General features: G+C 65.9%; 53 protein-coding genes and 2 pseudogenes (1 of these 55 cut by a window edge). 25 read left to right on the top strand and 30 right to left on the bottom strand.

The window, feature by feature from the left end; translation table 11 throughout:
- The first annotated feature begins 62 nt into the window (after nucleotides 1-62).
- Nucleotides 63-656 (top strand): hypothetical protein, encoded by a 594-nt coding sequence (locus AB4118_RS25205; RefSeq protein ID WP_441492314.1) that lies wholly within the window; start codon nucleotides 63-65, stop codon nucleotides 654-656.
- A 246-nt stretch (nucleotides 657-902) separates the two neighbouring features.
- On the opposite strand, the gene AB4118_RS25210 is transcribed toward AB4118_RS25205, so the two are convergent.
- Together AB4118_RS25210 and AB4118_RS25215 are read right to left on the bottom strand one after the other, a co-directional pair.
- Entirely contained in the window at nucleotides 903-1,925 is a 1,023-nt protein-coding gene (locus AB4118_RS25210) for an amino acid ABC transporter substrate-binding protein (RefSeq protein ID WP_441492315.1), read from the bottom strand.
- Nucleotides 1,926-2,067: 142 nt separating this feature from the next.
- Nucleotides 2,068-3,048 carry a glycosylasparaginase gene (locus AB4118_RS25215; RefSeq protein ID WP_441492316.1) on the bottom strand — a complete coding sequence of 327 codons (981 nt, stop codon included), beginning with the start codon at nucleotides 3,046-3,048 and terminating at the stop codon, nucleotides 2,068-2,070.
- A gap of 236 nt (nucleotides 3,049-3,284) precedes the next feature.
- Here AB4118_RS25215 and AB4118_RS25220 point away from each other — a divergent pair, with 236 nt between their 5' ends.
- On the top strand, nucleotides 3,285-3,980 hold the full coding sequence (locus AB4118_RS25220; RefSeq protein WP_441492317.1) for a GntR family transcriptional regulator: 696 nt from the start codon (nucleotides 3,285-3,287) through the stop codon (nucleotides 3,978-3,980).
- Nucleotides 3,981-4,078: 98 nt separating this feature from the next.
- Here AB4118_RS25220 and AB4118_RS25225 read toward each other — a convergent pair whose 3' ends face one another.
- Together AB4118_RS25225 and AB4118_RS25230 are read right to left on the bottom strand one after the other, a co-directional pair.
- Nucleotides 4,079-5,089 (bottom strand): hypothetical protein, encoded by a 1,011-nt coding sequence (locus AB4118_RS25225; RefSeq protein ID WP_441492318.1) that lies wholly within the window; start codon nucleotides 5,087-5,089, stop codon nucleotides 4,079-4,081.
- A gap of 45 nt (nucleotides 5,090-5,134) precedes the next feature.
- Nucleotides 5,135-6,121 carry an extracellular solute-binding protein gene (locus tag AB4118_RS25230; protein WP_441492319.1) on the bottom strand — a complete coding sequence of 329 codons (987 nt, stop codon included), beginning with the start codon at nucleotides 6,119-6,121 and terminating at the stop codon, nucleotides 5,135-5,137.
- Between the two features lie 110 nt (nucleotides 6,122-6,231).
- On the opposite strand from AB4118_RS25230, the gene AB4118_RS25235 reads away from it, so the two are divergent.
- Nucleotides 6,232-7,287: an ABC transporter ATP-binding protein gene (locus tag AB4118_RS25235; protein ID WP_441492320.1), complete on the top strand. Its 1,056-nt coding sequence runs from the start codon at nucleotides 6,232-6,234 to the stop codon at nucleotides 7,285-7,287.
- The gene (locus AB4118_RS25240) at nucleotides 7,284-8,957 is read left to right on the top strand and encodes an ABC transporter permease (RefSeq protein WP_441492321.1); all 1,674 of its coding nucleotides are present in this window, start codon (nucleotides 7,284-7,286) and stop codon (nucleotides 8,955-8,957) included. Before AB4118_RS25235 ends, AB4118_RS25240 begins: the two co-directional genes overlap by 4 nt.
- Nucleotides 8,958-8,981: 24 nt before the next feature.
- Here the strand turns inward: AB4118_RS25240 and AB4118_RS25245 are convergent, their stop codons facing one another.
- Complete coding sequence (locus AB4118_RS25245) at nucleotides 8,982-10,058, bottom strand: CapA family protein (RefSeq protein ID WP_441492322.1); 1,077 nt, start codon at nucleotides 10,056-10,058, stop codon at nucleotides 8,982-8,984.
- 231 nt (nucleotides 10,059-10,289) lie between these two features.
- Between AB4118_RS25245 and AB4118_RS25250 the strand changes: the two genes are divergently transcribed.
- Entirely contained in the window at nucleotides 10,290-11,618 is a 1,329-nt protein-coding gene (locus tag AB4118_RS25250; protein WP_441492323.1) for an MFS transporter, read from the top strand.
- A gap of 89 nt (nucleotides 11,619-11,707) precedes the next feature.
- Entirely contained in the window at nucleotides 11,708-12,415 is a 708-nt protein-coding gene (locus AB4118_RS25255; RefSeq protein WP_441492324.1) for a GntR family transcriptional regulator, read from the top strand.
- Nucleotides 12,416-12,528: 113 nt separating this feature from the next.
- On the opposite strand, the pseudogene AB4118_RS25260 reads toward AB4118_RS25255, so the two are convergent.
- The 9 genes and pseudogenes from AB4118_RS25260 to AB4118_RS25300 form a co-directional block, all read right to left on the bottom strand.
- Nucleotides 12,529-12,702: pseudogene (locus AB4118_RS25260) on the bottom strand (DDE-type integrase/transposase/recombinase); the annotation flags it as partial.
- Nucleotides 12,692-12,789 (bottom strand): annotated as a pseudogene (locus AB4118_RS25265) (IS481 family transposase); the annotation flags it as partial. The pseudogenes AB4118_RS25260 and AB4118_RS25265, both read right to left, overlap by 11 nt.
- 23 nt (nucleotides 12,790-12,812) lie before the next feature.
- Nucleotides 12,813-14,408: a winged helix-turn-helix domain-containing protein gene (locus tag AB4118_RS25270; protein ID WP_441492325.1), complete on the bottom strand. Its 1,596-nt coding sequence runs from the start codon at nucleotides 14,406-14,408 to the stop codon at nucleotides 12,813-12,815.
- A 642-nt stretch (nucleotides 14,409-15,050) separates the two neighbouring features.
- On the bottom strand, nucleotides 15,051-16,829 hold the full coding sequence (locus AB4118_RS25275; RefSeq protein ID WP_441492369.1) for an autotransporter family protein: 1,779 nt from the start codon (nucleotides 16,827-16,829) through the stop codon (nucleotides 15,051-15,053).
- Nucleotides 16,745-18,094 carry a hypothetical protein gene (locus AB4118_RS25280; protein ID WP_441492326.1) on the bottom strand — a complete coding sequence of 450 codons (1,350 nt, stop codon included), beginning with the start codon at nucleotides 18,092-18,094 and terminating at the stop codon, nucleotides 16,745-16,747. Before AB4118_RS25280 ends, AB4118_RS25275 begins: the two co-directional genes overlap by 85 nt.
- Nucleotides 18,095-18,180: 86 nt before the next feature.
- Nucleotides 18,181-18,777, bottom strand: coding sequence for a hypothetical protein (locus AB4118_RS25285; RefSeq protein WP_441492327.1), 597 nt, complete (start codon nucleotides 18,775-18,777; stop codon nucleotides 18,181-18,183).
- A 270-nt stretch (nucleotides 18,778-19,047) separates the two neighbouring features.
- Complete coding sequence (locus tag AB4118_RS25290) at nucleotides 19,048-19,908, bottom strand: alpha/beta hydrolase (protein ID WP_441492328.1); 861 nt, start codon at nucleotides 19,906-19,908, stop codon at nucleotides 19,048-19,050.
- Nucleotides 19,909-19,919: 11 nt separating this feature from the next.
- The gene (locus AB4118_RS25295; protein WP_441492329.1) at nucleotides 19,920-21,605 is read right to left on the bottom strand and encodes an amidohydrolase; all 1,686 of its coding nucleotides are present in this window, start codon (nucleotides 21,603-21,605) and stop codon (nucleotides 19,920-19,922) included.
- An 82-nt stretch (nucleotides 21,606-21,687) separates the two neighbouring features.
- Complete coding sequence (locus AB4118_RS25300) at nucleotides 21,688-22,434, bottom strand: GntR family transcriptional regulator (protein ID WP_441492330.1); 747 nt, start codon at nucleotides 22,432-22,434, stop codon at nucleotides 21,688-21,690.
- A gap of 143 nt (nucleotides 22,435-22,577) precedes the next feature.
- Here AB4118_RS25300 and kynU point away from each other — a divergent pair, with 143 nt between their 5' ends.
- The 4 genes from kynU to AB4118_RS25320 all read left to right on the top strand — a co-directional run bounded on the left by kynU (nucleotide 22,578) and on the right by AB4118_RS25320 (nucleotide 27,248).
- Nucleotides 22,578-23,840: a kynureninase gene (gene kynU, locus AB4118_RS25305; protein WP_441492331.1), complete on the top strand. Its 1,263-nt coding sequence runs from the start codon at nucleotides 22,578-22,580 to the stop codon at nucleotides 23,838-23,840.
- A gap of 126 nt (nucleotides 23,841-23,966) precedes the next feature.
- Nucleotides 23,967-25,028, top strand: a complete 1,062-nt coding sequence (locus AB4118_RS25310; protein ID WP_441492332.1) for an amino acid ABC transporter substrate-binding protein — start codon at nucleotides 23,967-23,969, stop codon at nucleotides 25,026-25,028.
- 1 nt (nucleotide 25,029) lies between these two features.
- Nucleotides 25,030-26,205 carry an amino acid ABC transporter permease gene (locus tag AB4118_RS25315; protein ID WP_441492333.1) on the top strand — a complete coding sequence of 392 codons (1,176 nt, stop codon included), beginning with the start codon at nucleotides 25,030-25,032 and terminating at the stop codon, nucleotides 26,203-26,205.
- Complete coding sequence (locus AB4118_RS25320) at nucleotides 26,202-27,248, top strand: amino acid ABC transporter permease (protein ID WP_441492334.1); 1,047 nt, start codon at nucleotides 26,202-26,204, stop codon at nucleotides 27,246-27,248. Before AB4118_RS25315 ends, AB4118_RS25320 begins: the two co-directional genes overlap by 4 nt.
- 151 nt (nucleotides 27,249-27,399) lie before the next feature.
- Here AB4118_RS25320 and AB4118_RS25325 read toward each other — a convergent pair whose 3' ends face one another.
- Together AB4118_RS25325 and AB4118_RS25330 are read right to left on the bottom strand one after the other, a co-directional pair.
- Entirely contained in the window at nucleotides 27,400-28,869 is a 1,470-nt protein-coding gene (locus AB4118_RS25325; RefSeq protein WP_441492370.1) for a S1C family serine protease, read from the bottom strand.
- Nucleotides 28,870-29,082: 213 nt separating this feature from the next.
- Complete coding sequence (locus AB4118_RS25330) at nucleotides 29,083-30,249, bottom strand: GGDEF domain-containing protein (protein WP_441492335.1); 1,167 nt, start codon at nucleotides 30,247-30,249, stop codon at nucleotides 29,083-29,085.
- Nucleotides 30,250-30,410: 161 nt separating this feature from the next.
- Between AB4118_RS25330 and AB4118_RS25335 the strand changes: the two genes are divergently transcribed.
- The 7 genes from AB4118_RS25335 (at nucleotide 30,411) to AB4118_RS25365 (ending at nucleotide 35,927) form a co-directional block, all read left to right on the top strand.
- Nucleotides 30,411-30,995: an RNA polymerase sigma factor gene (locus AB4118_RS25335; RefSeq protein ID WP_441492336.1), complete on the top strand. Its 585-nt coding sequence runs from the start codon at nucleotides 30,411-30,413 to the stop codon at nucleotides 30,993-30,995.
- A 1-nt stretch (nucleotide 30,996) separates the two neighbouring features.
- Nucleotides 30,997-31,809, top strand: a complete 813-nt coding sequence (locus AB4118_RS25340; RefSeq protein WP_441492337.1) for an anti-sigma factor family protein — start codon at nucleotides 30,997-30,999, stop codon at nucleotides 31,807-31,809.
- A gap of 100 nt (nucleotides 31,810-31,909) precedes the next feature.
- Complete coding sequence (locus AB4118_RS25345) at nucleotides 31,910-33,238, top strand: sulfite oxidase (RefSeq protein ID WP_441492338.1); 1,329 nt, start codon at nucleotides 31,910-31,912, stop codon at nucleotides 33,236-33,238.
- Nucleotides 33,239-33,240: 2 nt separating this feature from the next.
- Nucleotides 33,241-33,588, top strand: a complete 348-nt coding sequence (locus AB4118_RS25350) for a hypothetical protein (RefSeq protein ID WP_441492339.1) — start codon at nucleotides 33,241-33,243, stop codon at nucleotides 33,586-33,588.
- Between the two features lie 12 nt (nucleotides 33,589-33,600).
- Nucleotides 33,601-33,990, top strand: a complete 390-nt coding sequence (locus tag AB4118_RS25355; protein WP_441492340.1) for a c-type cytochrome — start codon at nucleotides 33,601-33,603, stop codon at nucleotides 33,988-33,990.
- Between the two features lie 314 nt (nucleotides 33,991-34,304).
- Nucleotides 34,305-34,781: a 2'-5' RNA ligase family protein gene (locus tag AB4118_RS25360; RefSeq protein ID WP_441492341.1), complete on the top strand. Its 477-nt coding sequence runs from the start codon at nucleotides 34,305-34,307 to the stop codon at nucleotides 34,779-34,781.
- A 219-nt stretch (nucleotides 34,782-35,000) separates the two neighbouring features.
- Complete coding sequence (locus AB4118_RS25365) at nucleotides 35,001-35,927, top strand: LysR family transcriptional regulator (protein ID WP_441492342.1); 927 nt, start codon at nucleotides 35,001-35,003, stop codon at nucleotides 35,925-35,927.
- Here the strand turns inward: AB4118_RS25365 and AB4118_RS25370 are convergent.
- Nucleotides 35,878-36,612 carry an SDR family oxidoreductase gene (locus AB4118_RS25370; RefSeq protein WP_441492343.1) on the bottom strand — a complete coding sequence of 245 codons (735 nt, stop codon included), beginning with the start codon at nucleotides 36,610-36,612 and terminating at the stop codon, nucleotides 35,878-35,880. The genes AB4118_RS25365 and AB4118_RS25370 overlap by 50 nt on opposite strands.
- A gap of 529 nt (nucleotides 36,613-37,141) precedes the next feature.
- On the opposite strand from AB4118_RS25370, the gene AB4118_RS25375 reads away from it, so the two are divergent.
- The 4 genes from AB4118_RS25375 to AB4118_RS25390 all read left to right on the top strand — a co-directional run bounded on the left by AB4118_RS25375 (nucleotide 37,142) and on the right by AB4118_RS25390 (nucleotide 41,517).
- Nucleotides 37,142-38,761: a DUF4153 domain-containing protein gene (locus tag AB4118_RS25375; protein ID WP_441492344.1), complete on the top strand. Its 1,620-nt coding sequence runs from the start codon at nucleotides 37,142-37,144 to the stop codon at nucleotides 38,759-38,761.
- A gap of 2 nt (nucleotides 38,762-38,763) precedes the next feature.
- Nucleotides 38,764-39,468 carry a response regulator gene (locus AB4118_RS25380; protein WP_441492371.1) on the top strand — a complete coding sequence of 235 codons (705 nt, stop codon included), beginning with the start codon at nucleotides 38,764-38,766 and terminating at the stop codon, nucleotides 39,466-39,468.
- Nucleotides 39,469-39,539: 71 nt separating this feature from the next.
- A complete protein-coding gene (locus AB4118_RS25385) occupies nucleotides 39,540-41,093 on the top strand; it encodes a sensor histidine kinase (RefSeq protein WP_441492372.1) in 1,554 nt (517 codons plus the stop codon).
- Nucleotides 41,086-41,517, top strand: a complete 432-nt coding sequence (locus tag AB4118_RS25390; protein ID WP_441492345.1) for a ribosomal maturation YjgA family protein — start codon at nucleotides 41,086-41,088, stop codon at nucleotides 41,515-41,517. The genes AB4118_RS25385 and AB4118_RS25390 overlap by 8 nt, the downstream gene beginning before the upstream one ends.
- 13 nt (nucleotides 41,518-41,530) lie before the next feature.
- Here AB4118_RS25390 and AB4118_RS25395 read toward each other — a convergent pair whose 3' ends face one another.
- On the bottom strand, nucleotides 41,531-41,728 hold the full coding sequence (locus AB4118_RS25395) for a hypothetical protein (RefSeq protein ID WP_441492346.1): 198 nt from the start codon (nucleotides 41,726-41,728) through the stop codon (nucleotides 41,531-41,533).
- A gap of 140 nt (nucleotides 41,729-41,868) precedes the next feature.
- Between AB4118_RS25395 and AB4118_RS25400 the strand changes: the two genes are divergently transcribed.
- Nucleotides 41,869-42,081 carry a hypothetical protein gene (locus tag AB4118_RS25400; RefSeq protein WP_441492347.1) on the top strand — a complete coding sequence of 71 codons (213 nt, stop codon included), beginning with the start codon at nucleotides 41,869-41,871 and terminating at the stop codon, nucleotides 42,079-42,081.
- A 43-nt stretch (nucleotides 42,082-42,124) separates the two neighbouring features.
- Here the strand turns inward: AB4118_RS25400 and AB4118_RS25405 are convergent, their stop codons facing one another.
- From AB4118_RS25405 to AB4118_RS25415, 3 genes are all read right to left on the bottom strand, one after another.
- Nucleotides 42,125-42,343 carry a hypothetical protein gene (locus AB4118_RS25405; protein WP_441492348.1) on the bottom strand — a complete coding sequence of 73 codons (219 nt, stop codon included), beginning with the start codon at nucleotides 42,341-42,343 and terminating at the stop codon, nucleotides 42,125-42,127.
- Nucleotides 42,344-42,523: 180 nt separating this feature from the next.
- On the bottom strand, nucleotides 42,524-43,867 hold the full coding sequence (locus AB4118_RS25410) for a DUF1214 domain-containing protein (RefSeq protein ID WP_441492349.1): 1,344 nt from the start codon (nucleotides 43,865-43,867) through the stop codon (nucleotides 42,524-42,526).
- An 838-nt stretch (nucleotides 43,868-44,705) separates the two neighbouring features.
- The gene (locus AB4118_RS25415; protein WP_441492350.1) at nucleotides 44,706-45,062 is read right to left on the bottom strand and encodes a hypothetical protein; all 357 of its coding nucleotides are present in this window, start codon (nucleotides 45,060-45,062) and stop codon (nucleotides 44,706-44,708) included.
- Nucleotides 45,063-45,412: 350 nt separating this feature from the next.
- Between AB4118_RS25415 and AB4118_RS25420 the strand changes: the two genes are divergently transcribed.
- Nucleotides 45,413-45,859, top strand: a complete 447-nt coding sequence (locus AB4118_RS25420) for a CBS domain-containing protein (protein ID WP_441492351.1) — start codon at nucleotides 45,413-45,415, stop codon at nucleotides 45,857-45,859.
- 135 nt (nucleotides 45,860-45,994) lie between these two features.
- Here AB4118_RS25420 and AB4118_RS25425 read toward each other — a convergent pair whose 3' ends face one another.
- The 4 genes from AB4118_RS25425 to AB4118_RS25440 form a co-directional block, all read right to left on the bottom strand.
- A complete protein-coding gene (locus AB4118_RS25425; protein WP_441492352.1) occupies nucleotides 45,995-46,621 on the bottom strand; it encodes an HAD family hydrolase in 627 nt (208 codons plus the stop codon).
- A gap of 62 nt (nucleotides 46,622-46,683) precedes the next feature.
- Nucleotides 46,684-47,691, bottom strand: coding sequence for an SDR family NAD(P)-dependent oxidoreductase (locus tag AB4118_RS25430; protein ID WP_441492353.1), 1,008 nt, complete (start codon nucleotides 47,689-47,691; stop codon nucleotides 46,684-46,686).
- A gap of 211 nt (nucleotides 47,692-47,902) precedes the next feature.
- Nucleotides 47,903-48,205, bottom strand: coding sequence for an AzlD family protein (locus AB4118_RS25435; protein ID WP_441492354.1), 303 nt, complete (start codon nucleotides 48,203-48,205; stop codon nucleotides 47,903-47,905).
- Entirely contained in the window at nucleotides 48,202-48,924 is a 723-nt protein-coding gene (locus AB4118_RS25440; protein WP_441492355.1) for an AzlC family ABC transporter permease, read from the bottom strand. The genes AB4118_RS25435 and AB4118_RS25440 overlap by 4 nt, the downstream gene beginning before the upstream one ends.
- Nucleotides 48,925-49,012: 88 nt before the next feature.
- On the opposite strand from AB4118_RS25440, the gene AB4118_RS25445 reads away from it, so the two are divergent.
- Complete coding sequence (locus AB4118_RS25445; protein ID WP_441492356.1) at nucleotides 49,013-49,651, top strand: CGNR zinc finger domain-containing protein; 639 nt, start codon at nucleotides 49,013-49,015, stop codon at nucleotides 49,649-49,651.
- A gap of 218 nt (nucleotides 49,652-49,869) precedes the next feature.
- Here AB4118_RS25445 and AB4118_RS25450 read toward each other — a convergent pair whose 3' ends face one another.
- The 3 genes from AB4118_RS25450 to AB4118_RS25460 form a co-directional block, all read right to left on the bottom strand.
- On the bottom strand, nucleotides 49,870-50,880 hold the full coding sequence (locus AB4118_RS25450; protein ID WP_441492357.1) for a glycosyltransferase family 4 protein: 1,011 nt from the start codon (nucleotides 50,878-50,880) through the stop codon (nucleotides 49,870-49,872).
- Nucleotides 50,881-50,905: 25 nt separating this feature from the next.
- Complete coding sequence (locus tag AB4118_RS25455; protein WP_441492358.1) at nucleotides 50,906-52,504, bottom strand: alpha-amylase family glycosyl hydrolase; 1,599 nt, start codon at nucleotides 52,502-52,504, stop codon at nucleotides 50,906-50,908.
- Between the two features lie 343 nt (nucleotides 52,505-52,847).
- Nucleotides 52,848-53,057: a cold-shock protein gene (locus tag AB4118_RS25460; protein ID WP_113518820.1), complete on the bottom strand. Its 210-nt coding sequence runs from the start codon at nucleotides 53,055-53,057 to the stop codon at nucleotides 52,848-52,850.
- A gap of 555 nt (nucleotides 53,058-53,612) precedes the next feature.
- Here AB4118_RS25460 and AB4118_RS25465 point away from each other — a divergent pair.
- Nucleotides 53,613-53,966 carry a hypothetical protein gene (locus tag AB4118_RS25465; RefSeq protein ID WP_441492359.1) on the top strand — a complete coding sequence of 118 codons (354 nt, stop codon included), beginning with the start codon at nucleotides 53,613-53,615 and terminating at the stop codon, nucleotides 53,964-53,966.
- Between the two features lie 102 nt (nucleotides 53,967-54,068).
- On the opposite strand, the gene AB4118_RS25470 is transcribed toward AB4118_RS25465, so the two are convergent.
- Both AB4118_RS25470 and AB4118_RS25475 read right to left on the bottom strand, forming a co-directional pair.
- Entirely contained in the window at nucleotides 54,069-55,136 is a 1,068-nt protein-coding gene (locus AB4118_RS25470) for an ABC transporter ATP-binding protein (RefSeq protein ID WP_441492360.1), read from the bottom strand.
- A gap of 2 nt (nucleotides 55,137-55,138) precedes the next feature.
- On the bottom strand, nucleotides 55,139-55,675 hold the 3' portion of the coding sequence (locus tag AB4118_RS25475) for an ABC transporter permease (protein ID WP_441492361.1). Its footprint extends 264 nt past the window's final position; the window shows 537 of its 801 coding nt (coding positions 265-801); its start codon lies off the right edge, out of view; its stop codon occupies nucleotides 55,139-55,141.

Below are 55,675 nucleotides of genomic sequence, written 5' to 3' on the forward strand. Positions count from 1 at the left end.
TGCGTGAGTTTGACCCAGCGTGCCAAGCTTGCCCGGACAGCGGCGTCTCGTAGGAAATGGACTTGGCTTTCTTCGCGCTGCGTCGTCTCTTTCTCATCGCCGCGATCAGCTGTGGGCTGATGAGTGCTGCCAGCGCCAAGGGATCAGTCTACCGCATCGATATGCCAATACCTGATCAATTGCTGGGCAGAGTCACCGATCTTTTCAAAAAGGTTCGCCCGGGCGATTGGAGTGACGCCGTTCGTAACGCAAGAATGCTCCGGACTATCTGGAGCGACCAAATTATTCTTCGGACAGACGCCGGTTGCTCAGCTGTCGGGATATGCATGGTGCTGGTTGGTCGCGTTGCGGAACGGATGATTGAGCTTGAAGTGCTGCTCGACGCTGGGGATTCGGTCTACTTTTCCGACGTTGCGTACGGCGATGCATCGCCGCCATTGTTCTTCGAAGGCCACAATGGGGCGGGAATAGTTGCGATCTCGCGACAACCGGGTTGGCTCATCACAGCGTGCCAAGGCTGCACCGCTTGGCGGCTTGCGCTTCCGCGAAACGAAATAATGCAGCCGCCGCCCGCCCAGCCAGTCCCCAAGCCGTTGGCGCAGAGCTTCGACATGTTTCGGCATGAGCTTGAAGGTATGAGAACGCCCATCCAATAGACTTGCGTCTGCCGTCGGTCGAAGCGGCGGTTGATCACCAACCCGAATAACCGCCGTTTACGTGGCTGTTCGCGTCCGGCTCCCTACAGCCGATCCTGTCGCCGCGCCGGCGGTTGGCGCCAGCCGAACGCACAAGGGCGCACGGACGAAGAAAGCGACGCCGCGGGAGAACCCGCGACGCCGCTCTCAGCGACCGACCATGACGCACGTCCAGGGAGCTTGCGGCGTCCCCTGGAAAGGCGCGGATCAGCGCACGGGCGGTGCAAACTGGATGCCACCCTTGGACCAGAGATTGTTCAGCCCGCGCGGCAGGCCGATGCGGCTGCCGGTGCCGAGATTGCGCTCGTAGCTTTCGCCGTAATTGCCGACATGCCGGATGATCCGGGCGATCCAGTCAGGCGTCAGGCCCAGCCCCACGCCAAATTTGCCTTCGACGCCGAGCAGCCGGCGGATCTCCGGATTCTCGGATTTCAGCATCTCGGCGAGATTGGCCTGGGTGACGCCGAGTTCCTCGGCATTGATCAGCGCGAAGACCGTCCAGCGCACGATGTCGAACCATTCATCGTCGCCCTGGCGGACATAGGGCCCGATCGGCTCCTTCGAGATCACGTCCGGCAGCAGGACATGCTCGGCCGGGTCCGACATCTTCAGGCGATAGGAGACGAGCTGCGAGATATCGGTCGAGATCGCGTCGCAGCGACCGCTCTCATAGGCCTTCACCGTCTCGTCGATGCCCTGGAAGGCGACGACCTCGTATTTCATCTTGTTGACGCGGAAATAGTCCGCGAGATTCAGCTCATTGGTCGTGCCCTGCACGGTGCAGATCGAGGCCCCATCCAGCTCCTTCACCGACTTGATCCCGGCCTTGGCGCGCACCTGGAAGCCCTGGCCGTCATAATAGTTCACGGCGGTGAAGTTCAGGCCCTGGCCGGCGTCGCGGCTCAGCGTCCAGGTCGTGGTGCGCGGCAGGACGTCGATCTCGCCGCTCTGCAACGCGGTCAGGCGGTCCTTGCTGGCCAGCGGAACGAACTTGATCTTCGAAGGGTCGTCGAAGATCGCGGCTGCGAGCGCCCGGCAGATATCGACATCGAGCCCGCTCCAGCTGCCTTGCGCATCGGCCATGCTGAACCCGGCAATGCCGGTGCTCGTGCCGCAGATCAACTGCCCGCGTTGCTTGATGCGGTCGAGCGTGCCCTCGGCACGGGCGGCGGTGCCGGCGAGCAACAGGCCTGCCAGCGCTGACAGAACGATTCTTCCGGAATGGGCCATGGTCATTATCCCTGATGATCGATGGAACTCGCGCATCGGCCCGAAAAGTGGATTGCGGTTTTCGGGGCAAAGCCGATGCAAACACAAAAGGTTGGATCATCGGACCGGATAGGTTTCCGGTCCGATGATCCAGGGCAGGAGGTCAAAGCCCCATCGCCTCATAGCGGCGATGGGCGGTTGGCGTGGGGGCAGGGTCCTCGCCGATCGCGATGATCTCGCAAGGGTGGCTCGAAGGCGCCGCCTCGCCGCCGCGCCAGAGCCAGTAATGGTTTTCCGGCAGGCCGTTCACGGCCACGACCTTGTGGCCATCCGCTGCGTCGATGGCATGGATGGTCACCCGGCCGATCAGCCCGCCCTTCAGCGCGCGCATGTCGGCAACGGCCTCATAGACCGCCTCTTCGACGCTCATGCCCATCTTCATGTAGAGAACGACGGCGCGCGAGGTGCCGGCCCGGATGCTCATTTCGCCGACCCCGGTGCAGGCGCAGGCGCCGTAACGCGTATCGGCATAGGAGCCGGCGCCGATGATCGGGCTGTCGCCGAGACGCCCCGGATATTTCCAGCCCCAGCCCGAGGTGCTGGTGCCGGCGCCGAGATGGGCCTGCGCGTCCTTCGCCAGGAAGACGGTGGTGTCGCGGCCGGTTTCCGGGTCGATCGCCTGGGCGCAGAGCTCCGCCATCGGCACGTCCGGCCAGTTCGCGCGGTCGGCCTCGCTGACCTCGTCCCGGAACCAGCGCTCCCAGGCGGACCGGGCATGCGGCATCAGGAGCTCGCCGGCCTCGGCGCCGATCTCGGCTGCGAAACGCCTGGCACCTTCGCCGACCAGCAACTCGTGCGGCAGCCGCTCAAGCACTTGGCGGGCAATGCTGACCGGATGCAGATAGCCGGTCAGCGCGCCGACGGCGCCGCTGCGCAGGGTCGTTCCGTCCATCACGGAGGCATCGAGCTCGACCTCGCCCAGGAGATTGGGCCAGCCGCCGCGGCCGACGGTGCGGACGCTTTCGCTCTCCTCGACCAGCCGGATCCCCGCCTCGATCGCGTCGAGCGCCGCTTCGCCGGCGGCCAGTCCACGGGCGGTCGCGGGAATGCCGCAGGCCCCTTCATTGTTGCTGATCGCGATCACGGGTGTTCTCAACAAGATTGGATATTGGATCCAATTCCCATTACGATGCCGACAGACCCGACGCAAGAGGGGGCGGAACGGCGCGGTATGTCGTTTTTGGACGCCTCCAAGCGCGCGTCGGGATTGGATACAAAACTGGTTATCCCTCCCTATGGCCGCTGCCCGGATTGAAATGAACTGCGCTTCAGGGCAGGGATTGGCTCCAGGCGCCAGAGCAGGAGACGCGTGAGCAGGCGATGACGGCTTCCATCCTGTCGAACAATCCTCCCGCGCTTCAGCGCAAGACGACGACCGCGCGGGTCGTCGACCTGCTGCGCGACCAGATTCTGTCGGGCGCCTTGCCCGAGGGCATCCAGCTGCGTCAGGAGAAACTGGCGGCCGAGCTTGGCGTCAGCCGGGTGCCGATCCGCGAAGCCCTGCATCAGCTCGAGGCCGAGGGCCTGGTCAGGCAGGAATCCCACAAGGGCGCGGTGGTCTCAGGCCTGTCGATCGACGATCTCGAGGAAACCTACGAGATCCGAGCCCGGCTCGAGACCTGGCTTCTCGAACTCTCGATGCCGCTGATGACGGCGCAGCACTATCAAAGGGCCGAAGAGATCCTGGTGCAGATCGCGGAAGACCAGCAGGATGAGAACTGGTCGAGCCTGAACTGGGCTTTCCATGCCGCGCTCTATGCACCGGCCAACCGCCCGCAGACGCTGGCGCTGATCCGAAAGCTCTATCTGAACGCCTATCGCCACTTCCCGCTGCCGATCCGGCTGACGGGCGGGCGGGAGCGCATGAACCGCGAGCACCAGCTCCTGCTCGATCTCTGCAGAGCGGGCGATATCGAGCGCGCCAAGGACCATCTGGAGCAGCATATCCTGATGGGCGCCCGCCATCTGATCAGCCGGCTGAAGGCGCTCAGGCGGCGCGAGGGCGCGCCCGAATAGGGGCTGGAAGCGCTGCTGCGGCCGGATGATCGCCATCCCGCCGGAAGACGGCGAGGGCGGGACGGCCAGCCCTGCGCCTGCCGCGCCGGCTCACCCGCTCAGCGATCGAACGCGATTCCGAGATAGGTCCGGTCGTCGGTCCAGCCATCGGGGCCGGAGCCCTTTACGCTGGCATAGGGGCCGATCTTGTCGGGGTCGAGCCGCTCGACCTCGGCGAAGCTCGCCTCCCAGGCCGCGACGCCAAAAGCCTCGGGCTCGGCGAAATAGCCGTCGCTGAACAGTTCGAGCCGCGAGACCTCGTCTGCGGCATAGTCGGCGGTGAAGACATGCCGCTCGGCGATGGCGAATCCGTCGAGCACGCCGTAACCGAGATCGCTGGTCGGGTGATTGGCAAAGACGCGCTGGCCGCTGATGCCGCTGTCGAGCAGCCGCTCGATCTCGGTGCGCGCGATCGTCGACATCTCCTCGCTGCAAAGATGCAGCACATGGGCCCTGACCTCGGCGCTCGCCTCCGCGCTCAAGCCTGCCGGCGGCACGCGCAACCCGTTCCAGACGGCATCGTCCGAGATCGTGCGCTGGTGCAGGGGATCGGCCCGCATCCGGCCGAGATAGGCCCAGCATTCCCGCCGGATCAGCGCGGTCACGCGGTCGAGGGGCTTCGCCTCGACATGGCGGACAGTCCCGAGCGTTTGTCCGCTTAAGCGGATGCCGGAATCGCCGATCGAGACGAGCTGCAGGGCCGGGCCGTCATGGTAGCCCAGCGCCAGCGTGCAGCCGATCCGCGCTGACGCATCGCCTTCCACCCGCTCCGCCAGGCCATGCGCCGCGTAGCCGGCGCGCAGCGTGTCGCTGAGCGCCAGGACCAGCCGGCGCACGCGCGCATCGCCGCCGCGCACGCTCAGGTCTTCGCTGAGGAGGAAGCGGGCGACTTCGGTCGCGACCCGGGCCGAGGCGAAGCGCCCGGCCCGCATCGTCCCGAGGCGTCGGCCGCTGCGGTCGGTCACGCCATCGATCACGGCATAGCCGCGGCCGGGCAGAATGACGACGCTGTCTTCGTTCTCCTCAGGGCTGGCGAAGCGCTTGCCGAGGCTGAAGCTTTCAATCTGCATGGTGGATATCGGCGCGAGGCGGCTTCAGCCGGCTCGTTCAAGCCATCACTGGCCGGTCGCCTGCCTCCACTTTTCGATCATCGCCTTGGTGCCGCCGAGTTCCTCGACGGATTTGAGCTTGACCAGGGTCAGCTCGGCGAGCGGCTTCACATCGCCCGGCGCGGCAACATCCTTGCGCACCGAGCGGCGGCCGGCTTCCTTCACCAGCGCTTCCTGCGTCTTCTTCGACAAGGCCCAGTCGATGAAGCGCTTCGCGGGTTCGGGATTGGGCGCGCCCTTCACCAGCCCCACGCCGTCGGGCGAGGTCGTCGTGCCGTCCGCGATATAGGCGATCTTCACCGGCGCGCCGCCGGCGACATATTCGAGCGCATTGTCCTCAAGTGTCAGGCCGAGCGGCGCCTCGCCATCGGCGACATAGCGCGGCACGGCGCCGGAGCTGTCGGAGAAGATGAAGTTCTTGGCGAGCTTGCCATAGACCTCCCAGCCCTTGTCGCCGCCGGCGGTCAGCACGGTCGTCATCTGCTGGAAGGCCGAGCCGGAATTGTCGACGCGGGCCGAGGCGACCTTGCCCTTCCATTTCGGATCGGACAGCTCGGCCCAGGTCTTCGGGATCTCGGCGTCCTTGACCATCTTGTTGTTGACCATCAGCACGTAGATCACGGTCGTATAGGGCGTCCAGGCCGGGCTCGCGACGAAACGCTCGTCGATCGCCGCCTGTTCCTTGGGCGTATAGGGCGTGAGCAGATCGGCGTTTTCGCTGAGCAGCGAGCCGGTGACGCTCCAGATCACATCGGCCTTGGGTGCGCTGGCCTCGGCGCGGGCGCGGCGGAAGACATCGCCGGACCCGAGCTGCACGACCTCGGCCTTGATTCCGGTCTCGGCCTCGAAGAGCGGGATCATCTTCTGCACGATCGAGGACTTATGGGCGGTGTAGAGCACGACCTTGTTGTCGGCCGCATAGGCTCCGCCGGTTATGCCAAGAATCCCGGCCGCCAGCACGAGGTGACCCACCCAGTTCCTGCTCGACATCATCGCCTGCTCTCCGTCCCCGTCGCGCCGATCTTCGCCGGCGCAGTTTCTCCATCTTGCCGTCCAATCGCGGCCATGCGCAACTAGGGAAGGGACGGGAGTGCTTTGCCGGCATGGCGTATCTGACTGTCGACGGCGCGATCAAGCGCTATGGGGCCACGACGGCCTTGAACGGCGTGTCCTTCTCGGTCGCGAAGGGCGAGTTCTTCACGCTGCTCGGCCCATCGGGCTGCGGCAAGACGACCTTGCTGCGCTCGATCGCCGGTTTCTCGCAGCTGACCGAGGGCAGGGTGGATCTCGCCGGCCACGACCTGCTTTCGGTGCCGCCGCACAAGCGCGATATCGGCATGGTCTTCCAGGATTATGCGATCTTCCCGCATCTGACGGTCGCCGAGAACGTCGCCTTCGGCCTGAAAGCCCGCAAGGTCGCGGCCTCCGAGATCCGCGAGCGCGTCGCCGAGGCGCTGGCGACCGTCCGGCTGGCGGCGCTTGCCGAGCGCCTGCCCGCCGCACTGTCGGGCGGCCAGCAGCAGCGCATCGGCATTGCCCGGGCGATGGTGGTGAAGCCGCGCCTGCTCCTGATGGACGAGCCGCTCTCCAATCTCGACGCCAAGCTCCGGCTCGACCTGCGCGACGAGATCCGCGCCATCCAGCGCACGATCGGCATCGCCGCGATCTATGTGACGCATGACCAGGAGGAGGCGCTCGCCATTTCCGACCGGATCTGCGTGATGGACCATGGCTGCGTCGAGCAGATCGGCACGCCGCAGCAGATCTACGGGAAGCCGGCGACGCGTTTCGTCGCCTCCTTCGTCGGGACGATGAACCTGCTCGCGCCCGCCGCCTTCGGCCTGCCGGAGGTGAAGGACGTGGCGCAATGGGCGTTGCGGCCGGAGCGCCTGCGCCTCGCCGAGGCGGGGGCTAGCGAAGGGGGAAGTGGAAACGGCGCCGCCAGCATCGCCGGAACGGTCGAGCATTTCAGCTATCTCGGCCGCGAGGCGCATCTCACCGTCCAGGCGCAGGGGCACAGGCTCGTAGCCCAGATCGGCGCGCCGCCGCCCGATCTCGCGATCGAGGCCGGCCGGCAGATCCGCCTGAGTTTCGACCCTGCCGATCTCCATGGCTTCGACGCTAAGGGACGGCGTGTCCCGGCGGAGCTTACCGCATGAGCGCCATCGCGGTTTCAGCCACGCGCCGCAGCTGGCGTCCGGATTTCTGGACGCTGGTCGCGGTCGGGGCCTGGGCGATCCTGATCGTGCTGCTGCTGATCCCGCTTGGCCTCGTCCTGGTCTCCAGCTTCCGCGACGAGAGCGGGGTGCTGACGCTCGCCAACTGGCAAAGGCTGTTCGGCAGCACGCGCTATTTCAACGCCTTCATCAACACCTTGATCATCGGCTTCGGCGGCCTGGCGGGTGCATTGCTGCTCGGCTCGGTCATGGCCTTCTGCATGGCGCGCATCGAGATCGCGGGCGGCCGCTTCGTCTCGATGCTGGCGATCCTGGCCTTGGTCTCGCCGCCCTTTATCGGCGCCTATTCCTGGATCGTGCTGTTCGGCTCGGGCGGCATCGTGCGCCAGACGCTGATGTCCTGGGGCGTCTTCATGCCGCCGATCTACGGCGTCTGGGGCATCCTCATCGTCTTCGCCTTCAAGTTCTATCCGTATGTCTACCTGCTGACCTCGGGCGCGCTCGCCAATGTCAACCGCTCGCTGGAGGAGGCGGCGGAGAATCTCGGGCTGACGCCGTTCCAGCGCGTGCTGAAGATCTCGTTCCCGCTGGTCCTGCCGGCGCTCTCGGCCGGCGGGCTCTTGGCGCTGATCCATGCCATCGCCGATTTCGGCACGCCGCGGCTGCTCGGGCGTGGCTTCAATGTGCTGGCGACCGAGGCCTATACCGCCTATTCCGCCGAGATCGGCTCCAATCTCGGCATGGCGACGACGCTCAGCCTGGCGCTGATCCTGATGTCAATGGTCTTCGTCTGCATCCAGCGCTTCATGTCGCGGAAAAACGTCTATCACAGCAACCTGATCAACCGCCCGGAGAAGATCAGGCTGCGCGGGTTTGCCAATGTCGCGGCCCATGCCGCGGTCTATTTCATCGCGCTCGGCGGCGCGATGCCGGCGATCATCGCGGCGCTCTATTCGGTCAGGAAGACGAACGGGCCGGTGTTCCAGCCGGGCTTCGGCCTCGACAGCTACCGCCGCATCGTCGCCACACTCGGCGATGTCGTGTGGAATTCGCTGCTGTTCTCCGGCGCCTCCGTGCTGCTGATCGTGGTCATCGGCACGCTGATCGGCTGCCTCGTCGCGCGGCGCAACACCGCCCAGACCTCGCTGCTCGATGCCACCTTGATGGTGCCCTATGTCATGCCCGGCATCGTCGTCGGCGTCGCCTTCATCGCGGCCTTCAACACGCCGCCGCTGGTGATGACCGGCACGGCGGCGATCATCATCCTCTCCGTCTTCATCCGGCGCTTGCCCTATGCGGTGCGCTCCTCGGCCGCCGCGCTGCGGCAGGTCGGGCCGAGCATGGAGGAGGCGGCGATCTCGCTCGGCTACAGCCCGGTCCAGGCCTTTTTGCGCGTCACCATCCCGCTGATCCTGCCCGGCATCATCGCAGGCGCGATGCTCTCCTTCGTCACGGCGGTGAACGAACTCTCCTCGTCGCTCGTGCTCTATGTCGGCGGCACCATCACCATGCCGGTCAAGATCTACATCGCGATCAATGATGGCGATTACGGCACGGCCGCCTCGCTCTCGACGATCCTGCTCGTGCTCAGCGCCGGGGCGATCTATCTCGCCTTCCGCCTGTTGGGGCGCGACGAGCGCGCCTTGCTGTAAGCCAAGGCGCACTCGGGGGCGCGTTCACCCACCGAACCGGACGGTCAGGTTCAGGCCGTCGATCTCGGCTTGCGTGCCCATGCCGCGTGAGAGCCGGTCGAAGCGCTCGAGTACGGGCAGGGCGCGGGCCGGCTCCTGGATCAGCACCGGCATCCCGCTTCTGTTGCACTCGGTCGCGCGGAATTCGATCGTCTCGACGCCGCCCTGGCCGATGCCGATGCGGCAGACCAGCGACCAGGGATCGATCTGCGAGAAGATCATCTTCTGGTCGGGCGTGGCATTGTCCCAATCCTGCTGGGCGATGTGGTTGCCGAGGCTGTAGAGGATCGGCTTGCCCCGATAGGTCTCGACGCCGGCGGGGCTGTGGGCGTGGTTGCCGAGAATCATGTCGGCGCCGGCATCGATCAGCGCCTGTCCCAGCGGGCGCTGGTATTCGGCCAGCGGGTCGCCGCGGCCATAGCCCCAATGCACGCTGACGATCAGCACGTCGACTTCAGGGCGCAAGCTGGCGATCTGCCCGCGCAGCCGTGCGAGATCGCTCTCGCGGACCCGGCTGCGCATTCGCATTGGTGCGCCGGGCTCGGTCGCGAGCAGGACCGGGTGGATTTCCGGCCATTGCTCGATCGCGAGCGGCGCGATGCCCGGCCGCGTCTCCGTTGCCGCATAATCCGGCGGCAGCAGGCAGGAGACCGCGATGGTGCCGAGCCTGCAGCCATTGATCACGCGCCGGTCCGGCACGAGCGAGGCCGCGAGGTCCTTGCCGCCGCCGACCGTCTCGACGCCGGCCGCTTGCAGGTGGCGCAGTGTCTCCAGGAAGGCCTGGGGTCCGAAATCGCAGGTGTGATTCGTCGCGACCGTCATCAGGCCGAACCCGGCCCGGCCGAGATCGGCGGCCACCGTCGGGTCGACGAGATAGGCGATCGGCGCATCGCTCCTGTAGCCGTGATCGGCGAACTGCACCTCGCAGGAGCCCCAGACCAGATCGCTCTGCCGGAGATAGGCGAGCGTCTCGCCATAGCCCTCATCGATGAGCGCATCGCCGGCATAGAGCCGCTCGCGGACCACGATATCTCCGGCAGCGCCGAGCGTCAGAATGGACATGGTCATCCCTTAGATGTTTTTTTGATGTTTCAATTACTGCTCGCAGTTTGTGCCGGCGGTCAAGAGCCCGTGCTGGGATCACGGGGGAGGGTACGTTCAACGGATCGGCGTCGTCATGGCCTCAGGTGTGCCTGTTGACAGCCGCGATTTATCTATGATGTTTTATTGATGCATCACAAATCCGGCCACGACATCGCTCATGCTGCCGAAGGCCGCCGAGGGGATTCTGACATGACCGACACATCGCTACCGGGGGCGGCCGCCCGCGCGACGGACACGCTGCTCGACACTGCCTATCGCCGGATCTTCTGGCGCCTGATCCCGATCCTGATGGTTCTCTGGGTGCTGGCCTGGGTCGACCGCGTGAATATCAGCTTCGCCAAGCTGCAGATGGCCGACGAGCTGCGCTTCTCCGAGGCCGTCTACGGGCTCGGCGCCGGCATCTTCTATATCGGCTATCTCCTGTTCGAAGTGCCGAGCAACCTGCTGCTGCAACGCATCGGCGCACGCAAGACCATCGCCCGCATCGCCATCGGCTGGGGCACGATCTGCGCGCTGATGTCCTATGCGACGACGCCCGCAACCTTCTACATCCTGCGCTTCCTGCTCGGCGCCTTCGAGGCAGGGTTCTTTCCGGGCGTCATCCTGTTCCTGACGCAATGGTTCCCGAGCGAGCGCCGGGCCAAGGTTTTTGGCATCTTCATGTCGTCGGTCGCCCTGTCCGGCGTCATCGGCGGCCCGCTCGCCGGGCAGATCATGACCGGGATGCAGGGCATGGGCGGCCTGTCCGGCTGGCAATGGCTGTTCATCGTCGAAGGCATTCCGACGATCCTGATCGGGCTCTTTGCGCTGGCCTGGCTCACCGACCGGCTGGAGCAGGCGCATTGGCTCTCGGATGCTGAGCGCAGTGCCGTGCGTGATGATCTCGAGCGCGATGCAAGGGCGCTCGGCCCGCGCGAGCATGGCCTGTCGACGGTGCTGCGTGATCCGCGGCTCTGGATCTTCACGCTGGTCTATTTCTGCATCATCGTCGCCAACGCCACCGTCGCCTTCTGGGGCCCGACCATCATGCGCGAGGCCGGATTCGGCCATGTCGCGACCATCGGCTGGCTGGTCTCGGGCGCCTCGCTCGTCGGCTCCGCGGTGATGATCGGCAACGGCCTGATGGCCGACCGGACGGGCCGCCCGCTCCTGCAATGCGTCGGCTCGCTGATCGTCGGCGCGCTCGGCCTGGCCGGCGTCGCCTTCACCCTGCACGGCTCGCCGCAAATGGTCGTCGTGCTGTTTTCGCTGGCGCTCGCCGGGGCCTATGGCGCGATCCCGGTGTTCTGGCAGCTGCCCAACCGGCTCTTCGCCGGCACGGCCGCCGCAGCCGGCATCGCGATCATCAACTCCTTCGGCAATCTCGGCGGCTTCCTCGCCCCCTATGGCCTTGGCCTGCTGAAGGACGCCACGGGCCAGATCGCGCCCGGCCTGATTGCGGTTGCGCTTGTCGAGGGCCTGGCTGCGCTCGTCATCCTCGTCGTCGTCCAGCGCTTCTTCGCCGGGCGCCGGGCTTGACGGGGCCTGCCGAACCCGCCGACCAATAGGGCAGGGAGCGGTCGCGGCGCATCAGGCGCCGCGACCCTTTTCACGAAGGGCTTGAGACGATGCCGGCCAAGGCCGAAGCAGGACAGGACGCCAAGCTCTCGCTGGCCGAGCGCGTCTATCAGGAACTCCGCGCCGCGATCATCTTTGGGGAGATCGCGCAAGGAGCGGTCTTCAACGAATCGGATCTCGTCGCGCGCTTCAAGGTCAGCACCTCGCCCTTGCGCGAGGCCTTGTCGCGGCTGCGGCAGGACGGGCTGGTCCGCGTCATTCCGCGCCGGGGCTACAGCGTCACCGAGCTTTCGCTCCGCGATTTCCACGAGCTGATCCAGATGCGTCTGATCCTCGAATGCGCCGCGGCCGAACTCGCCGCCCCGCGCATCACCGACAGCCATGTCGCGATGATGCGCCGGCTATCTTCCGTCGAGCTGCGCATCGGCGACCAGGCGAGCTACCGCACCTTCATGCGCGCCAACCAGGATTTTCACGAGGCGATCGCGGCCATCGCCGACAACGCCCGGCTGCTGCGCGGCATCGCCCAGACCATGGACGAGATGCAGCGCCTGCTCTTCGCCGATCTCGGCGCGGCCGAGGATGGCGAAGAGGTCCGCCACGACCATGACGAGATCATCGAGGCGCTGGCGCGCCGGGACGCGGGCGCGGCCCGCGAAGCCGTCGCGCGCCACATCCGGACCTCGCGCGACCGGGTGGTGGGCCGGATGATGCGGCGGCATACGGGATTTGCGGAGAGGTCGGTGTTTGGGGGGTGAGGGGGGGAGAACCGAGATCGTCGGAGCCGCGACGGGGGCATTCCGACCGGCAGACGCGTCGTCGCGAATGTCTCGGATCAACGGGGATGTCTAACCTTCACCTGTGCTGCGCCTTGGTCGACGGCGCGCCAGAGCCAATGCTTCTTCCCGGCGATCGTGATCACGACCTCGTCGAGATGCCAGATGTCGCGCGGACCTGGTTTCTCCCGCCGGAGCCGGCGGGCGTAATCCCGCCCGAATTTCAGGGCCCGGCGCCGAACCGTCTCGTAGGAGACAACGCCCGTTCGTCCAAGGGTGACGTGGTTTGGTGAGGCGATGCTCGATATCGAGGTCGGCTCATACGCCTCGAAGGAGTGGCAGCGAAAGAGGCGTCCGGAAATGTGGGGCGGCCGCGCTCTCAGCTCGAGCCGATCAGCCCCGTTCCCCTCAGGACGAACGGCGGAACGATATCCTCGCCGTGTAACCTGGTCAGGTGGGCGAGAAGTCCCTGCATGATGTTGGCGCGGGCCTTCAGCGAGGTGAGGTGCCGCACGGACGTCATGTAGGTGTAATCGATCGCGTTGCGCGCTCCTTCGGGACCGGCGGCGACCAGAGCGTCGGTCACCGCCTGCGGCAGCGATTGGCCGGGCGGGGTGACGAGCACGGCGATCATCACGGTGAGGTCCGGCGGAGAATGCACACTCTCGTGGGCGAAAGCCTCCGCCTTCAGCGCTTCACGCTCGCCGGCTGCCAGCAGCGCGATGCATTTCAGGACACGCATGTGCCTCTCGAATTCGGAACCCGGCTCCGCCATCTCGATACCGCGATCGAAGAATGATACCGCGGCGACGAAGTCGCCGCGCGCCTGCCGGAGTTGCCCGAGCACCGGCAGGGCGGCAGCGAAGTCCGCCGTGCGGGCGAAGGCCCGCTCCGCAAGATCCTCCGCCAGTTCCAAATGGCCGCAATCAACGAAATAGAGAAGCTTGGCGGCGGCCAGCATCAGCAGGGGATTGCTCTCGATGAGCGGCAGGCATTCCAGTACAGTCGCTTCGATCTCACTCTCCAGATCGTCGCGCCCGCTGCGGCTGATACCCGTGAAGGGATTGGTGAGGACGAGACGAGCGAACAAATGCAGGCACCACTGAAGCGCGAGGTCCGCACTAGCCGGGTTCCTCTCTCGCGCATCGCGCAGTTGCAGGCCCTTTTCCAGCCATTTCGGGTTGGAGGCCGACAACAGCGTCGTTGCCTTGCGCAAGCGGATCTCGAGCGGCTGGTCGGTGGGCGTGCCGAGCCCTTCCGAAGCCTCGGCCAGATTTTTCTGCAACGCCGCGATGACGTCGTTCGACACACGTTCAATCTCCGGCGCGAGCGATGTCGTGACGGCCGCTGCGAACTCGACCCGAAAAGCCCGGATGATGCGCCGTGTCTGCACCTCCCGAAGCGTGGCCGTGCAATCCAGGCGGGCCCCACTGTCCCGAAAGCTCACCCTCAACACATATCGCGTCGCGGCGCTCTCTTCGCTTTCCACGACGATCACGGTTTGGCCCGCGCCTGCCATGCCCGCGATCATGTCACGCATCTGTCCGGTGATAATTTCTGCCCGTTTCGTCAGACGCTCATCATGCCGGGGGACAAAGGGGGCAATCGCCAGAAGTCTGTGGGCTGGGGCGAGATCCGGCTTCGGTGTAGCCGCCGGCGATTGTGCCGCGATCCAGACATAGCCCTCGCCATATTGCGTTGCGATATATTTGGGGGACCGTGCGCTGTCGCCCAGCTTTGAACGCACCCGGTTGATGAGAAAATCGACGTTGCGGTCTGAAGTATCCGAGTTCGCAGACGCAATTGCGTCAAGCAATTGGCTGCGCCGCATCAGACTGTGCGGATTCCGGGTCAAAAGCAAAAGGAGCGCCCGCTCGCTGCGTGTAAACCGTATCTGTTTTCCGTCGCGATGAGCAAACAGGCAGCTGCGATCCAAGGCGACATCACCGAACACCAGGCCTTCCGGCTGCAGCATCGTACGTTCCATCCGAACTCGCGCCCGCCGGTTGACGTGGCATCACTCATCCAGCGGGGGACATGCGGAAGCCTCCTCGCAACATGCAGGTTGAACGTATGGCGCGGGACGATGCCATACGCAATTATGGCGTTCTAATATCGGAAAATGAGTGAGATACTTTGGGCGCCACGACTGCCTGAAATGGTTCAGTAGCTTGGCCCATCAAGCCGCAAGAGCTTTACCTTATCAACGGCTACCGAAAGCGCGTCCGATATCTTTAATTTTGGGAACCCGAGAAGAAGCTCCACCTGCGCTACCGCATGGTCGAGGGGGGGCGTGACTGATCTGGATGACATCTTGAAGACGCTGATCGCGACAAGGCGAAGGCTGCGCTCGACCGCATCAGGGGGCGCACTGCATCCGCCTTCTCATTCGATCCGGGAGCGATCGAGCAGTTCGGCTGGCTTATGCACCACAGCATCTCATCAGGCGACGTGCCGTTCAGCAAAGCCTATATGCGCGCCGTGGTAGATCGGATCGAGGTCGACGACGACGTTATCCGGATCATCGTCGACAAGGCGACCCTCAAACAGGCAATCGCCGCGGGTGAGACTGGAGCGCCAAGGCGTTTCAATCGGAGAAACGCGAGCGCGCGTAGCGCTACCAGACGTAGCGCACGACACCCTTGCCGGCGTAGCTGCGGCTGACGTTGGAGAATTCACCGTCGAACGTTGCGGCGACTGACCAGCCGCTGTTGAAGGACACCTCTGCCGAAGCAGAAGTGAGCCCGGAGTTGCGGGCGGCGCGTGCGCCGTTGACGACGAAGCTCGAGCCGGGTAGCGACTGAAACACGGCGCTGACATTGCGGTTGGTATCGTAGTCATGCGCCCATGCGGCGCGGCCGCGCAGCGTGACGAGTGCACCACCGACCGCGAAGGATTTTTCGGCGCGCAGGCCGAGTTCGGTGCGGGCCGCGGTGCCGGTCTCGGCTGAGTAGTTCAGCGCGAAGCCGCCGGCACCGCTGAGCGAAGTCTCGGCATAGGCCGGGAGATGCAAGGCCGTGACTTGGAAGGCGGCATAAGGCGTCAGGTCGATGCCGCCGAGCGCGGGCACCAGCCAGCGATGGCCGCCTTCGATACGACCCGAAAAGGCATTGGCATGGAAGTTTGCGCTGAGCCGTTCGGGGCCGACAGCGGAAATCAGACGATCAGTGCTGATGTCCTGCCAACCGTAAGCAGCAGTGGCGGCGATATAGGACGACGCAAAATTGTGGCGGAAGAAGGCGCCAGCCTGGAATAGCCCGGAGCGGCCGCTGCCGCCATTGGCGACGGAGAAGTTGGTGCCGCCGCCAGCCAGGGCGAAACCTGCAACGGTCTCGGGCGAGAACCAGTAGTCGGCGCCGACGGCCAGGCTGGCGCTGCGGCCGGTGGTGCGGTTCGAGCCGAGGGCCGCGTTGCCATCGGTGGTGCGCGAACCGCCGAAGCCGGCACCCCAGATATTCCAGCGCGCGTCGTAAGCGCGCGGCGGCGCCTTGGCGAACATCGCATAGGCATCGCGCTCGGCGCGCGTGCGCCTGTCCGGAGCATAGGCGAGGGCACCGCTCCCGGCGGCGAAAGACGATGCGCCGGGCGCGGCGCCGCCGCGGCCGGCGGTGAAGGGATCGGACAGCACGCCCATGAACTGGGTCATGGCATCGTAGGTCGTCTGCTGCGTGCCGGTGGCGGTCTCGCCCGAGATCTGCGTCAGCGCATTTGGAAGATTGTTTTCGGTGAGCGCGAACAGCGAATTGAACGACGAAGGCATGGTCACCCCGCCCTCTAAAGCCTTGTCGATGCCGGCGGCAACGTTCCGCTGGTTGATCGAGGCATTGCTCGATAGGATCGGCGACAGCAGGCCGGGATCGAGGGTCAGAAACACGTCATTGCCGACATAGCTCAGCCGTGGATTGCGCGCAAAATAGTTGATGACGGAGGCGCTGCCGAATGTGCCGGTCAGCGTGCCCGCCTTGACGATCGTGTAGGTCCTGGTCGATGGGAGACGCGCAAGCGGATCGACGCTGACCTTGCCGGCGATGGCTGCGGTGCCGGCGACGATCGCCCTGTCCGACGATGTACCTTCGACCTGGACCAGATAGGTCGAGCCCGCACTCATGGCCAGGCTGCTCATGGTCAGCGTGCCGATGGAATTGCCGGGCGCCAGCGTGCCGCCATTGATGACAGTGGCACCGAGCGTGCCGTTGCCACCGAGTATGCCGCCGGCATTGACGGTGAGCAGGCTGGCGGCAGCGAGACTGCCGTTTACGGCAAGCGTGCCGCCATTGACGTTGACGTCGCCGTTGAAAGTCGAGTTGCCGGTCAGCGACCACAGCGAGCTATCGACCTTGTTGAAGGTCGTGAAACCAGAATACTGGTTTGTGAGCCCCGGGACGAGCGCTGAGATATCGAAGCTGCCGGTTCCGGCGCCACCGAGCTGCAACGTGTTGCCAGGGACCAGGGCCACGACCAACCCGGAGATGACGGAGGTTGGCGCCAGCGTGAGCGTGTTGCCGCTGCTCGCGAAATACACCGCAGCGATGCCGCCGCTGATGGTGCCTGCGTTGAAGATCGACGCAGTGTGTGAGCCGTTTGCCGCAACCGCAATCGTCGCGTTGCTGATGCTGGCTCCCACATTGTTGACAAGTTGCAGGTCGCCGAAGCCGTTCCCCACCCCCCCATCGTTCCGGAATTGGTGACGGACAAGCCCCCCATACCAAGGAGGATGCCTATGTTTCCGCCGGCGTGATTGACCAGAGTGCCGCTCGTCCTGACGTCCGTCATGTTGCCGAAATTGACGATATCGGCGCCTGCAATGCTGGCTATGCTGCCAATCGTGCCTGTCGCGGTATTGACCACCCTGACGTTCTGCCCAAAGATGCCGCCGATATCTCCGGCATTTTCCACGTCGACAGCCTTGAATGCCACGACGCTGCCGCCGATACTTGCTCCGGCCCGGTTGATCAGCTTCACGCTATCGAAGCCGGCGGAAACGGTCGCCACACCGCCCGTGCTCGTGATGCTTCCTGCATTGTCGATGGTGATGTTGCCACCGCGTGAAAATATGCCGCGTGTCCCACCGGAAATGACACCGCCGGCGCGGTTGGTCACCGTAATATCGGTGAGGGCATCGATCGCGGCCGCGTTGGTCCCGGTGATGTTTCCTGCGTTATCGACCGTGATGGCGCCGGCGGTCGAAACGACGCCATCGACTGCACCCCGGACGGCGCCGCCGGCCTGATTGGTCAGCGTCACGTTGGAAGACGCAGTGATGCCGGTACCGTTCGTGCTGCTGATCGTCCCGGAATTGATGACGGAAGCAGCTCCCGCGCTCGCGCTGATGCCGACTCCGTTCGTGCCGGTGATCGAACCATAGTTGGTCACGGCGAGCGAACCGGTGGCAGCGTCGATGCCGTTTGTCCGGCCCAGAACCGAAGCGCCAAGCCCGTTGCGGATCACGGCATCGCCGACCCAAATGCCGATTCTGCCGACCGATTCCACCGACGCGCCATCGCCGACATTGATCGTGATGCCCGTCTGATTGCCGGTGCCGTAGCCCGCGTCAACGTTCTGATTAACGGTGTTTCCCGTGCAGGTCACCGTGGTGCCCGGCGCAGGTGTTGTGGCATCGACGGCGCCGGGCGTACAGGCGGCTTGCGCCGGAGTTGCCATCGAGACCGTTCCCCCGATCGCCAAAGTCACGATTGCAGCGCTCTGCACCCACCCCTGTCCACGACCAAACTGCACGCTCGCCCCCATCAATTCCGCGCCCGTGACGCATCTCTGGTTGGGAGTTCAACACCGGACAGGTGCAGCTTCACAACCAGGATTGGGGGTTTAAGGCCAATGTAGAATCTGTAAGTGACTGAAATAACACGCTTTCTAACAATCCCCAAACAATTCAGCACAATGCTGCAACAGTCTACACGCGATGCGTGTGGTCGGCGGGAGCCCCCCTGCGCCTTGGCAAAGAGCGAATCGAATATTTCCACCGCCGCCGCGCGTTCCAGTGCGTCCATACGCGCCAGCGCCCGCTGCCTGGCGTCTTCGTCCCGGTGCCGTGTGACCGGAGAGGAGAAGAGGCGCATGGAGCGCAGGGAATCCAGTTTCCTCAAAGCCGGTTCGGCGGCGACCACCGCGCCGAACCCGTTGTGAAACGCAGCCGGTCCATACATATGGGCCAGCTCCGGTCCCCAGATCGTGACCTTGAAATGATTCGTCTCACTCGAAACCAGTGGCGTTGACGCCGTCCCATTGAGGTCGCTGGAGACTTGCCATAATTGTGGGTGCGCGAGCCAGCTCTGGACGCCGCCATGTGCCTCGGCGCTGAAAGCAGCTGGCAGCCTTGTCGCCATCCGAGCCTCCTCGGCATCAAGCCGCCTCGGAAACCTCCTCCGCCCCGGCGATCTGAATAGGGTTCCGTGCGAGCGCTTCTGCCTTGGAGAGGCGAGGTCGGCGGCCGAGAGCAGCTCGGCGAGTGCTGTCGTGTTCGATGGGGCTTCGGCCAACCCCGATGCTGAGGGTGGCGGTCATCTGCGAGCCATCGGATCGTGCAGCGCGTTCGGCAAATCCCCTGGCGACGGCGTCGCCGATCCGGCTTGCGGCCAGGCTGTCCCGGCCTGAATTCAGACGGCTTTCATGAGCGCGTCAAAGATCGGGCTATCCTGCGCAGCCAGCATGCGGCTGAGCTCGAAATGGTTCTGCCCTTCGGCACGCAGCAGCTGCGTTGCCTTTCCCGCCTTCTGCAGGCTTGCGTGGAACGTCGTGGCGTGACGCCGGTACTCGTCGGTTTCCGCCTCGCCATAGGCGACGAGAACGGGGCAGGTCAGCGCCTCGATATGGCGGATGGGGCTGAATGCCGCGATTTCGGCTGCGGTCAGGCCGAGATAGCGCCCGCGCGCACTGAGCATCGGCCCTTCCAGATCATAGGCGCCGCTGGCGCAGAGGGCGCCAGTGACCATGCCAGGCGCGATGCGATGCGGCGTCTCGGCGGTGAGCGCAGCCGCGACGAGATGCGCCCCCGAGGAGTGGCCGATCACGAACAGGCGTTCGGGGTCAAACCCGAGCTCGGTCGCGCGCTGGGCGAGCCAGCTGATGCCGCGCTGGACCTGCATCACCATCTCGGGCAGCCGGACGGCGGGAATGCTGGCGAAATCGAGCACGGCGAAGTTCAGGCCGGCCCGCACGAAGGCTTCCGCCGCGAAGGCGCTGTCCATGCGGTCGAGCAGGCGCCAGGCGCCGCCATGGACGTAGACGACGAGGGGTGCCCGCGGCGAGGCCGCCGGGAACAGGTCGATCCGTTCGGCCGACCCCTCGCCATAGGCGAGAGGGCGGCAGGCCAGGTTCCGATGCGCAATGAGGCTCGCCTCGCGGTACCAGGCGATGATCTCGTCAGCGTTGGCGGCCCAGGCGCCCTGATTGTAGTTCAGGTCGAGCCGGGCCTGGTCGTAGTCGAGAAAGACGGGTTTCGTCGGACGTTCGGTCATGGCGGCCTCCCTCAGCGCCCGCCGTCGGCGCGATGGACGATGCGCCCATCGACGACGGTCAGCAGAGACTCGATCCGGGCGAGCGCGTCGGGCGCGCAGCGCAGCGGGTCGGCCGAGAGTACGGCCAGATCAGCGAGCTTGCCCGTCGCGATGCTGCCCCGCTCGCCCTCCGCGAAGATCAGCTTCGCGCCGCCGAGCGTCGCGCATTCCAGCGCCTCTTCGCGCGTCAGCGCCTGTTCGGGGGAGATGACGGCGCCGGTCCGGTCGCGTCGGTTCACCGCATGGGCGATCGAGTGGAACAGGCTGAGCGGTGCGTTGTCGCTGCCGAACGAAATCGGCACGCCGGCCTCGCGCAGGGAGCGCAGCGGCACGATCTCGCCAGCCCGCTCGCGCCCGAGCTTTTCGACCAGCTCGCTGCCGCGCTTGTAGATATAGGCGGTCAGATGCGTGGTCACGGCCAGCCCGAGATCGGCAACCCGCTTCACCTGGTCCGGCGTCAGGCTGACGACATGGCCGAGCACCCAGCCCTGGCCGGCGAGCGGGGTGACGTTGTCCACCTCGGCGAAGAGGTCGAGCATATTGGGCAGGATGCCGACCGCCCGGATGCCGTTGCGCGCGGCTTCGATCAGCACCGTCTTCAGGGCATCGCGCGGCAGCGACGAATTATAGTGGAAGCCGGCCCAGCCTGTCTGCGGAAAGGCTGCGCTGCGCAGCTCCCGCTCCACGGAATCGTCGATCTCGCCGTAGAGCCCGGCCATACCGAGCCAGGCGTCGCCCAGTCCCCGGCCGGCGAGCCAATGTCCCCAGGACTTGAGCAGGGCCCGGCAATCCTCCGCCGAGGTCGAGGGCCAGGCCGGGCTGAAGATCATCGATGCCCGCACGGTCTGGCGACCCTCGGACCGGACCTGCCGATAGGCGTCCAGCACCTCGGCGGCAATGCCGTGGCCCTCGAACACGCTGGTGGTGCCCGCCCGGTTGTAGAGTTTCATCGAGGCGGCGAGCGCGCTGGCCCGCTCGCTGGCGGAGAAATGCGGCGCCCGGCGCATTAGGCTCATCTCGACCACCGGCATCTTGTTGGTCTCGACGAAGATGCCGTTCGGCTCGCCGGCGGCATCGCGGCAGATCTCGATCGACGGGGCCGGCGGCGTCGTCGCGGCATCGATGCCGGCCAGCCGCAGGGCGCGGCTGTTGGCGATCGAAACCAGCGGCAGGGTCGAGCGCCAATAGCCCCAGATCGAGCGGATATAGACCGGGTTGTCGGGCGCGGCGCGGTCGAGGTCCCAGCGGTCGGGGAAGCGATGTTCGGCGATTCCCGCCAGCACGCTCTCATAGCTGGGGGGGATGCCGATCGGCATGGTGATGATCCACTCGCCCGGCTTCTTCTGCCGCGCGATCTCGGCGATGCGCGCGACGATGTCCTCGATCGAACGGCAATCGGCGAGCGAGGGCAGCACGCTCTTCAGGCCTTCGCGGTCGAGATGGGCATGGCCATCGATGAGACCGGCGGTGACGGTCTTGCCGGCGAGATCGACATGCTCCGTCTCGGGCGAGGCCAGGGCGGCGATCTCGCTGGAACACCCAAGCGCGACGATCCGGTTTCCCGCGATGGCCAGGGCCTCGCAGGGCCCCGATTCACCGAGAACCCGGCCATTGAGCAGTACGAGCGACGGGGTGGCGCCGGGAAGGGCGGACGGCATGGAGATCCTCATCAAGGCTTGTCTGGGCCCGGTGTGAGCGGCGACGGGGGGACGGGCGGGACGGACGAGAAAGCGCCTGGGGTCAGGAAGCGGGGCCGGGGGCGCCGTCGAGATCGGAAGCGACGAAGACCTTGCGGGTGAACTCGATATGCTCGTCGAGCAGCCTGACGGCGCGATCGACGTCATGGTCCAGGGCCGCATTCATCAAGGCGGTATGCGGCTCGAGCGCCAGCGCATCGCGCAAGGCCGCGAAGGCGGGGCTGTCCTGCCATGGCGTGCCCGCCGCGCTGTGCGAAAGCGCGGGCGCGATCGACAGGATGCGGTGATGCCGGCGCAGCTGATCCTTGATCTGCACGTAGAAGCGCATCAGCCAGCGCGACGTGCAGGCGGCCAGCAGGGCCAGATGGAACGCCTCGTGCCGCTCTTCCCAATCGCTGATGACCAGCTCTTCCGGCTTTTCCACCGGCGGCGTGCAGCGCGAGAGCCGGAAATGCGCGGCGACCAGCGCGGTCTCCCACGCCTCGTCGCCATTGGCGATGGATTCCGCCAGCATCGGCAGCTCGACCAGGCGCCGGGCCCTGGTCAGGTCGCTCAACTCCTCCAGCGAGACGGGCGCGACCGCGTAACCCTTGTTGGCGCTGGAGGTGACCAGGCGCTCGGCCTCAAGGCGCGACAAGGCCTCGCGCAACGGAGTCCAGCCGATGCCGTAGGCCTCCCGCATGGCGCCGAGCTTCAGCGGCGCACCCGGCCGCAGCCGCGTTTCGAGGATCTCCTGGCGCAGCGTCCGGTAGGCGGCTTCGGTCTTGGTGGCGACGTCGGTTTCGTCCATTGGATCCTCGCATGCTACCGGCAATATATATAATATGACGCGATTGGCAAAATTATATATATCAATTGACATCTTCGATATCGGTCTCGATAGTCCCCGACAGATGGGCCGCGCTGGCGGCATCGGCCATGAGTGGAGGCGAGATGAACCTGGCATCGCTGGACAGGGCAGGGGTGGCGTCCGAGATCGCGCGGCGCGATGGCGCCGATCCGCTGGGGCATCTGCGCGGCCGTTTTCATCTGCCTGCGGGCGCGATCTATCTGGCCGGCAATTCGCTCGGCCCGGCGCCGGTGGCTGCTTTCAGCGACATGGCGGTCGCCATGCGCGAGGAATGGGCGGAAGGGCTGGTGCGCAGCTGGAACGATGCCGGCTGGTTCGCCCTGGTCAATACGCTGGGCGACCGTCTGGGGCGCCTGATCGGCGCGGCGCCGGGGCAGACGGTGGTGTGCGATTCCGTCTCGGTGAATGTCTACAAGGCGCTGCATGCCGCGCTCGCGCTGCGCCCCGATCGCAATGTCATCGTCGCCGAAGGCGGCAGCTTCCCCACCGATCTTTATGTCGCCGAAGGCGTGGCGGCCGGGCGGCCCGATCTCGTCCTGAAGCTCGAGGGCGTCGACGGCCCGCGGATCGAGGATCTGGTCGACGAGCGCACTGCGGTCGTGCTGGTCAACCATGTCGACTACAAGACCGGCGGACTGCGCGACATGGCGGCGCTCAACCGGCTGATCCACGCCAGGGGCGCCGTCGCGGTCTGGGACCTCTGCCACAGCGCCGGCGTCGTGCCGGTCGATCTCGACGGCGCGGGAGCCGATCTCGCGATCGGCTGCACCTACAAATATCTGAACTGCGGTCCGGGCGCGCCGGCCTTCATCTATGCGGCGGCGCGTCATCACGATGCCCTGTCGCAGCCGCTCTCCGGCTGGTGGGGCCATGCCGCCCCCTTCGCCTTCGAGCGCGGCTACCGGCCGGCCGGTGGCATCCAGCGCCTGCTATGCGGAACGCAGCCGATCCTGTCCATGCGCGTCGTCGATGCCGGCCTCGCCGCGATCGAGGATGTCGAGATGTCCGCGCTGCGGGCCAAGAGTCTCGCGTTGACTGATCTGTTCATGGAGCTGGTCGAGCCGGTCTGCCGCGCCCATGGCGCCACAATCGTCACGCCGCGCGCTCATGCGGCGCGCGGCAGCCAGGTCTCGATCACCTCAGACAACGGCTATGCCGTCGTACAGGCCCTGATCGCGCGCGGCGTCATCGGCGATTTCCGGGCCCCGGACATGATGCGCTTCGGCTTCGCACCCGCCTATCTCGGCTATGCCGATATCGAGCGCGCCGCCCAGGCCTTCAACGACGTCATGACCTCGGGGATCTGGCGCGACGAGCGCTTCGCCAAACGGCGCGCCGTGACCTGACGACGCCACGATACGGCCAATAGCAAGAGCGCAGCCGGCGAAGCCCGCGCATGCGCCGGTCAAAAAAGAGAGCGCAAGTCCGCAAGCCGTTTGCAGCGGCGAGCGGCGGTTCCAGGGGAGGGACACGTGAAGACTCTGTTCAAGGCAGGATTCGTTAGGAAAGGCCTAGTCAGATCGGGCCTCGCCGCAGCCGCGCTGGCGGCGGCCGCGACATTCTCCGCCGCGGCCCAGGCCGGGCCGACGCTCGATGCCATCCGCAAGCGCGGCGAAGTCACCTGCGGGGTCAGCACCGGCATCGGCGGCTTCTCGATCGCCGACAGTTCGGGCCGCTGGACCGGGCTGACGACCGATTTCTGCCGGGCGGTCTCGGCGGCGGTGCTCGGCGATGCCGCACGGGAGAAGTTCGTCCCGCTCAGCCCGCAGCAGCGCTTCACGGCCCTGCAATCGGGCGAGATCGACATGCTCACCACCGTCGCGACCTGGACGCTGACGCGCGACGCCTCGCTCGGCCTGCTCTATGCCGGCGTCTATTTCTACGACGGCCAGGGTTTCCTGGTGCCGAAATCGCTCGGCCTGAAGAGTGCGCTCGAACTGGACGGCGCCAGCATCTGCACCGCCACCGGCACGACGAGCGAGCTCAATCTCGCCGATTATTTCCGGGCCAACGGCAAGAAATTCACGCCGGTCGTGTTCGAGGCCCAGAACGAGGCGCGGGCCGCCTTTTTCAGTGGCCGCTGCCAGGCATTCTCCGCCGACATGTCCTATCTGTCCTCGGTCAGGGCTTCCGACGAACCCAATCCCGACGAATGGCAGATCCTGCCGGACATGATCTCGAAGGAGCCGCTCGGGCCGGTCGTCGGCCGCAACGACCTGGAATGGTTCACCGCCGTCAAATGGGTCCTGATGGCGCTGATCGAGGCGGAGGAGAAGGGCATCACCGCTGCCAATGTCGACCAGATGAAGGAGAGCGCGAACCCGGAGATCAAGCGCCTGCTCGGCGTCACCGGCGATATGGGCCAGAGACTCGGCCTCGACCCGGGTTGGGCCTATCGCGCGATCAAGCGGGTCGGCAATTACGGCGAGATCTTCGAACGCAATGTCGGCCCCAAAACAGCTCTGCGCATGGAGCGCGGTGCCAACGCGCTCTGGACAAAGGGCGGGCAGATGTACGCCATGCCGACGCGCTGAGATGAGCGCCGTCGCGATCGCGCCGACGCGCCTGGCGAGAGGCTGGAACGACCCGTCCTTTCGGGCCCTGGCGACGCAGGTGATCGTGCTGGCCGTGCTGGCCGGCACCATCGCATTCCTCGCCACGAACCTCGTCGGCAATCTCGAGGCGCGCTCGATCCGGACAGGCTTCGGCTTCGTCTGGCAGGCGGCCGGCTTCGAGATCGGCCAGAGTTTCATCGCCTACAGCGCCAGCGCGAGTTTCGGCCGGGCGCTGTTGGTCGGTCTGCTCAACACGCTCGTGGTTGCCGTGCTCGGGATCGTGCTGTCGACGCTTGCCGGCTTCGTCGTCGGCATTGCCAGCCTGTCACGCAATCCTCTCGTCAGCCCGCTGGCCAGGCTCTATGTCGAGCTCGTCCGCAACACGCCGCTGCTGCTGCAGCTCTATCTCTGGTATGCGGTTCTGACCCAGATGCTGCCCGCCGCATCGGCCGCGCCGCAGCTGCTTCCCGGTGTCTATCTCGCCAAGAGCGGCCTGCATTTTCCGGTGCTGCAGCATGGCGCCGACCTCATCCTCGTGGCGGTGATCGTCGGCCTCGTCGCCTTCGCCGGCCATGGCCTGTGGGCGCGGCGCCGGGCGGAGCTGACCGGCGCGCCCGCGAAGCTCTGGCCCGGATTGCTGCTGCTCCTGCTGCCGCTTGCCGCCGTGGCGCTCGATCTCGCTGCGACGACCTCCTTCGACATGCCGCGGCCGACCCGCTTCGGCTTCTCCGGCGGCGGCATGATCACGCCGGAACTGACGGCGCTCCTGATCGGGCTGTCGCTCTACAACGCCGCCTTCATCGGCGAGATCCTGCGTGCCGGGATCCTGTCGGTCAGCCGCGGCCAGCGCGAGGCCGCCGCTGCGCTGGGGCTGACGCAGGGCCAGGCGCTGCGCCTGGTGGTGATCCCGCAGGCGATGAAGGTCGCCGTGCCGCCGCTCGCCAGCCAGTATCTCAATCTGGCCAAGAACACCTCGCTCGCCATCGCGATCGGCTATCCCGACCTGATGTCGATCGGGAACACGATCATCAACCAGACCGGCCAGGCGGTCGAGGTCATCGCAATCCTGATGAGCGTGTACCTCGCGCTCAGCCTCGCGATCTCGGGCTTCATGAACTGGTACAATAGCCGCGTCGCGCTCAAGGGGGCGTCATGAGCGCCGCCGCCCCTTCGGTGCGGGAACGCCTGTTCGGCAGCATCGGCAACACGTTGCTGACGGTCGTGATGCTCGGCCTCTTCGTCACCTACGTCCCGTCGCTGCTGCGCTGGGCCGTGTTCGATGCAACCTGGTGGGCGGCGTCTCCGGCGACCTGCCGCGCCATGGGCGGGGCCTGCTGGGCCTTCGTCCACGAGAAATTGCGGCTGATCCTGTTCGGCCGCTACCCGTTCGAGGAGCAGTGGCGACCATTCGCAGCCTTGCTGCTGACCATCACGCTGGTGCTGGCGAGCTGCTCGCTGCGCTTTGGGGTGCGGGCCGTCATCGCGGGCTGGCTGCTGGGGATCCCCGCCGTGATCGTCCTGATGCGCGGCGGCGTGCTCGGCCTGTCCTTTGTGGCGACCGATCTATGGGGCGGGCTGCCGCTGACGGTTTTCCTCGCGGTCGGCGGCATCCTCGGTGCATTCCCGCTCGCCATTGCGCTGGCACTCGGACGGCGCTCGCAGCTCGGCATCATCAGGGGCGTCTGCGTCATGTTCATCGAGATGGTCCGCGGCGTGCCGCTGGTCAGCGTGTTGTTCATGGCCTCGTTCATGATTCCGCTCTTCCTGCCGGGAAAGCTGCAGGTCGATGCTTTGCTGCGTGCCCTCATCGCCATCACGTTGTTCAGCGCGGCCTATCTGGCGGAAGCCATCCGCGGCGGCCTGCAGGCCGTGCCCGCCGGGCAGGAGCAGGCGGCCAAGGCGCTCGGGCTCGGCTATTGGCAGACATCGTTGCTGGTTGTCGTGCCGCAGGCGCTGCGCCTTGCTGTTCCGGCGATCGCCAACCTTTTCATTGGCCTGTTCAAGGATACGTCGCTCGTCGGCATCGTCGGCCTGACCGACCTCCTGCTCGCAACCAAGCAGGCGCTGGGCGATCCGCAATGGCGCAGCTTCTCGCTCGAAGGCTACCTCTTCGTCGCTCTGCTCTATGTCGCGTTCTGCTCCTTCATCTCGCATTACAGCCGCGCGCTGGAGACGCGCCTGCAACGCCAGGCGGTGTGAGGGTCTCGGAAGCCGCAAAGGGGGAAGGAAGGGTCATTCAAGCCTGCTTCTGCGGAGGCAGCCGCCGTCCGCGCAGGTCATGTCTCGTCTCATGTCTCGTCCTTCCCTCCGGGAGCTCTCGGCGGGGGACCGCCTTGATCCAGCTTGGAGACTACCGGCAGGTAATGAAGACGCTCGCCTTCTTCGCCCGCTCGGCAAGATCGGCGGGGTCCAGCTTCTCTCCCGGCAGCCCGACGTCAAATGCGATCTGATTGGCATCCAGAAAGCTCGCTGCCAACGACGCCTTCACGGCGAAGTTGACGTTCTGCGGAAGGTCGCCCTGGGACTCAGCCAACTTGATCGCGTCAAGCTTTGCGGTGACCACGCCCACGACATTGCCCGAAGCATCGACGAGTGGGCCACCTGAGTTCCCCGATTGCACCGGGGCAGAGACTTGAAGATACCGGCTGTCATCCCGAAGGCCCGCCAGCGCCGTGACATTGCCCTGCGTGAAGTTTCCTGTCGTCGCCAGCAGGTCGGTGTGTGGAAATCCAAAGGCCGCGATGCCTTCTCCCAACCGGACACTGGCTCGAATGGGGAGGGTGCGCTCCACGGGCCCCGCCAGCTTCAACACCGCAAGGTCGTTTATCGCGTCCCGCGCGAGCACCTGAGCGGGACCGGGAGTGCCGCCGTCCGGCCGCGCTGTAATGGTCGTGCACTCCTTGACGACATGGGCATTGGTCAGAATGTGCCCAGCCTTCGAGACGAAGAAGCCTGAGCCGCTGGATCCGGCTTTCTTTGGCGGTTCGGCACTGACCGGCGGCGGTGTTGGAGTCGGGGCAGGGGTCGGGAGGCTAGCGACCTCGGGTTCGCTCTTCTCCCACGGATATCCCCCGCGTTTCACAGTGGGGAATGGCGCTCCCGTCATCGAAGCCCAAAGGGACCCGGAAATGACCGTGACGAGCCGATTTCCGAAGACGGGAGCGTCATCTTCAGACCACGACATATCGAAGCCGAGAATGCCTCCAGCATCGGCACGGTAACGGACGTAGCGGTTATACCTGCCTTGGTTCCCGGTGATGACGAAGAAATCGCCCTTCAGGACTTTGAAGTTGATGTGGTCGCCGCCTCGGACCATCTCCCGCAAAGTGACGTCGTAGGCGGTTTTCACGTCTATGGTCGGGTAGGAATTGAACAAAAGCTTGAATCTGTTGCGCGGCTCCTTGATTTCGACGCCGCGCTCGGTCCGAAAGGCAGCGAGGTCGAGCCCTATCGGGACCCAAATTGAGCGGCCGCGGGTCGGATGGGGAACCCAGCGTAACCCCCAGCCCTTCAGTACCGAGGAGGCCGACGCAAGCATTTGCCCCACCTGGGCCTCCGTGAGGATGCCATTGGGGGCCTCTCCCCGTGCCCGCTGGAGGTCTTTGGTGGCTTCAAAGAGCCTCCGGGAGAAATTTACGTTGGGCACGGCCGGCCAATGCCCCGCGCTCGTCAGGAAGACCTGAAACCAGAGTCGGGTGTTGAGCTCGAGGCTCAGGAAGGCCCGCTCAGCCTCCCTGAAATTGGGGTCATAGGTTTGCGCGGCAGCTGGCCTGAACGCGGCTAGCAACGCCAACACCAAAGCGATTACTCGCGAACGCATACCCAACCCAGCCCCTCGACGAATTCTAATCTACGGTACGGTTGGGAGAGGTTAAGTCAACGCGCGGATCGACATAGCGTTAGTGCGCAGCAGCCCGCCTCGCTCACACGCGCAATTCGGCGGTACAGCACGCTGGTCCCGGCGGGCCCACGGCTATCGTCGACGCTTGAAAGCGTTCGGCAGCCTCGCCGCCATTCGGCCCTCTGAAGCCCGTCAGGCCGCCTCGGAAACACCGTTCTCCCCGGCGATCTGAATACGGTTCCGTCCGAGCGCCTTTGCCTTGTAGAGGGCGAGGTCGGCGGCCGAGAGCAGTTCGGCGAGGGCGGTTGCGTTCGATCGGGCTTCGGCCAGCCCGATGCTGACGGTGGCGGTCATGTGCAAACCGTCGCTTCGCGCGGCACGTTCGGCAAATTCCCTGGCCACAGTCTCGCCGATCCGGCTTGCGGCAAGGCTATCCTGGCCCGGCAGCAGGATCGCGAACTCTTCCCCGCCCAGGCGGCCGATGACCCCGTCCGCGCCGGCGATGTCGCGCGACACGGCGGCGAAGAGCCTTAGCACCGCATCGCCGGCGTCATGGCCGTAGCGGTCATTGATCGCCTTGAAATGATCGAGGTCGAAGGCGAGCAGCGAGACCGGCCGTTGCGCCGCGCCATCCCGCAGCGCCCTGGCGCCATGTTCGAAAAAGCCCTGGCGGTTGCGCAGCCCGGTCAGGAAATCGGTGCGGGAATCGGCCAGGAGCTGGGCCTGATACTCCTCGCGGATCAGCGCCAGCAAGGCCATCGGCATGGCCATCATGAAGAGGACGGCCTCGTACATCGTGACCTTGGCGAGAACCGGCAGCAGGCTCTCCCCGTAGGTTGTGACGAGCACAGGCGCGACAGTCGCGCGCAGGAGATAGAACAGGCTGTGGCAGACGAAGACCCCGACCGCGATCGGCCGGGATCGCAGAGGCTTCACAGCGCGGCTGCGCAACAGGACAAGCGCCGTCAGGCCGCAGATCGCGGCGATCGGCAGCGAGCCGACATAGGTCCAGAAGAACACCGGAAACTCTTCGCCGCCGATGGCCCAGGCAGCGGCCAGGACAATGAGCACTGCGGCGCAGCGGCCGATGCGTACGCGCTCGTCGAGGCATCTGACGCCCTGGAGAACCAGGAGGTAGCCGAGAACCATGACGATATTGGTGAGGGCTGGGCCGGTGATGCCGGGAAACGCCTCGCGCCTCATGGCCAGCAGGCAGCCAATGGCGAAAGCGACATAGCCGGCGGCCCATATTCCGAGTGGGCGCGAGCGCTGGGCATGCGCCTTGCGCTCCCAGAGCGTCATCGCTGCGGCGACCAGCGATGTTCCAACGGTCAAGTACCAGAGGGTCGGAAGGTCCATGTTCATCGCGTCATTGGGACCTGGCCTCAGGCACGTCAGGCGAGGTCGGGAGGGTCCTTTATGGCAGCGTCACTCCTTTCATGTGCTGGAAAGGAATTAACATTTGTTGAGCTTGACGGCGCACCTGGCGTCATCATCCGAGCCGGAAACCTGCCCGAGCCTTGAGAAGCCCGGGAGCCTCTGCGATAGGATGGGGCCTGAAAGCCATCGCGGAGGGGCTCATCCTGCGTATCGTCGTCGAGCGTGCCCTGCGCCGGAACTGGGACCGCCTGTTCTTCTATGCGCTGCGGCTGAGCGGCAGCCGGGACGCGGCGGCCGATCTGCTGCAATCCTGCGCCATGAAGGCTTTGGCCGCGTCGCCGCCCGAGGAGGACGAGCGTCTCCGGCCCTGGCTCTTCACGATCCTGCGCAATCTCTGGATCGACGAGCATCGCCGCGGGCAGGCCTCCGTGCTCGCCGCTAGCGAGGCGGAAGCTCCGGAGGGCGGGTTTTGGCGCCATCATGACAGCCTGATCGCCGAGATCACCGTGCGCCAGGCGCTCGAACGCCTCGATCCGTCGCATCGCGACATCCTCGAACTGATCGATCTCGCCGGCTTTCGCTATGGCGAGGCGGCCGAGATCCTCGGCATTCCCACGGGGACCGTGATGAGCCGGATCAGCCGGGCGCGGGCAGCGCTGCTGGAGGCGATCGAGGGCGGCAATCTCCGCGTCCTGCCTGCACGGCGCCGCCAGGCTGGTGGCTGATATGACCGGGCGCGAAACCATCTCCTGGGATCTGCTCAACGCCTATGTCGATGGCGAGCTGGAGCCGGGCGAGACGGCCAAGGTCGCAGCCGCGATCGCGGTCGATCGCGAGATCGCCGCCAAGGTTGCGACGCTGACGCATCTGCGCGCCACCATGCGCGCCCTGCCGCCGCAGGAGGGAGCGCCGGCCTTCGCCTTGCCGGCCCCCCCGCCGCCAACACGGCTGAAACCTCGGCCATGGCTGCAGGTGGCCGCTGCGCTGCTGATCGCCTGCGGGCTCGGCGTCGCCTGGTTCGGCCTGTATCGCGCGGACCCGGCAGAACCGCCGCTGACGGCGGCGGTTGCCGCGCATCGGCTCTGGCTCGCGCAAGGGCCGGCCGGCCAAGGGCCCGCCGCCCAGGAGCAGCGCCTCGGCGTCGAGCTGGCAGGCGCCGATGTCAGTGCCTTGCCGGATCTGTCGCTCGCCTCGCTGCGCCTCGTGCATCTCTCGCTCGACCCCGCCGTGCGGCGCGGCGGCGGCGTGCTTGCCGGCTATGTCGGACCAAATGGCTGCCGCGTCGGCCTGTGGATTGCGCCGGTCGATAACAGCCTGCCGGCACGGCCAGCCGTCCAGGATCGCGATGGTTTCGCGATCCGCGCCTGGCACGGCCACCACGCAAGCTACGCCCTGATCGGGCAGGGCATCGATCCCGCCCGCCTCGATGGCATCGCCGCGCTCGTCGCCAGGCTGACCGAGGATGAACGCAGTATCCCGCGCGAGCAGATCGCGGCGCTGGCCGAGGCGCGCAGCCTCCGGCCTGCTTGCGTCGGCTGACGGTTTTTTCGCTCCGCCAGAATATTTTTCTCGACCTGGAATAAATCGCATCGGCCCGGCGTCGTCTCCAGCGAGGAACATGTCCTCGGGAGAAGACACCATGTTGGAAGACGTCCAGGCGCGGGATGCCGCCGCCGAACCGCATCACGATTCAATCTCCGAACGCTCCACCGCCCCGCGCGCATCGCGACGCCTCCTGCTCGGCGGCAGCCTGGCAGCGCTCGGCGCCTCGCTTGGCGGCCTACCGCGCCTCTCGATCGTATCGCCGGCCGCCGCCCAAGGGGCTCCTGCTGCCGCGCCCGCAGCCGCCCCGCCAAAGGGCCCGCAGCCCTTCGATTTTCCGGGCAAGGACAAGGGCCTGGTGCTTTTGGGCGATCGGCCGCTCGTCGCCGAGACGCCGGAAAGCCTGCTCAATGACGACACCACGCCGATCTCAAAATTCTTCATCCGCAATAATGGCCAGATCCCCGAGCCGGTGGCCAATGCCGAGACCTGGCAGCTGAAGATCGAGGGCGAGGTCGAGAAGCCGCTGACCCTGACTCTGGCCGAGCTGAAATCCCGTTTCGCCGCGCAGACCTTCCGGATGGTGCTGGAATGCGGCGGCAATGGCCGTTCCTTCTACCAGCCGGCCGGGCGCGGCAACCAATGGACCAATGGCGGCGCCGGCTGCGCCGAATGGACCGGGGTGCGCCTCGCCGATGTGCTGAAGGCCGCGGGTCTCAAAGCCAGCGCCAGGTTCACGGGCCATTTTGGCGCCGATCCGCATCTCTCCGGCGACACCACCCGCGATGCGATTTCGCGCGGCATGCCGATCGAGAAGGCGCTCGAGCCGCATTCGCTGATCGTCTGGGCCATGAATGGAGAGCCGCTGCCGCATATCCATGGTGGCCCGTTGCGCCTGCTCGTGCCGGGCTGGCCGGCCTCGCTCTCGTCGAAATGGCTGAACCGCATCCTGGTGCGCGCAACCCCGCATGACGGGCAGGGCATGGGCGGAACCTCCTACCGCATCCCGACCGTGCCGCTCATTCCCGGGTCGAATGCCGACGGCAAGACCAATTTCACCGACATGACCTCGATGCCGGTGCGCTCGATCATCACCGCGCCCGCCAATGGCACGCGCCTGCCGGCTACTACCCGCGAGGTCGCCCTGCGCGGTGCCGCCTGGGCCGGCGATCACGATGTCGCCAAGGTCGAGGTCTCCTTCGATGCCGGCCAGCGCTGGCAGGCCATGACGCTGGCGAAGCCGAAGAACCGCTATGACTGGGTGCGCTGGACCGGCGCGGTGACCCTGCCGAGCGAGGGCTATTTCGAGCTCTGGGTCCGCGCCACGGATTCCCGCGGGGTTGCCCAGCCGCATGTCGCGACCAACTGGAACCCGCAGGGCTACGGCTCCAACCCGTTCCACCGCACCGCGATCCTGGTCGGTTGACGATGGCCGCGCTTCACTCGCTCCGGATGGCAGCTCTTGCGGCCATCCTCCTCGCCCCCGCCGGCAGTTTTGCCCAAGAGGAGACGCCAGAGGCGCTGCCCGATTTTCGCGGCCGCGACGAAACCTTTGGCTACTGCATCGGCTGCCATTCGATGAAGGTCGTCGGCCGCCAGGGCATGGACCGCGTCCGCTGGGACGAAACCCTGAACTGGATGACCGAGAAGCACAGCATGCCGGCGCCCGATCCGGAGATGCGCGCGATCCTGCTCGACTATCTCGCCCAGGCCTTTCCGCCAAAGGCTCCGGCCCAGAGCGGCGGCTGGGTCAGCCCCTTCGCGCCAAAACCATAGGACTCCAACGATATGAAGCTTGCCTACCTCATGGGCGCCGCGCTGCTCGCGGCCGCCGCCCAGCCCGCCCGTGCCCAGGATGCCGCCGCCGGCGAGAAGGTCTATGCCCAGTGCCGCTCCTGCCATCAGGTCGGCGAGACCGCCAAGAACACGGTCGGGCCGATCCTCAACGGCGTGATCGGCCAGAAGGCCGGAACCCGCGAAGGCTATGGCTACAGCGCCGCGATGAAGGATTCCGGCCTGACCTGGGACAACGCGACCTTCGCTGACTACATCCAGAACCCGCGCACAAAGGTGCCGGGCACCAAGATGATCTATGCCGGCCTCAAGGACGAGAAGCGCATCGCCGATCTGCTGGCCTTCCTCAAGCAGTTCGATGCGAGCGGAAAGAAGGGTGGGTGACGGAGCGCGCTCCGGTGCCCGCTAAAGCATCGGCCCGAAAAGTGGACTGCGGTTTTCGGGACAGAGCCGGCGCAAATACAAAGGGTTAGATCATCTGACCGGATAGGATTTCCTGTCCGATGATCTAGCCCGGCCGCGCAGGTTGCAGCGCTTCGTGACGATGACGGCTGGATCGGCGCGCGCCTCGGGCTGGCCGGGGTAGGGCAAGGCACGGTCGCCGGGCCGTGGCGGGCATGACGCTCGAAGCCTTGCGGTCTCTCCGTCCCGCTTCTGCCATTGCAGGAAGGGGCGAGGCGGGGCACACAGGCTGCAGCATGTTCGGCATCACCTTGCGCACGCAGGACCCTGCAAAGCCCTTCTGGGCGCTGGTCGACAAGGCCTCGGCCTTCGAGACCGCGCCCTCGATCAGCGCGCTCGGCTATTTCCCCCACATCACGCTGGCGCGCTGCCCGGCGATCGGGACATCCAGGCTGGCCGCCGCCGCGGAGGCTTTGGTGGGCGAACGGGCCTTCGCGCTGACCTTCGAGCGGATTGAATTCTTCGATGGCGAGCCGCTGGTGCTCTGGCTGAAGCCCAGCCCCGATCGGCGCCTGATCGAGGCTCATGCAAGGTTGCATGCACGCGTCGATCCCGCGCTCAGCGATCCGCACTATCTCCCGGAGCACTGGAGACCGCATCTGACGATCGCGATGGCGATCCCCGCGCCGCAGCGGGACGCCGCCCTCGACTTCGCCAGGCGCCCCTTCACGCCGTTCACGCTGACCCTCGATGTCGCGGATTGCCTGTCCTAGCCGCCGGTCAGCATCCTGCAGACGCGAACGCTGGACCAAGAGCCGGCTTAGCAATCGCGTGGATTGAATCGGATGCTCGGGTCCGCCGGCAGCGGTCCTCGCTGCACGGGGAAGAGCGGTGCAGCCTGCCCGTTTGCAGGTGATCGGAAGGGCGCGGCGGGTGGTCAGCAGGCGGCCGGCCGCGTAGCGTATCGATGCACAATCGCGGACTGCGTCGCCATGCTCTCAAGATCGCTCAAGACCTTCCTGACCGTGGCGCGAACGCTGAATTTTACCCGCGCCGCCGAAGAGGTTCATCTCGCTCAGTCAAGTGTGAGCGACCAGATCCAGGCCCTGGAAGCCGAACTCGGGGTTGGCCTTTTCACGCGTTCGAGGCTCGGCCTGGAGCTGACGCCTGCCGGAAAAGTTCTCCAGCCCTATGCCGAGGAGCTGATGCAGCTGGCGGATGAAACGCGGGCGGCGATGGGCGCGGTCGCGGCGCGCCCAGCTGGATCGGTCACCATCGGCGCGTTGGAGACCATCGCGTCGGCGAAGCTCCCGCAATGGCTTGCAGGCTTTTCGCGCGAGCATCCCGAGGTCACGCTCACGATCAAGATCGCGAGCAGCGGAGAGTTATTGAGGCAACTGGTGGATGGAGACATCGATGTCGCCTTCCGTTTCGACCAGCCGGATCTCGATGAACGTCTGGCCAGGCGTGCGATAGTGACGGCGCCCCTCGTCGTCATCGGGTCACCCGAGAAGCGCAGCGCGCTCCCCGGGGATCTTGCTGCATTCGCCGGCGCGCGCTTCATCGTCACCGAAGTTGGATGCGTCTATCGGCGGCTGTTCGACGAGGCTTTCGCTCAGGCGGGCCTCGCACGCCCGAGCCCCGCAGCCGAGGTCGGCAGCATCGCCATGATCGTGCGCCTGGTCGCGAGCGGGGCGGGCCTCGGCCTCGTCCCGCGCTTCGCCGTCACCGAGGCCCTGGAGCGCGGCGAGGTCGCGGACGCACCATGGCCCGGACCGCCGCCCTCGCTTGCGATGATATGGCGCCGCCGCCGCATCCAGCCCGCGGCGCTCAAGCATGTGCTGGCCGCCAGCGACAGTTTCGAACCGGTCAGATCAGCCGGTGTCCGCCCTCGACATGCAATACCGTCCCCGTCGTGAACCCGTTGCCCATCAGGAACCGAACGGCGTCTGCGATGTCATCGGGCTGACCGATCCGCCCAACCGGCAGGCGCTCGGCCATGGCGCCCAGCACCTCGTCCTTTCGGTCGCCGGCGACAAAAGCCCAGATCGGCGTGTCGACCCAGCCCGGCGACACCGCATTGACGCGGATCGGCGCCAGTTCGACCGCAAGCGCCCGGGCCAGCCCTTCCAGCGCCGCGTTCACGGCCGCCACCGCAGCCCCGCGGGCCGAGGGCCTGTAGGCGGCGATACCGGAGGTGAAGGTGAGCGAGCCATCGCGACCGATCTTCGAGACGCCATGCTTGGCCAGCAGCAGTGGCGCATAGATCTTGCTGTCCACGGCTCTCTGGACGGCCTTCAGGTCGAGTGCGGGCAGGAGTTCGTAAGCGCCCTCGATGTCAGCCACCGTGCAGACGACATGGTCGAGCGCGTCGACGCGCTCGAAGAGCGTCACCACCTGCTCTTCGCGGGACACATCGGCAACGACGGCGGCGAGCGCCGCGGGAGAGCCGAGAGCCTCTTCGGCAGCCCGCAACCGGGCTTCATTGCGCCCGACGATGATGACTTCGGCGCCGGCGTCGAGGCAGTGCCGCGCCAGGGCCAGACCCATTCCGGATGCGCCTCCGGCGATGAGAATCTTCTTATGCGCGAGTGCCTTATCCATGATGATCGATCCCTGCGGGCATTGAAACGTCGTCGGCAGACGTCGCAGGCCGGGCAGGGCCTTTGAAGCGGAATAAACCGATCGTGGTATCGGAAGCACCGATGCTTGGCCCTGCTAGATCACCGGACCGGATATCGTATCCAGTCCGCTGATCTAACCCTTTGTCTTTGCCTCGGCTTTCCCGAAAACCGCAATCCACTTTTCGGGGCGATGCTTTAGGCGACACTGCCGGTCATCAGGGTCGACGAACGGCCGCTTCCCGCGCAGGCGCCGTTCCCTGCACGAAAACTGCACAACAATCCTGAGATCCTGAGCTTTCTCAGGACCGGCGCTGCAATCGGCTGCGGCATCTCTGCGGCATGGCAGAGATCGTCGCTCCCCGTTCCCTCACATCAAGGCTGCCGCGCCGGCTGGCCGCCGATGGCTGGTGGCTCGTGGCCAGACCGCTGCCTGCCGAGACCGCCATCCTGGCCTTTCCCACTCCGCCGCGCGGCCCCCGCGCGCCCGAATCCTCGATCAGCAAAGCCCCATGCCCATGTCCTCCCCTTCAGCAGAACCCCTAGAGCCGATATCCTCCCTGCCAGCGGAGCTGACGGCATCGCCGTCCGCGGGCCGCGCGACGCGCTGGCTCGCGACCCGGCTCGGGCTCGCCGCCGGCCTGGTGCTGCTCGCCGATTTCCTGTTCTACGGCCATTGGCTCGGCATCTCGCTGGCCTATTTCCTGGCGGCGCTTGCCATCGCTTCGCTCTGGGCGAACCCAATCCGCGCCGGCGCCGGCAGGCGCATCCTGGCGCTCGCGGTGCTGGGGGCGGGGCTGCTCGCCATCGCCGAGGAGGTCAGCCTGCTGTCTTCCTTCGTTGCGATCCTCTGCACGGCGGCCTTTGCCGTCATTCTCAGCCAGCAGCAGGCGCGCTGGCAGGAGCTGCTGCGGCAGGCGAGGGCGATGCTGCTGTCCGGCGCCGGCGGGCTAAGGCGGGATATCGGCCGTGTCGGCCGCCTCTCGGCACAGCGTCGGCGCGCATCCTCCGGCAGCGCCTGGCTCATCGGCTGGATCGTGCCGCTGGTCCTCGTCTGCGTGTTCGCGACGCTGTTCGCCTCTGCCAATCCGCTCGTCGAGATCTGGTTGAGCCGTATCGACCTCAGGCTGCTGCTCGATCTGCTCTCGCCCCGGCGCGCCGCCTTCTGGCTGATGGTGCTTTGCCTGGTCTGGCCGATGTTGCATGTCCGGCTCGCCCGCAAGCGCAAGGCGACGGCGATCCCGGCAACACCTAAGACCAAGACCGAGCCCGATCGTCACGGGCTTCTCGGCGACACGGCGATCCTGCGGTCGCTCGTCCTGTTCAACGCGCTCTTTGCCGTGCAGACCCTGCTCGACATCGCCTATCTCTGGGGCGGCGGCGCACTGCCGGACGGCATGAGCTATGCGGCCTACGCCCATCGCGGCGCCTATCCGCTCGTCGTCACGGCGCTGCTCGCGGCCGTCTTCGTCATGGTCGCGATGCGGCCGGCTGGCGCCTCCGAGCGTCATCGCCTGGTCCGGCCGCTGGTCCTCGCCTGGGTCGGCCAGAACATCATGCTGATGGTCTCGACGCTGCTGCGGCTCGACCTTTATGTCGAAGCCTATTCGCTGACCTGGCTACGGCTCGTCGCCTTCATCTGGATGCTGCTCGTCGCGCTCGGCCTGGTGCTGATCATCGTCCAGATCGTCGGGCGGAAATCGGTCAACTGGCTCGTCTCGGCCAATGTCGCCGCCCTGGCCCTGGCGCTCTACGCCTTCTGCTTCGTCAACACGCCGGCGGTGATCGCCAACTATAATTTCCGCCATTCCCAGGAACTGCGCGGCACCGGCGCGCGTCTCGACGCCACCTATCTGACATCGCTCGGTCCCCAGGTGATCCCGGCCTTCGACCGCTACGCGCCGCGCATTGCCGCCGTCGGCCGCACGGTTCCCGGCTGCACCTGGGCCAGCAGCCAATACACGCAGGGCAGCCGCGTGCGCATGGCCGATCGGCACCGCTGGGAACAGGCGGATTGGCGGGCCTGGGGCTTTCGCGCGTGGCGCCTGTCGCGATACTTGGCTAACACTCCCACCGCCCCGCTCGGGGGCACGAGCAGCCCCGGCCCCAGCCGGCCAGTGACAGGCACGTGACGATGGCGCCCCGCATTCTTGTGGTCGATGACGACAGTCATATCCGCGAGGTCATCTGTTTCGCACTCGAAAAGGCCGGCATGGCCACGTCGATCGCCCGGGACGGCGTGCAGGCCCTGGAGAGCTTTCGACGGCAGCCGGCCGATCTCGTCATCCTCGACATCGGCATGCCCGAGATGGACGGGCTCGAGGTTTGCCGCCAGCTCCGCAAATCCTCGGACGCGCCGATCCTCTTCCTCTCGGCACGGGACGAGGAGATCGACCGGGTGCTCGGCCTCGAGATCGGCGGTGACGACTATGTCACCAAGCCGTTCAGCCCGCGCGAGCTGGTGGCGCGCGTCACGGTCATCCTCAGGCGCACGCGCACCGGCCGCTCAGTCGGGGCCGTGTCGGTGGAGCCGCTGTCCTGGGGCGCCCTGCGGCTCGACCCCGAGTCGCATCTCGCCAGCTTCGCGGGCAGGGCGCTGCCGCTGACGGGGATCGAGTTCGCGATCCTGAAGACTTTTGCAGCCCGCCCTCGCCAGGTCTTCAGCCGCGAGCAGATCCTGGACAGCGCCTATGGCGGCGCGATCCATGTCGCCGACAGGACGATCGACAGCCATATCCGCAACATCCGCGCCAAGCTCGCGGCATCGGGCTGCGGCAGCGCCATCGACACCGTGCACGGCGTCGGCTTCCGGCTTGGACGCTGCGAGGCCGGGACGTGACGGTCTCTGCCCTGTCCCCGACCCAGGTCGCCGCGAAATGGCGGCCCAATCTCAGCCTCATCGTCTTCCTGATGCTGACGGCGGTGCTGGCTTTGCCTCTCGTCGGGCTATTCTTCTTCCGGATCTACGAGAACCAACTCGTCCACCAGACCGAAGCCGAGCTGATCGCCCAGAGCGTGGCGCTCACAGCTGCCATCCGGCGCGATTTCGAGAGCAACCTGCCGAGCGACGTCGCGCTGGGGGCTCACGTCCCGGCAACGCCGTCCTCGCCGCCGGACGAGCCGTTCAGGCCGATCCTGCCCAGTCTCGACCTGACGCGCGACAACCTGCTGGGCCGCAGGCCGGACGCGAAACCCGCGCCCGAGCCCGCCGGCGCAGCCTTCAAGGCTGCCGGCGAGCGGCTTTCGCCGCTGCTCCTGGAGACGCAGACAATCACGCTCGCCGGTTTCCGCCTGCTCGACCCCCACGGTGTGGTGATCGCGGGCCGAGACGAGATCGGCCTGTCGCTCGCCCATGTCGAGGAGGTCGCCAAGGCGCTGCAGGGGGCGTTCGCCGCGACCTTGCGGCAGCGCGTCTCGAGCCATGCGCCGCCGCCGCTCTACTCGCTCAGCCGCGGCACCAGCATCCGCATCTTCACGGCGACGCCGATCATCCTGCGGGATCGCGTCGCCGGCGTGCTTTACGCCTCGCGCACGCCTAGCAATGTCTTCCGCCATCTCTATGAGGAGCGCGGCAAGGTCGTGCTGGCCGGCCTCTCCGTCGCAGCGCTCACCTTGCTGATCGGTCTCGCCTTTCACCGCACCATCACCCGGCCGGTGCATGAGCTGATCGCGCGCACGACAGCCATCGGCCATGGCGACCGCAGTGCCATGCGGCCGCTGACGAACCACGGCACTTCCGAGTTCGCGCGCCTGTCGCAGAGCTTCCTCGACATGGCCGGCAGCCTGAACAATCGCTCCGATTTCATCGCGACCTTCGCGGCCCATGTCTCGCACGAGCTGAAATCGCCGCTGACCTCGATCGAGGGCGCCGCCGAGCTGCTGCGTGACGATGGCGCCGGCGACGGGCCTGCGATGAGCGAGGCGAAGCGCCGGCTCTTCCTCGGCAACATCATCGCCGACACGCATCGCCTGACCGCGATCACCAACCGCCTGCGCGAACTCGCCCGCGCCGAAAGCACGCCGACCGGCGGCACGACCAGCCTGTCTCCGGCAATCGCCGATCTGCAGCGGGATTTCCCCGGCCTTGCGATCCGTGCCGGCGGCGATCTCGACAGCGCCATCCGCATCTCGGTCGAGAATCTGCGCATCATCCTCAGCCATCTCACCGACAATGCGCTGCGTCATGGCGCGAGCGAACTCGACGTCGTCGCAGCCACCGAGGTCGACCGGCTCTGCCTCACCCTGCGCGACAATGGCGGCGGCGTGTCGCCAAACAACCGGGCGCGGATCTTCGACAGCTTCTTCACGACGCGCCGCGACAGCGGCGGCACCGGCATGGGATTGTCCATCGTCCGCTCCATGCTGAATGCCCATGGCGGCTCGATCGCTCTTCTCGACGACGAGCCTGGCACCACCTTCGCCCTGGCATTTCAGCGGGTGACCGAGGCGGAAACCCATGTCTGAGACAAGCGTGTCTGAGACGGGCCAGCGCTCGCGCGGGGTGATGATCGCCCTTTGCCTCGCGACGATTGCCGCGGGGTTGCTCCTGCGCCGTTTCGGGATGGGGCTCGGGCTGCCGTTCGGCGTCGTGAAATATGGCGGCTCGCTGCTCTGGGGGATGATGGTCTACATCCTGCTGACTATCATCGCCCGGCGTCAGCCGGCATCCCGGCTGGCGATCCTTGCCGCGCTGATCGCGCTCTGCGTCGAGCTCAGCCGCCTCTATCACACGCCCTGGCTCGATGCCTTCAGGCTGACGACGCCAGGCGCGCTGCTGCTCGGGCGCGTCTTCTCGCCCTGGAATCTGGTGGCCTATGGCGCCGGTATCGCGCTGGGTTCGAGCATTGACCGGCTCATCGGGCGAGCGCGTTCGCCAGAGAGCCCCTGACCGGGCCAGGGCCTCACGCTGGCAGGACGGAGACGGGCCGGGGCACCGAGGCTGCGACCCGCCTGATCAGGTCGAGCGCCCAGAGCGAATTCCGCGCCCGGCTCACGGCCAATGGCGAGATGTGAAGCCGCGAAGCGGCGCCCACCATTCTGCCTTCCTCCAGCACCATGGTCAGGTTGAGGTCGAGCTTCCGCCAGATCAAGCCGCGCAAACGGCTCAGCCGCCGCCGTGATTGAGCCGGCAGCCAGTCGCGAGGACAACAATCCCCCGCCAATTGACCCGTTCCGCGGCTTCCTCACATTCTTGCCCAACCGGCGTGATCCGGTCCGGCGCGTTCAATGGAGGAACCAGATGCGATCGATGATGCTCGCCCTTGTCGCTCTTTCACTGCTGGGCTGCAGCGGCTCCCCGCAACCCCGGGGCGTCGCCCGCGACCTGACACAGGGGACGGCGCAGTGTTCCAAGCACAAATGGGGCACTTCGGAGATGGCCGAGTGCCTCGATCGCGCGACCGGCAACCAGTCCGCAACGGCCCCCGAGGCCAAGGCGGGCCGCAGCGGCTGAGATCGGGGCGTCGCAGGCTCAAGCCCGCGTTTCGCCCGCTGCCTTACGACGCCGGTCGTGGCGGCGGGCCGCCAGCGACGACAGGCTCTGCACCTGGAAAGCGCACGACGTTGGAGTGCGTGCTGCTGCGTTGAGCGCGGGCAACCGCTTCGAGGAGCAACTCGACGGCGCGCCGAAGTCGGTCATCCTCGGGGTTGTCCCCGTCCAGCGTCAGGAAGGCGTTGATCAGATAGGCCCGGGCCAGTGGGTAATTGGTGCGCATGGCCGCCTCCCTTACAGCGAGAGGGTCGCGCCAAAGGACGAGCGTTTTGTAAATGGGACCGCTCGAATTTGAGCGATCGCCCGGCAAGGAGCGCTCTCGATGTCGGGCCGCGCCGAACGGAGAATGCATGGCGCGACGGTCAGGACCTGACCCGGCGCGCCTCTCGCGGCGCGGGGGCGCTCAATCGACCTTGGTGACCGGTGCCGGCTGCCACTCGCCGCGCTTCACCGCGTCCTTCGGGACATAGGTTCGGAAGGTCAGCGAGAACGGCTTGCCGTCGGGGGCCGGAAGCCAGTTCGAGTCCGGAACACCGGCGACGGGCTTCAGGCCGATCCCGATCTTCAGCGAACCGTCTGGCTCCTTCGCCAGGCTTGAATTGGTGTTGAAGTTGAAGCGATTGAGCGGGTTTGCCACCACGCGGTAATCCGGCACGCCGACCAGGATCACCGACCAATAGGCATCGACCACGGATTGCGGAAGCTTGTCGGCGGGGAAGTGCATGACATAACTGTTGCTGCCGTTGAGCGGCTTCTCGTCGGCATCGCGGGTGGCGATCAGGTAGACCGCTTCATCTGGTGTGTTGGCCCAGATGCCGGCGAAATTGACCGAGGTGCGCAGCCAGAAATCCTTGCCGTAATTGCCCGCCTGGCCGGCGCCGATCCAGTGATTGCGATAGGGCGCGCTCTTGGTCAGGGCGTATTCCTGGAAGGCGGGAATGACCTTGCGCAGTTGCGTGTCGACGGCGGCGCGCGCCTCCTTGCCGGATGCGGCATAGGCTGCGACGACCCGGACCTTCTGCTGCATCTCGGCGGCGTTCGGCGCGACATCGAGCGCGCTTGCGAGCCTGGCATCGACATTGTCGAAGATCTCGACGCCGATCAGGTCCTTGTTCTCGAACAGGGGCATGGCCGGCGGCGGCTGGATCACCGGCTTGCCGAGGGACCTGACCTTGAACTGGCGCTGAAGCTTCACGGCCCCTTCGGGATCGCCCTTGAGCTCGACCCGCGCCAGCATCTTGGCCTTGCCGGAATGCAGCTCGATGCGCCCCGCACCGGCCGGAATCTTCGCCGTCGAGCCGGGCTTGACCAGCGCAAACGTGCCGAAGGGTTTTGAGGGGAAGGAGCGATCGTTGATGTTGACGATCACCTCGCCCCATTCATCGAGAATCTCGGCGGTGTAGTAGCGTCCCTTGACCTCGGGCACCTCGAGCAGGACGGGCGTCTTGTCGTCGACGGCGAACCAGGCCTCGAGATAGGCGACGTCGAAATTGGGATTGACGAAATCGGCGGAGCCCAGCGGGTTATACTTGATCGCGTTATAGGCGAAGCCCGGCCCCTTCCGGTCGAGATGTTCCTGCCGGATCACGAAGGCCCGGCCGAGCAGATAGACATAGGCGTCCGCGATCATCTTCTCGTCCGGCGCCGCCGTGCGCGCCGGGGCTTGCGCGAGGCCCGGCCCGTTCAGCAGGGGGCTGAACGCCAGGAAGGCGAGCAGCGTCGTCACATGTCTGCGGTGCAAGGTCATTGGCGCGCCCTTCGAGGCTTCGTGATCACTCAGGCCGTCCATCGCGCCAAACGATCGGCACGAGGCCGGCAGCGACGGTGACAGGACGGACGATCGACGGGATCGCTGAAGGAGCCGGAAACGTCAGGGCGCCAGAAACATGCGGCAGAAGTGCAGGTCTCAAGAACGCAACTCCGCCGGCCCGATCACCATCGATCGATCCGACCGTCCTGCAATCGCGAGTTGCGGTCAAGGCCGTGCCACGCAGGGTAATCGAGCTATCAACACAGGGCCGAGTTCGGCGCGCCTGGCGCGGCTCAACTGGCGCGCATGCGATCCTGGGAACTCTGCTCCATCAGCCCCGGCAAGCCGCCTTTGCCCGTTCCACAGGGCCGCGCTCCAGCCCCGGGCGATTGCGGCTTCAACATTCGCGGGAGCATGGTCGATGAAGAACAGCTCGTGCGGCGCAAAGCCTGTTCGCGCCTCGATGGCGGCGAAGAAGCCCTGGGCGGGCTTCCCCAGTCCAGCGCCGCCGCATAGTGAATGGCGTCGAAATGGTGTTCGAAACCGAGCGTATGCCAGATCGCGCGCGCTCATGCTCCTGGACTGTCGCGAGATGCAAGGCGAGGCTGCGCAAGTCTCCCTGGAGAGGCCGAGATCGCGTTCGAGATGGGCCGCCCACCCCCTTGGATCGGGGTGTACGATCAGCACACCATCAACATCGACCATCACCGCCTTGAAGCGCATTGCGTCAGGGTAGGAGGCCATTGCGCGCATGAGAAGAGCCGGACCCATCTTGGCGGAGCCGCAAGCCCGGATTCGACCTGGCGACCCCGGTCGCGATACGGCGCCCTCGCGATCAACCGCGGACCTCTTCCCGGCCGCTCGAAGCGGCGCGGCGAACGTCCGCAGCGATATCGGATCGGTGTCGATCGAGCCAGGCGGTCGCCTCGGCGCTATCGACACGACACTCGAAGGTCGGCCAGGACGGATCCTCTCGCGACTCGATCTCCAGCCGGTCTCGGGCATAGCGGATCAGCTCGCGGAGCGCTTCATATCCGAGCCGGCCCTCGAGGGCGTCGGCGATCCAGGGCGCCGACCAGGCCCGTTTGGCGAGAAGCGCAATGCTGGCCGGATCGGCCTCCTCGAACCAGGGGGTGGCGTCGAACTCGGACTGCATCGCCTCATCGGCTGTGTGGCACGTCGCGTGGATCATGCTCCGCTCCTGCTGGTCGGACCCATCATCTGCATCATAGCCCAGCAGGAGGCGCGATGCGCGCGTTTGAACACCACTTGAGCGGCTGCGCGGCGCCTGAACTCCGGCCAACCAGCACAGGATGCTGGCCGGCCCCGCGATGATCCGGTATCATCCACGGGCATGCCGCTCTCTGGGGCGGGTCTTCGCCAAAGCCCTCTCCCAGACCATGCTTTCGGCGCGCGGAGCAGTATTCCCGCCAGCGTATTCGGCTGGTCGCAGCGCATTCCGGCGCGACAGGGAGACCACCAGGCAATCCCACGGCGAGTGACATGCCTCGGATCTGAAACCGCGCAGAGCAGGAGGTAGCCATGCTCGTTCGTGACGCTATGACCGCGCATGCGGAATGGATCTCTCCGGACATCTCGCTGACCGAGGTCGCGCGCAAGATGCGCGACGCGGATATCGGATGCCTCCCCGTGGGAGAAAATGATCGTCTCATCGGAATGATCACGGATAGAGACCTTGCCTGCCGTGGCTGCGCCGAAGGGGCCGATCCCAACACGACAAAAGCGAGAAAGGTCATGACGGCGGGTATCACCTGGTGCTTCGAGGATGATGACATCAGGGATGCGACGCGCCGCATGACGGACAAGCAGATCCATCACATGCCGGTGATGAACACGCAGAAGCGGATGACTGGCATTCTCTCTCTGTCCGATTTGGCGCTGAGAGCGCCGAAGGATTTGTTCGGCGAGGTCACACGGCTTGTTGCCCGCGACGCATCGCGGCACGCTTCCGAACCCATGGCCCACTAGCTGTCCAAGCCCGGACGGCTTTTCATCCGGGACTGGGCCGAGAGGCTGGGGTTGCAAAGCTCCGCTTCCTGGCCCGGACACGCCGGGATGGCAGGGCCAGCATCCTGGCCCTGCCGGTTAGACGCCCATGCCAACCTAAGAACCGGACTCCATCAGCAGGTCGGCAAGCCGGCTTTGCCCAGTCCACAGAGCCGCGCTCCAGCCCCGCGCGATTGCGGCCTCAACATTCGCCGGGGCGTCGTCGATCAGGAACAGCTCGTGCGGCTCAAAACCTGTTCGCGCCTCGATGGCGGCGAAGAAGCCCTGAGCGGGCTTCGCCCAGCCCAGCGCCGCCGCATAGTGGATGGCGTCGAAATGGCGCTCGAAGCCGAGCGTGTGCCAGAGATATCGTGCGCGCTCATGCTCCTGGACTGTCGCGAGATGCAATTCCAGGCCGTGCGCTCGCAGCTCCGCCAATTGTCCCAGCAGGTCCCGATCGACGTGGGAATCCTGTTCGAACCAGTATCGGACGAGGGTGCCCGCATTCACTGTCGCGCCCATTTTCGCCAATGCGGGCTCAAGTCGCGCATGGAGATCAGCACGGCCATGGATGATGTCGGGCCAATGCGGGGCGAAGAACTCCGCCTGCAAGGTCTCCCTGGAGAGACCGAGATCACGTTCGAGATGAGCCGCCCATCCCCTTGGATCGGGATGTACGATCAGCACGCCGTCGACATCGACCATCACCGCCTTGAAGCGCATCGCGTCAGGATAGGCGGGCATCCTGCTCGTGAGAAGAGCCGGAATCGCCCCTGGCGGGAGCAGCGTGCAGCGTCGCCACCACTCTAATACGCCGTCCAGCCGCCATCGGTCGCGTAGGTGCCGCCGGTGAGGTTTGAGGCTTCGTCCGAGAGCAGGAAGAGCATGATCGCGACCTGTTCCGCCGGCGTCGCGTCGCGCTTATGGGAATCGGCCGCCTGCAGCAGGCTGTCGGCCTTCAGCATGCTCATTCTCGGGCCGCCGCCTGTGTCCTGCAGCTTCCTGGTCACGAGCTCCAGCGCGCGCTCGACCATCGGGGTTGCGGTCTGGGCCATGTTCACCGAGTTGATGCGGATCCCATAGGCGGCATAGTCGATCGCGGCCGAGCGGGTGAGGCCGGTCACCGCGTGCTTGCTGGCGACATAGGCCGGATTTCCGCCGAACCCGGTTAGCCCGGTGACCGAGCCGACATTGACGATGGCGCCGCCGAGATTCTGTTTCACCATCTGCTTGAGCTCGGCGCGCATCGACTTGAACACGCCGGTCGCATTGGTGCGCAAGACATTGTCCCAGTAGGCGTCCGTGGCCTCATGGATCGGCGCGAAGAGCAGGTGTTTTTGCCGCTCGTATTCGATCGGCGCGCCGGAATAGACGCCGTCCATGACGCCGGCATTGTTGATGGCGTAATCGAGCCGGCCGAAGCGAGCGACCGCGACCTTCACCATCTGCTCGCAGGTCTCGGTGTCGGAGATATCGCCGAAGACGAACTCCGCCTTTCCGCCTGCCTTCGCGATGGCGTTCATGTGTTCGGAGCCCTGTTCCTGCAACCAGTCGGCACCGACGACATTGGCGCCCTCGCGGGCGGCACGCTGGGCCGCGAGCGCGCCCATGCCGCGCGCGCAGCCGGTGACGATGAGCGTCTTGCCCTTGAAGCGCTCGGGGATGAAGTAATCCGGGCTGAGCGGCGCGACGTCCCTGGTACCGATGCCGCGCTTGCCCGTCTGGGCCTGGGCTTCCGCGGCAAGCGAGAGCCCGCCGGCTGCGCCGGCGGAGGAGGCGAGCGCGATGGCCTTCAGCAGATCTCGGCGTTCCATCGATCGGTCCCTTCCGGTTCTGGGCGGCACGGCGGACAGTGGCAATGCGTCGGGACGAACGGCGGCCGCCTCGGGACTGCCGGGGGCGGCGACATGACCATGGGCAGCGACCTCCCGCAGCGGGAACAGGCTTTTGCTCAGATCGACGATTGTATCCGACGCAGCGCGACCTGGGAAAGGCGAGGCTGTACCGGCATGGACGCAACTTCTACTAGAGGCTTTGTCTCAGCAGCGCGACGACGGCGACCCCGGCGAGCGCTGCCGCGAGGTCGCTGCCGCTCGCTTTCATGACCAGGATGGCCGCGGCGAGACCTGCGCATTCCGGGACGCGTCCCTGGAGTACGACCGGCGCCATGATGCCCGTCATGACGCCGATGGGGAGGGCTCGCAGCGCCGCTTCGCGCCTGGGCGTCAAAGCAACGAAGCGCATGAAGAAGAACCCGCCGGCGCGGCAGAGATAGGAGGCCGCCGCCATCACCACGAGCGCGATCGCGAAGCGCTGGTCGAGGCTCACGGCAGGGCCTCGCTCGGGGCCGGATTGCGGAAGAGCAGGGCGCCGGCTGCGGCTGCGGCAAGTCCGCCGGCGACGATGATCCAGCCGCTGGAGACGAAGGGAGCGAGCATCACAGCCGCAAGGCCGGCAGCGAGCACCGGTCCGAGATCGGCCTTGCCCTTCCACATCCCGATGAGGAGCGCTGCTGAAAAGGCGATCAGCATGAAGTCCAGGCCGTAGCGCGCCGGGTCGCCGATCAGGCCGCCGCTGAGGCGGCCGATCAAGGTGCCGAAAATCCAGGGCGCGAACATCGCGATCCCCGAACCCAGCACGAAGGCCGCATCGTCCTGACCGTGTTCCCGCTCGGCCATCGCCAGCGCCCAGTTGCCATCGCCGAGGAAGAACAGGGTTCCGTAGCTTGCGAGCGGCGGCGCTCCCGCGAGCCAGGGGCGCAGTGCCGCGCCATAGAGCACGTAGCGCGCGTTCATCAGCACGATAGCGGCGAATAATGGCAGCAGCTGCGCCCCGTCCCGCCAGACCTGAAGAGCCGCCATCTGCGCCGAACCGGAATAGATGAAGATGCTGGTCAGGACGGATTCGAGCGCGGAAAGCCGTGCCTCCGTTGCCAGGATGCCGAACACGACGCCGTAGAGGAGCACGCCGGGAGCCAATGCCTGGGCGCGGACGAAGCCGTGCTTGAAGCCGGAGAGGGTGAAAGGCGATCGCGCACCCGATGCCATGTCAACTCTTTCTAACCTTTTACAAGGTTAGTATTGTCGAGCAGCCATCGCAGCTGTCAAGTACGTCCGGCAAGAAGGGAAATCTGGTTTGATCCAGCCGGCCACCGACCCGCGCTCCTATGCGACCCATCCCCCGCTAGCGTTGGGGGGAGCGCTTTGTCTCGACTTCATCAACACGACGGCCTGGCGGGGCGACCCGGCGCGAAGCGCAGAGCGGCTGCACGACTATGCCGAACTGGTGCATTGGGCCACCGGGCTGGAACTCATCGACACGCGCTCCGCCGCGCTGCTTTTGGATGAGGCCGAGGCGAAAGTCCGGGCAGCAGAGCAGGTCCACGGTTTGGCGCTGCGATTGCGGGGAGAGATCGAACAGGCCCTCGATCCGGCGCATGCCGGCCTGGCGCGGCTTGTCGAGGTCGAAGCGTTGCTGCGCGACATCGAACGCGTGGGGCAGCTCGTCGACACTGGTGCAGCCCGCATCCATCACTGGCACCCCAGCGGATCACCGCCGGATCTGCGGCTGCCGCTGCTGCCGGTCGCGGTCTCGGTGCTGGAACTGGCGGCGTCGCGCAGGCGATATCATCTGCGCCGCTGCGCCGATCCGAGCTGCGGCTGGGTCTTCCTGGACGAAACGCGCAACCAGTCACGCCAATGGTGCTCGATGGAGGGCTGCGGCAACCGCGCGAAGGCGCGCGCCCACTACGCGCGCCGCAAGGCGCGCGGGTGAGGCTCGACGGACGATGGGCTTGTCAGTCCGATCCTTCCGGCGCGTCGTTCAAGCCATCGGGCCTGGAATTCCGACAGGATCGTCGGACTGAGGCCGGCGCTCGGGCCATAGCGCGGCAGTGGTCTGACCATTCGGCGCGCCATTCAAAGGCGAAGGCGCGCTGCCATTCCCGCTCTCGTCGACCGCGGTCGCCCTGTCGGGCGCCGCCGCATCCGGCGTCAGTGGCCGAGGAGGGATCGGTACAAGCTCAAGTACCGGTCGGCCATGCGCTCCACCGTAAAGCGCGCGGCAACGGAAGCCCGGCAGGCTGCGCGATCGATCTCTCCGATGCGGTCGACAGCCGCGACCGCTTCATCGACGCTGTCGACCAGGAAGCCCGTGACGCCATGCTCGATCAGCTCCGGCATCGAGCCTCGGTTGAAGGCGATGACTGGCGTGCCGCAGGCAAGCGCTTCGACGACGGATAATCCGAAAGGCTCCTCGAAGTTGATGAGGTGAAGCAGCGCCCGCGCCGAGCCCAGCGTTTTGGTGCGCAGCGCCCCGCCAACAGGTCCGAGATAGGTGACCGACCGATCGTCGAGGGCGGGAACCACCTGCACCGCGTGATAGCCCTCGTCCTGGACGATGCCGGCCATGACCAGCCGCCGCTCTGCCCGGCGTGCCGTCGCGATCGCTTCGGCCGCGCCCTTATCGGGGTGGATGCGACCAAAGAAGAGCAGGTCCTGGCTGCCATCAGGGTCGAAGGGAAAGTCCTCGAGCCGGATGCCATGATGAATCACGGCAGCATAGCGCAGGTCCCGATGGCGATCGGCCTCGCTGATCGCGACATAATGGACGCGATCCTCATAGGTCTTGAAGACGGGCAGGATGCGGTCCGACGAGAAGCCGTGGATCGTCGTCACGACCGGCGTCTCGACCAGTCTGGAGAATGCGAGCGGCACGAAATCCGCCTGATTGTGGATGAGGTCGAACTCGCCTGCGCGCTCGAAGACATGGGCAACATGCAGCATCTCCCAGACCTTGGCGTCGATGGCAGGGTCCTCCGAATAGGGCGCCGGGCAAAGACCCGCGAGCGTGCCGGAGGTCTGGCTGTCCCCGGTGGCAAAAAGCGTGACATCGACGCCGCGCTCGACCAGGGCCTCGGTCAGGAGGCTGGTCACCAGTTCCCATGGACCGTAATGGCGGGGCGGCGTCCGCCAGGAGATCGGCGCCAGCATGGCGATGCGCAAGCGGTCGTCCTTCCCTCGTTCTGGATCAGGCGGCAAGGATGACGCCTTCGTCTGGCCGGAGCAGCAGCACATCGTTCTCGATGAGGGGCGCCGCGGCGAGCGTCGAAAGCAGCAAACGGCAACCGGTTGTGTCCCTGGGTAACGCCAGGCGCTGCGGCTGTCCGCCGAGATTGAGCGCGATGATCAGCCGCTGAGCGCCCTCGCGCCGCTCATAGGCAAGGACGTCGCCGTCGGATTCCAGCAGCGCGAAGGCGCCGACCGCCAAGGCCGGATGGTCGCGCCTGAGTGCCAGCAGCTGGTGATAGAGCCGGAGGATCGAGGCAGGCTCCGGCATCATCCGCGCGACATTCCGCGTCGGCCAGTCCGCATTGAGTGGCAACCAGGACTGGGCCGTGCTGAAGCCCGCATGGGCGCTTCCATCCCACGGCATCGGCGTACGCACCGGATCGCGGCCCAGGCCGAGCCCGGGTTCACGCAGGCCGCGCGGGTCGTGCAGCTGTTCGGGCGGGATTGGGACATCGCTCAGACCGAGTTCGTCCCCGTAGTAAAGCGTCGGAGCGCCCCGCAGCGTCAGAAGCAGCATCGCCGCGACGCGGGCTTGAGCCTGTCCAAGCCTGGTGGCGACGCGGGGCCTGTCATGATTGCCAAGCACCCAGTTCGGCCAACCGCTCGGCGGAAGTGCCGCCTCGTAAGTGGCGATGAGCGCAGCCAGCGCGCGCGCCTCCCAGACGGCCTCGATCAGTTGGAAGTTGAAAGGCAGATGCATTTCCGGCCGTTCACGTCCGTAATAGTGCATCAGGCGATCGACCGGCAGATAGATCTCGCCGATCAGCACGCGCTCACCGCGCCCGGCCGCGCCGTACCCGTCGGCAATCGCGCGCATCTCGGCAGCGATCACATGGACTTCCGCCTGGTCGGTCGAATGGAGCTGGAGCACGCGGTGCATCTCGGCGAGCGCGGGGTGATAGGCCGGGTTCGGCGGATTGTCCGGGAAGCTCCCTGCCTTGATCAGGTGCCAGAGTACGTCGATACGGAAACCGTCCACGCCACGGTCGAACCAGAAACGCATCACGTCGTACATCGCAGCCTGGACGGCGGGGCTGCGCCAGTTGAGGTCCGGCTGCTGCTTCAGGAAGGCGTGGTAGTAATATTGGCCGGTGGCTTCGTCCCATTCCCAGGCCGAACCGCCGAAATCGCTCACCCAGTTATTGGGCGGCCCGCCATCGGGAGCGGCATCGCGCCAGAGATACCAGTCGCGTTTCGGATTATCGTGCGAGGAGCGGCTCTCGACGAACCAGGCATGCCGGTCGGAGGTGTGGTTCGGGACGAAATCGAGCAGGATCTTGATCCCGCGCGCATGGGCCTGGGCGAGCAGATCGTCGAAATCGGCGAGCGTGCCGAAACGCGGATCGATGTCGCAGTAATCGGCAACGTCATACCCGAAATCGACCATCGGCGAGGGATAGATCGGGGAAATCCAGATCGCGTCGATCCCGAGGCCGGCGAGATAGTCGAGCCGTTGCCCGATACCCCTGAGATCGCCCATGCCATCGCCATTCCCATCCTGAAAGGAGCGGGGATAGATCTGGTAGATCACACCGCTCTGCCACCAAGGCGCGGTCATGGGAGCGGGATGCCAGGAGCAGCCGCAGCGGCGGCGCGGTCGAGCGCTTCCTTGTTCAGCCGCTGATCCTTGAAGCTGGCGGAGTTGGCGTCGCGGGCTTGAATGATGGCCTCAGTCTCTGAGCTGATCCGGTTGCGCGACAGGGATCGGGTTTGCGTCTTGAGGGATGCGGTTTCCGCCTGGGTGCGGGCTCTGGTTTTTTCGGACAGTGGCTTCTCCCGATCGGTGCTAAGCCAATACCATCGGCGGATATGAAAAAGGCCAGGCGTTGAACCTGGCCCTTCCTTCCAACCTCATGACCGACACCAGTACATCCGTGGCTATCGGTGAGGCTGAATGGCGATTACGCGGCTTGCAACTGCTCGGCGGCCATCTTGCCGGATTTGGCGTCGCGGACCGCTTCATAGCCAAGCTTCTGGCCTTCGACGATCTCGCGCATACCAGCGCGTTCGATGGCGGAGATATGGACGAAGACGTCCTGGCTTCCGTCATCTGGCTGAATGAAGCCGAAGCCCTTGGTGGAATTGAACCATTTTACTGTGCCGGTGCTCATCACGAACTCTCCTTCTGGCAATACTTGTCGGCCACCGAGCGAATGCCCGATGGGTTCACCACGATTTTCGAAGGGGGTTCGTCAGGCGCGCATAAACACGCGGAGAAAACAGCCAACAAATTATCGACAATCAGACAGTAAACGAATTATCGAAAAAGTAAACAACAAGTTTCATTACGGAAGAAATCAAATAACAAGGTGCTGGGCTCCAATAATTTTTCGACGAAATTCAAGATTTTCGAGAAAGAATTGACCCTGTTCAGCGATGCCCGTTCGTCATGACGTGAAATATCGGTGCCGATGATGCCGAAATTGCCGAGGAAGCCCGGAAAGCTGAGAGCCCGCCTGAGGATGATCTGGGTTGGCGGAGCGCCCGCTTGAGCCGCTGCGCTCGCTGACGGGGAGCACGGGCTGACCCGTGAGTTGACGAGGCCTCAGTGTAAATTTCAAAGAACAGCAGAGAATGGCACTGCGGTGAAAAGAAAATCTGTGATCGAAAAAGATGATACTGTTGGTCATCGGACAATTTTATTCCGATGAGGAAAGATAAAAATCATGAAAATCCCTGCAGAACTGAAGCCGGCCGCCTGGGGCGCCGTCGGTGGAGCTGTCGCGCTTGCAATTATCGGCTTCAGCTGGGGCGGCTGGGTCACGCAGGGTAGGGCGGAGCGCGACGCCGCGGCGCGTTCCAGCACGGCGGTGATCTCCGCCCTCTCGCCGATCTGCGTGGTCAGGTTCCAGCAGCAGGCCAACGCGACAGAACAACTTGTCGAGCTGAAGAAGATCGGCTCGTGGCAGCAGGGCGAGTTCATCGCGAAGGGGGGATGGGCGACAATGCCGGGTAGCTCGTCACCCGATTCCGATGTCGCCAAAGCCTGTGCCATCGCTCTCGGGCTGACCAAGACCTGAGGTCACTCCGGCGTCGGGTTGCCGCCTGCGGGTGACCCCTTGTCTTCGTCCGCGGATGGGCTGCCTTCGATGTCGATCCGCGCGCGACGGCGCTCTGCCCGTTCAGGCCTTCGGGAACCAGATCAGCCCGGCCGGCTTCGGGACAAGGCCGATTGGCTTGCCGGGCTCCAATCCCCTGGCATCCTCGGGCGGAACGCTGGCGACGATCGCGTTGCCGTCGCCGAGCCGGGCATGGAGATTGGCGATCGCGCCCTGATAGGAGATCTGCTCGACGGTGGCCTTGAGGCTGCCCGGGGATGCGTGATCGGCAAGCGCGATCGCCTCCGGCCGCAAGAGGGCTTCCCCTTGGGCCCCGGGAACCGCCGCAGCACCAGGATCGAGCAGGCGCATCTCCAGCCCGGCCGCAAGCTCCGCGACGGCGTCCTGTCCCTCACGGCGCAGGATGCGGCCGGCGAGGAAGTTTGCCCTGCCGATGAAATCCGCGACGAAGCGATTGGCCGGCCGTTCGTAGATCTCGCTGGCCGAGCCGATCTGCTGCAACTGGCCGTCCTTCATCACCGCGATCGTGTCGGCGATGCTCATGGCTTCGGTCTGGTCATGCGTCACGAAGATCGAGGTCAGCCCGAACTCGCGCTGCAGACGCGACATTTCGAGGCCTGTGCTCTCGCGCAGCTTGGCATCGAGATTGGAGAAGGGCTCGTCGAGAAGCAGGATCGACGGGTTGATGACGAGCGCGCGGGCGACCGCCACACGCTGCTGCTGGCCGCCCGAAAGCTGGCGTGGAAGCCTGTCTGCGAGGCCCGACAGCTTCAGCTTGCCCAGCATCGCGGTGACGCGCTGTTCGCGCTCGGCGCGCGCCACGCCGCGTCGGCGCAATCCGAAGGCGATGTTCTCGGCGGCGCTCAGATGCGGGAACAGGGCGTAGTTCTGAAACACGAGGCCGGTGTCGCGCTTATGCGCCGGAAGGGTCGTGATGTCGCTGTCGCCGACGCGGATCGAGCCGGATGTCGGCGCGATGAAGCCCGCCACCATCCGCAGCGTCGTCGTCTTGCCGCAGCCGGAAGGGCCGAGCAGGGCGAGCATGCGGCCTTGCGGGATTTTTGCGCTCATGTCGGCGACGGCGACCGCCGAGCCATAGGTCTTGCGCAGGTTTTGAAGCTGGATGTCCATGGTCAGTTCCGGCGGCCTCCGAAGGTGCCCAGCAGGTGATAGAGGATCATCAGGCCGAGCGTCGCCAGGACGAGCAGGCCAGAGACCGCTGCAACGGATGGCTCGAAGCCGAGCTGGACCGCCGAGTAGATCATGACCGGCAGCGTCGGAGCCCCGGGCTCCGCCAGGAACAGCGCCAGCACCACCTCGTCGAAGGAGGTGATGAAGGCGAGAACCGTGCCGGCGACGATGCCGGGTCGGACCACCGGCAGAACGACCAGGAAGAAGGCGGCGACCGGCGAGGCCCCGAGATTGCGCGCGGCCTCCTCGAGGCTGCGGTCGAAGCGGCGCAGCACCGGCAGCGAGACGCGCAGCACATAGGGTGTGCAGACGATCACATGCGCGGCAACGAGCTTCCAGGAACCGGCAAGAAGCCCGGTGCGCGTGAAGAACAGCGTGAGCCCGACGGCGAGCACCAGGGTCGGCAGGATGAGCGGCGAGAGGAAGATGGCTTCGAGCAGCCGCCGGCCGGGAAAGCTGAAGCGGGTCAGCGCATAGGC

This window comes from Allobosea sp. 2RAB26 (assembly GCF_052115465.1).
Taxonomy (GTDB): Bacteria; Pseudomonadota; Alphaproteobacteria; order Rhizobiales; family Beijerinckiaceae; genus Allobosea.

Coding starts and splice junctions, on each gene's coding strand:
- AB4118_RS25420 (WP_441492351.1), top strand. CDS start 45,413: ATGCTCGTTCGTGACGCTATGACCGCGCATGCGGAATGGATCTCTCCG.
- AB4118_RS25385 (WP_441492372.1), top strand. CDS start 39,540: ATGCTGACGGCGGTGCTGGCTTTGCCTCTCGTCGGGCTATTCTTCTTC.
- AB4118_RS25225 (WP_441492318.1), bottom strand. CDS start 5,089: ATGCAGATTGAAAGCTTCAGCCTCGGCAAGCGCTTCGCCAGCCCTGAG.
- AB4118_RS25380 (WP_441492371.1), top strand. CDS start 38,764: ATGGCGCCCCGCATTCTTGTGGTCGATGACGACAGTCATATCCGCGAG.
- AB4118_RS25345 (WP_441492338.1), top strand. CDS start 31,910: ATGTTGGAAGACGTCCAGGCGCGGGATGCCGCCGCCGAACCGCATCAC.
- AB4118_RS25440 (WP_441492355.1), bottom strand. CDS start 48,924: ATGGCATCGGGTGCGCGATCGCCTTTCACCCTCTCCGGCTTCAAGCAC.
- AB4118_RS25295 (WP_441492329.1), bottom strand. CDS start 21,605: ATGCCGTCCGCCCTTCCCGGCGCCACCCCGTCGCTCGTACTGCTCAAT.
- AB4118_RS25365 (WP_441492342.1), top strand. CDS start 35,001: ATGCTCTCAAGATCGCTCAAGACCTTCCTGACCGTGGCGCGAACGCTG.
- AB4118_RS25410 (WP_441492349.1), bottom strand. CDS start 43,867: ATGACCTTGCACCGCAGACATGTGACGACGCTGCTCGCCTTCCTGGCG.
- AB4118_RS25355 (WP_441492340.1), top strand. CDS start 33,601: ATGAAGCTTGCCTACCTCATGGGCGCCGCGCTGCTCGCGGCCGCCGCC.
- AB4118_RS25430 (WP_441492353.1), bottom strand. CDS start 47,691: ATGGAACGCCGAGATCTGCTGAAGGCCATCGCGCTCGCCTCCTCCGCC.
- AB4118_RS25285 (WP_441492327.1), bottom strand. CDS start 18,777: ATGGCGACAAGGCTGCCAGCTGCTTTCAGCGCCGAGGCACATGGCGGC.
- AB4118_RS25390 (WP_441492345.1), top strand. CDS start 41,086: ATGTCTGAGACAAGCGTGTCTGAGACGGGCCAGCGCTCGCGCGGGGTG.
- AB4118_RS25330 (WP_441492335.1), bottom strand. CDS start 30,249: ATGGACCTTCCGACCCTCTGGTACTTGACCGTTGGAACATCGCTGGTC.
- AB4118_RS25470 (WP_441492360.1), bottom strand. CDS start 55,136: ATGGACATCCAGCTTCAAAACCTGCGCAAGACCTATGGCTCGGCGGTC.
- AB4118_RS25255 (WP_441492324.1), top strand. CDS start 11,708: ATGCCGGCCAAGGCCGAAGCAGGACAGGACGCCAAGCTCTCGCTGGCC.
- AB4118_RS25315 (WP_441492333.1), top strand. CDS start 25,030: ATGAGCGCCGTCGCGATCGCGCCGACGCGCCTGGCGAGAGGCTGGAAC.
- AB4118_RS25415 (WP_441492350.1), bottom strand. CDS start 45,062: ATGATCCACGCGACGTGCCACACAGCCGATGAGGCGATGCAGTCCGAG.
- AB4118_RS25425 (WP_441492352.1), bottom strand. CDS start 46,621: ATGCCCGCCTATCCTGACGCGATGCGCTTCAAGGCGGTGATGGTCGAT.
- AB4118_RS25350 (WP_441492339.1), top strand. CDS start 33,241: ATGGCCGCGCTTCACTCGCTCCGGATGGCAGCTCTTGCGGCCATCCTC.
- AB4118_RS25270 (WP_441492325.1), bottom strand. CDS start 14,408: ATGCTGCAGCCGGAAGGCCTGGTGTTCGGTGATGTCGCCTTGGATCGC.
- AB4118_RS25360 (WP_441492341.1), top strand. CDS start 34,305: ATGTTCGGCATCACCTTGCGCACGCAGGACCCTGCAAAGCCCTTCTGG.
- AB4118_RS25235 (WP_441492320.1), top strand. CDS start 6,232: ATGGCGTATCTGACTGTCGACGGCGCGATCAAGCGCTATGGGGCCACG.
- AB4118_RS25240 (WP_441492321.1), top strand. CDS start 7,284: ATGAGCGCCATCGCGGTTTCAGCCACGCGCCGCAGCTGGCGTCCGGAT.
- AB4118_RS25300 (WP_441492330.1), bottom strand. CDS start 22,434: ATGGACGAAACCGACGTCGCCACCAAGACCGAAGCCGCCTACCGGACG.
- AB4118_RS25405 (WP_441492348.1), bottom strand. CDS start 42,343: ATGCGCACCAATTACCCACTGGCCCGGGCCTATCTGATCAACGCCTTC.
- AB4118_RS25290 (WP_441492328.1), bottom strand. CDS start 19,908: ATGACCGAACGTCCGACGAAACCCGTCTTTCTCGACTACGACCAGGCC.
- AB4118_RS25320 (WP_441492334.1), top strand. CDS start 26,202: ATGAGCGCCGCCGCCCCTTCGGTGCGGGAACGCCTGTTCGGCAGCATC.
- AB4118_RS25465 (WP_441492359.1), top strand. CDS start 53,613: ATGAAAATCCCTGCAGAACTGAAGCCGGCCGCCTGGGGCGCCGTCGGT.
- kynU (WP_441492331.1), top strand. CDS start 22,578: ATGAACCTGGCATCGCTGGACAGGGCAGGGGTGGCGTCCGAGATCGCG.
- AB4118_RS25370 (WP_441492343.1), bottom strand. CDS start 36,612: ATGGATAAGGCACTCGCGCATAAGAAGATTCTCATCGCCGGAGGCGCA.
- AB4118_RS25375 (WP_441492344.1), top strand. CDS start 37,142: ATGCCCATGTCCTCCCCTTCAGCAGAACCCCTAGAGCCGATATCCTCC.
- AB4118_RS25220 (WP_441492317.1), top strand. CDS start 3,285: ATGACGGCTTCCATCCTGTCGAACAATCCTCCCGCGCTTCAGCGCAAG.
- AB4118_RS25340 (WP_441492337.1), top strand. CDS start 30,997: ATGACCGGGCGCGAAACCATCTCCTGGGATCTGCTCAACGCCTATGTC.
- AB4118_RS25280 (WP_441492326.1), bottom strand. CDS start 18,094: ATGGCAACTCCGGCGCAAGCCGCCTGTACGCCCGGCGCCGTCGATGCC.
- AB4118_RS25250 (WP_441492323.1), top strand. CDS start 10,290: ATGACCGACACATCGCTACCGGGGGCGGCCGCCCGCGCGACGGACACG.
- AB4118_RS25210 (WP_441492315.1), bottom strand. CDS start 1,925: ATGGCCCATTCCGGAAGAATCGTTCTGTCAGCGCTGGCAGGCCTGTTG.
- AB4118_RS25245 (WP_441492322.1), bottom strand. CDS start 10,058: ATGTCCATTCTGACGCTCGGCGCTGCCGGAGATATCGTGGTCCGCGAG.
- AB4118_RS25400 (WP_441492347.1), top strand. CDS start 41,869: ATGCGATCGATGATGCTCGCCCTTGTCGCTCTTTCACTGCTGGGCTGC.
- AB4118_RS25325 (WP_441492370.1), bottom strand. CDS start 28,869: ATGCGTTCGCGAGTAATCGCTTTGGTGTTGGCGTTGCTAGCCGCGTTC.
- AB4118_RS25460 (WP_113518820.1), bottom strand. CDS start 53,057: ATGAGCACCGGCACAGTAAAATGGTTCAATTCCACCAAGGGCTTCGGC.
- AB4118_RS25455 (WP_441492358.1), bottom strand. CDS start 52,504: ATGACCGCGCCTTGGTGGCAGAGCGGTGTGATCTACCAGATCTATCCC.
- AB4118_RS25230 (WP_441492319.1), bottom strand. CDS start 6,121: ATGATGTCGAGCAGGAACTGGGTGGGTCACCTCGTGCTGGCGGCCGGG.